This window comes from Ectopseudomonas oleovorans (assembly GCF_029845265.1).
Lineage (GTDB): Bacteria > Pseudomonadota > Gammaproteobacteria > Pseudomonadales > Pseudomonadaceae > Aquipseudomonas > Aquipseudomonas oleovorans.
The window spans coordinates 1-55,354 of the sequence record NZ_JAOCLK010000009.1 but is presented as its reverse complement, the minus strand read 5'-3'; the positions used below and the strand labels follow the sequence as shown (position 1 = coordinate 55,354).

At 64.0% G+C, this 55,354-nt stretch carries 50 protein-coding genes, 5 pseudogenes and 1 riboswitch (1 of these 56 cut by a window edge); of the genes and pseudogenes, 25 read left to right on the top strand and 30 right to left on the bottom strand.

What is annotated here, in order from left to right; translation table 11 throughout:
• The 7 genes and pseudogenes from N5J71_RS06725 to N5J71_RS06695 all read right to left on the bottom strand — a co-directional run.
• On the bottom strand, positions 1-1,667 hold the 5' portion of the coding sequence (locus tag N5J71_RS06725; protein WP_279916565.1) for a TonB-dependent receptor domain-containing protein. Its footprint begins 181 nt before the window's first position; the window shows 1,667 of its 1,848 coding nt (coding positions 1-1,667); the start codon lies at positions 1,665-1,667; its stop codon lies off the left edge, out of view.
• A gap of 83 nt (positions 1,668-1,750) precedes the next feature.
• Positions 1,751-1,943, bottom strand: a riboswitch (cobalamin riboswitch).
• Between the two features lie 72 nt (positions 1,944-2,015).
• Positions 2,016-3,911 (bottom strand): 1-deoxy-D-xylulose-5-phosphate synthase, encoded by a 1,896-nt coding sequence (gene dxs / locus N5J71_RS06720; protein WP_279916564.1) that lies wholly within the window; start codon positions 3,909-3,911, stop codon positions 2,016-2,018.
• Positions 3,912-3,993: 82 nt separating this feature from the next.
• The gene (locus N5J71_RS06715) at positions 3,994-4,944 is read right to left on the bottom strand and encodes an alpha/beta fold hydrolase (protein ID WP_279916563.1); all 951 of its coding nucleotides are present in this window, start codon (positions 4,942-4,944) and stop codon (positions 3,994-3,996) included.
• A gap of 195 nt (positions 4,945-5,139) precedes the next feature.
• Positions 5,140-5,316, bottom strand: a pseudogene (locus tag N5J71_RS06710) (biotin carboxylase N-terminal domain-containing protein); the annotation flags it as partial.
• A gap of 149 nt (positions 5,317-5,465) precedes the next feature.
• Complete coding sequence (locus N5J71_RS06705; RefSeq protein ID WP_074858147.1) at positions 5,466-6,353, bottom strand: polyprenyl synthetase family protein; 888 nt, start codon at positions 6,351-6,353, stop codon at positions 5,466-5,468.
• A complete protein-coding gene (locus N5J71_RS06700; protein ID WP_074858150.1) occupies positions 6,350-6,592 on the bottom strand; it encodes an exodeoxyribonuclease VII small subunit in 243 nt (80 codons plus the stop codon). The genes N5J71_RS06705 and N5J71_RS06700 overlap by 4 nt, the downstream gene beginning before the upstream one ends.
• A gap of 279 nt (positions 6,593-6,871) precedes the next feature.
• Positions 6,872-7,648 carry a sulfite exporter TauE/SafE family protein gene (locus N5J71_RS06695; RefSeq protein ID WP_279916562.1) on the bottom strand — a complete coding sequence of 259 codons (777 nt, stop codon included), beginning with the start codon at positions 7,646-7,648 and terminating at the stop codon, positions 6,872-6,874.
• Between the two features lie 146 nt (positions 7,649-7,794).
• On the opposite strand from N5J71_RS06695, the gene pcaQ reads away from it, so the two are divergent.
• The 3 genes and pseudogenes from pcaQ to N5J71_RS06680 all read left to right on the top strand — a co-directional run.
• A complete protein-coding gene (pcaQ, locus tag N5J71_RS06690) occupies positions 7,795-8,727 on the top strand; it encodes a pca operon transcription factor PcaQ (protein WP_279916561.1) in 933 nt (310 codons plus the stop codon).
• Positions 8,728-8,843: 116 nt separating this feature from the next.
• Positions 8,844-9,128: pseudogene (locus N5J71_RS06685) on the top strand (dioxygenase family protein); the annotation flags it as partial.
• A gap of 253 nt (positions 9,129-9,381) precedes the next feature.
• Positions 9,382-9,603 (top strand): annotated as a pseudogene (locus N5J71_RS06680) (transposase); the annotation flags it as partial.
• 110 nt (positions 9,604-9,713) lie between these two features.
• Here N5J71_RS06680 and N5J71_RS06675 read toward each other — a convergent pair.
• From N5J71_RS06675 to N5J71_RS06660, 4 genes and pseudogenes are all read right to left on the bottom strand, one after another.
• Complete coding sequence (locus N5J71_RS06675) at positions 9,714-10,748, bottom strand: sensor domain-containing diguanylate cyclase (RefSeq protein ID WP_279916560.1); 1,035 nt, start codon at positions 10,746-10,748, stop codon at positions 9,714-9,716.
• A 219-nt stretch (positions 10,749-10,967) separates the two neighbouring features.
• Positions 10,968-11,787: pseudogene (locus N5J71_RS06670) on the bottom strand (tyrosine-type recombinase/integrase); the annotation flags it as partial.
• Between the two features lie 202 nt (positions 11,788-11,989).
• Complete coding sequence (ppa, locus tag N5J71_RS06665; protein ID WP_013717208.1) at positions 11,990-12,517, bottom strand: inorganic diphosphatase; 528 nt, start codon at positions 12,515-12,517, stop codon at positions 11,990-11,992.
• A 78-nt stretch (positions 12,518-12,595) separates the two neighbouring features.
• Positions 12,596-13,423, bottom strand: coding sequence for a M90 family metallopeptidase (locus N5J71_RS06660; protein WP_116619934.1), 828 nt, complete (start codon positions 13,421-13,423; stop codon positions 12,596-12,598).
• Between the two features lie 114 nt (positions 13,424-13,537).
• On the opposite strand from N5J71_RS06660, the gene N5J71_RS06655 reads away from it, so the two are divergent.
• Positions 13,538-15,121 (top strand): serine/threonine-protein kinase, encoded by a 1,584-nt coding sequence (locus N5J71_RS06655; protein WP_090337429.1) that lies wholly within the window; start codon positions 13,538-13,540, stop codon positions 15,119-15,121.
• A gap of 27 nt (positions 15,122-15,148) precedes the next feature.
• On the opposite strand, the gene N5J71_RS06650 is transcribed toward N5J71_RS06655, so the two are convergent.
• Positions 15,149-15,604, bottom strand: a complete 456-nt coding sequence (locus tag N5J71_RS06650) for a GNAT family N-acetyltransferase (RefSeq protein WP_003463071.1) — start codon at positions 15,602-15,604, stop codon at positions 15,149-15,151.
• Between the two features lie 249 nt (positions 15,605-15,853).
• Between N5J71_RS06650 and mpl the strand changes: the two genes are divergently transcribed.
• The 3 genes from mpl (at position 15,854) to N5J71_RS06635 (ending at position 18,206) form a co-directional block, all read left to right on the top strand.
• Positions 15,854-17,206 (top strand): UDP-N-acetylmuramate:L-alanyl-gamma-D-glutamyl-meso-diaminopimelate ligase, encoded by a 1,353-nt coding sequence (gene mpl / locus N5J71_RS06645; RefSeq protein ID WP_003463069.1) that lies wholly within the window; start codon positions 15,854-15,856, stop codon positions 17,204-17,206.
• A gap of 81 nt (positions 17,207-17,287) precedes the next feature.
• Complete coding sequence (gene ubiX, locus N5J71_RS06640) at positions 17,288-17,917, top strand: flavin prenyltransferase UbiX (protein WP_021489517.1); 630 nt, start codon at positions 17,288-17,290, stop codon at positions 17,915-17,917.
• Positions 17,910-18,206, top strand: coding sequence for a YceK/YidQ family lipoprotein (locus tag N5J71_RS06635; RefSeq protein ID WP_003463065.1), 297 nt, complete (start codon positions 17,910-17,912; stop codon positions 18,204-18,206). The genes ubiX and N5J71_RS06635 overlap by 8 nt, the downstream gene beginning before the upstream one ends.
• Before the next feature lie 69 nt (positions 18,207-18,275).
• On the opposite strand, the gene N5J71_RS06630 is transcribed toward N5J71_RS06635, so the two are convergent.
• The 5 genes from N5J71_RS06630 to N5J71_RS06610 form a co-directional block, all read right to left on the bottom strand.
• Complete coding sequence (locus N5J71_RS06630; protein ID WP_125874105.1) at positions 18,276-18,755, bottom strand: YbaK/EbsC family protein; 480 nt, start codon at positions 18,753-18,755, stop codon at positions 18,276-18,278.
• Positions 18,756-18,875: 120 nt separating this feature from the next.
• A complete protein-coding gene (locus N5J71_RS06625) occupies positions 18,876-19,742 on the bottom strand; it encodes an MBL fold metallo-hydrolase (protein ID WP_039965155.1) in 867 nt (288 codons plus the stop codon).
• Between the two features lie 184 nt (positions 19,743-19,926).
• On the bottom strand, positions 19,927-21,699 hold the full coding sequence (locus N5J71_RS06620; protein ID WP_279916559.1) for an acyl-CoA dehydrogenase C-terminal domain-containing protein: 1,773 nt from the start codon (positions 21,697-21,699) through the stop codon (positions 19,927-19,929).
• A 57-nt stretch (positions 21,700-21,756) separates the two neighbouring features.
• Complete coding sequence (locus tag N5J71_RS06615) at positions 21,757-23,130, bottom strand: solute carrier family 23 protein (protein WP_003463054.1); 1,374 nt, start codon at positions 23,128-23,130, stop codon at positions 21,757-21,759.
• A gap of 100 nt (positions 23,131-23,230) precedes the next feature.
• Positions 23,231-24,850, bottom strand: coding sequence for an acyl-CoA synthetase (locus tag N5J71_RS06610; RefSeq protein ID WP_003463051.1), 1,620 nt, complete (start codon positions 24,848-24,850; stop codon positions 23,231-23,233).
• Between the two features lie 141 nt (positions 24,851-24,991).
• Between N5J71_RS06610 and N5J71_RS06605 the strand changes: the two genes are divergently transcribed.
• Both N5J71_RS06605 and N5J71_RS06600 read left to right on the top strand, forming a co-directional pair.
• Positions 24,992-26,902 carry a sensor histidine kinase gene (locus tag N5J71_RS06605; protein WP_279916557.1) on the top strand — a complete coding sequence of 637 codons (1,911 nt, stop codon included), beginning with the start codon at positions 24,992-24,994 and terminating at the stop codon, positions 26,900-26,902.
• Positions 26,903-27,052: 150 nt separating this feature from the next.
• Positions 27,053-27,694 carry a response regulator transcription factor gene (locus N5J71_RS06600; protein WP_116619925.1) on the top strand — a complete coding sequence of 214 codons (642 nt, stop codon included), beginning with the start codon at positions 27,053-27,055 and terminating at the stop codon, positions 27,692-27,694.
• Positions 27,695-27,698: 4 nt separating this feature from the next.
• Here the strand turns inward: N5J71_RS06600 and N5J71_RS06595 are convergent, their stop codons facing one another.
• The 5 genes from N5J71_RS06595 to N5J71_RS06575 all read right to left on the bottom strand — a co-directional run bounded on the left by N5J71_RS06595 (position 27,699) and on the right by N5J71_RS06575 (position 31,886).
• Positions 27,699-28,310, bottom strand: a complete 612-nt coding sequence (locus N5J71_RS06595) for a class I SAM-dependent methyltransferase (RefSeq protein ID WP_003463044.1) — start codon at positions 28,308-28,310, stop codon at positions 27,699-27,701.
• 3 nt (positions 28,311-28,313) lie between these two features.
• On the bottom strand, positions 28,314-28,658 hold the full coding sequence (locus N5J71_RS06590; RefSeq protein ID WP_039965152.1) for a DUF5629 family protein: 345 nt from the start codon (positions 28,656-28,658) through the stop codon (positions 28,314-28,316).
• A gap of 16 nt (positions 28,659-28,674) precedes the next feature.
• A complete protein-coding gene (locus tag N5J71_RS06585; protein ID WP_279916556.1) occupies positions 28,675-29,316 on the bottom strand; it encodes an oxidoreductase in 642 nt (213 codons plus the stop codon).
• 253 nt (positions 29,317-29,569) lie between these two features.
• A complete protein-coding gene (locus tag N5J71_RS06580) occupies positions 29,570-31,294 on the bottom strand; it encodes a C13 family peptidase (RefSeq protein WP_084341539.1) in 1,725 nt (574 codons plus the stop codon).
• Between the two features lie 136 nt (positions 31,295-31,430).
• The gene (locus N5J71_RS06575; RefSeq protein ID WP_003463040.1) at positions 31,431-31,886 is read right to left on the bottom strand and encodes a MaoC family dehydratase; all 456 of its coding nucleotides are present in this window, start codon (positions 31,884-31,886) and stop codon (positions 31,431-31,433) included.
• A 241-nt stretch (positions 31,887-32,127) separates the two neighbouring features.
• On the opposite strand from N5J71_RS06575, the gene N5J71_RS06570 reads away from it, so the two are divergent.
• Genes N5J71_RS06570 through N5J71_RS06560 form a run of 3 tightly spaced genes read left to right on the top strand, consistent with a single transcriptional unit; the run spans position 32,128 to position 33,848 of the window.
• A complete protein-coding gene (locus tag N5J71_RS06570; protein WP_003463039.1) occupies positions 32,128-32,487 on the top strand; it encodes a CidA/LrgA family protein in 360 nt (119 codons plus the stop codon).
• Positions 32,484-33,200 carry an LrgB family protein gene (locus N5J71_RS06565; RefSeq protein ID WP_206409197.1) on the top strand — a complete coding sequence of 239 codons (717 nt, stop codon included), beginning with the start codon at positions 32,484-32,486 and terminating at the stop codon, positions 33,198-33,200. Before N5J71_RS06570 ends, N5J71_RS06565 begins: the two co-directional genes overlap by 4 nt.
• 60 nt (positions 33,201-33,260) lie before the next feature.
• The gene (locus tag N5J71_RS06560) at positions 33,261-33,848 is read left to right on the top strand and encodes an LON peptidase substrate-binding domain-containing protein (RefSeq protein ID WP_116619916.1); all 588 of its coding nucleotides are present in this window, start codon (positions 33,261-33,263) and stop codon (positions 33,846-33,848) included.
• Positions 33,849-33,867: 19 nt separating this feature from the next.
• On the opposite strand, the gene N5J71_RS06555 is transcribed toward N5J71_RS06560, so the two are convergent.
• Together N5J71_RS06555 and N5J71_RS06550 are read right to left on the bottom strand one after the other, a co-directional pair.
• Positions 33,868-35,184: a bifunctional DedA family/phosphatase PAP2 family protein gene (locus N5J71_RS06555; protein ID WP_257597777.1), complete on the bottom strand. Its 1,317-nt coding sequence runs from the start codon at positions 35,182-35,184 to the stop codon at positions 33,868-33,870.
• Positions 35,181-35,900 carry a DNA-3-methyladenine glycosylase gene (locus N5J71_RS06550; protein WP_257597776.1) on the bottom strand — a complete coding sequence of 240 codons (720 nt, stop codon included), beginning with the start codon at positions 35,898-35,900 and terminating at the stop codon, positions 35,181-35,183. Before N5J71_RS06550 ends, N5J71_RS06555 begins: the two co-directional genes overlap by 4 nt.
• Positions 35,901-36,145: 245 nt before the next feature.
• Between N5J71_RS06550 and N5J71_RS06545 the strand changes: the two genes are divergently transcribed.
• From N5J71_RS06545 to lipB, 11 genes are all read left to right on the top strand, one after another.
• The gene (locus tag N5J71_RS06545; RefSeq protein WP_279916555.1) at positions 36,146-37,411 is read left to right on the top strand and encodes a glutamate-5-semialdehyde dehydrogenase; all 1,266 of its coding nucleotides are present in this window, start codon (positions 36,146-36,148) and stop codon (positions 37,409-37,411) included.
• On the top strand, positions 37,412-38,071 hold the full coding sequence (gene nadD, locus N5J71_RS06540; protein WP_279916554.1) for a nicotinate-nucleotide adenylyltransferase: 660 nt from the start codon (positions 37,412-37,414) through the stop codon (positions 38,069-38,071).
• Between the two features lie 66 nt (positions 38,072-38,137).
• Positions 38,138-38,491, top strand: a complete 354-nt coding sequence (gene rsfS, locus N5J71_RS06535) for a ribosome silencing factor (RefSeq protein WP_026042034.1) — start codon at positions 38,138-38,140, stop codon at positions 38,489-38,491.
• A gap of 9 nt (positions 38,492-38,500) precedes the next feature.
• Positions 38,501-38,968 carry a 23S rRNA (pseudouridine(1915)-N(3))-methyltransferase RlmH gene (gene rlmH, locus N5J71_RS06530; RefSeq protein WP_003240195.1) on the top strand — a complete coding sequence of 156 codons (468 nt, stop codon included), beginning with the start codon at positions 38,501-38,503 and terminating at the stop codon, positions 38,966-38,968.
• A gap of 10 nt (positions 38,969-38,978) precedes the next feature.
• Positions 38,979-40,871 carry a penicillin-binding protein 2 gene (mrdA, locus tag N5J71_RS06525; RefSeq protein WP_003463019.1) on the top strand — a complete coding sequence of 631 codons (1,893 nt, stop codon included), beginning with the start codon at positions 38,979-38,981 and terminating at the stop codon, positions 40,869-40,871.
• Entirely contained in the window at positions 40,868-42,013 is a 1,146-nt protein-coding gene (rodA, locus tag N5J71_RS06520) for a rod shape-determining protein RodA (RefSeq protein ID WP_424960562.1), read from the top strand. Before mrdA ends, rodA begins: the two co-directional genes overlap by 4 nt.
• A 19-nt stretch (positions 42,014-42,032) precedes the next feature.
• Positions 42,033-43,034 (top strand): lytic murein transglycosylase B, encoded by a 1,002-nt coding sequence (mltB, locus tag N5J71_RS06515; protein WP_003463014.1) that lies wholly within the window; start codon positions 42,033-42,035, stop codon positions 43,032-43,034.
• Complete coding sequence (locus N5J71_RS06510; protein ID WP_045107763.1) at positions 43,031-44,032, top strand: septal ring lytic transglycosylase RlpA family protein; 1,002 nt, start codon at positions 43,031-43,033, stop codon at positions 44,030-44,032. Before mltB ends, N5J71_RS06510 begins: the two co-directional genes overlap by 4 nt.
• A 108-nt stretch (positions 44,033-44,140) precedes the next feature.
• On the top strand, positions 44,141-45,316 hold the full coding sequence (locus N5J71_RS06505; protein WP_039965150.1) for a D-alanyl-D-alanine carboxypeptidase family protein: 1,176 nt from the start codon (positions 44,141-44,143) through the stop codon (positions 45,314-45,316).
• Positions 45,317-45,378: 62 nt separating this feature from the next.
• Positions 45,379-45,657 carry a DUF493 domain-containing protein gene (locus N5J71_RS06500; RefSeq protein WP_003463006.1) on the top strand — a complete coding sequence of 93 codons (279 nt, stop codon included), beginning with the start codon at positions 45,379-45,381 and terminating at the stop codon, positions 45,655-45,657.
• 5 nt (positions 45,658-45,662) lie between these two features.
• Positions 45,663-46,280, top strand: coding sequence for a lipoyl(octanoyl) transferase LipB (lipB, locus tag N5J71_RS06495; RefSeq protein ID WP_084341550.1), 618 nt, complete (start codon positions 45,663-45,665; stop codon positions 46,278-46,280).
• Positions 46,281-46,594: 314 nt separating this feature from the next.
• Here lipB and lipA read toward each other — a convergent pair whose 3' ends face one another.
• The 6 genes and pseudogenes from lipA to leuS form a co-directional block, all read right to left on the bottom strand.
• Positions 46,595-47,647 carry a lipoyl synthase gene (gene lipA / locus N5J71_RS06490; RefSeq protein WP_003463000.1) on the bottom strand — a complete coding sequence of 351 codons (1,053 nt, stop codon included), beginning with the start codon at positions 47,645-47,647 and terminating at the stop codon, positions 46,595-46,597.
• Positions 47,648-47,848: 201 nt separating this feature from the next.
• On the bottom strand, positions 47,849-49,105 hold the full coding sequence (locus tag N5J71_RS06485) for a lytic murein transglycosylase (RefSeq protein WP_003462889.1): 1,257 nt from the start codon (positions 49,103-49,105) through the stop codon (positions 47,849-47,851).
• A gap of 81 nt (positions 49,106-49,186) precedes the next feature.
• Positions 49,187-49,333 (bottom strand): annotated as a pseudogene (arfA, locus tag N5J71_RS06480) (alternative ribosome rescue factor ArfA); the annotation flags it as partial.
• Between the two features lie 132 nt (positions 49,334-49,465).
• Positions 49,466-50,500 (bottom strand): DNA polymerase III subunit delta, encoded by a 1,035-nt coding sequence (gene holA / locus N5J71_RS06475; protein ID WP_279916553.1) that lies wholly within the window; start codon positions 50,498-50,500, stop codon positions 49,466-49,468.
• 56 nt (positions 50,501-50,556) lie between these two features.
• Positions 50,557-51,168 (bottom strand): LPS-assembly lipoprotein LptE, encoded by a 612-nt coding sequence (locus N5J71_RS06470; RefSeq protein ID WP_084341552.1) that lies wholly within the window; start codon positions 51,166-51,168, stop codon positions 50,557-50,559.
• Between the two features lie 54 nt (positions 51,169-51,222).
• On the bottom strand, positions 51,223-53,835 hold the full coding sequence (gene leuS, locus N5J71_RS06465) for a leucine--tRNA ligase (RefSeq protein WP_279916552.1): 2,613 nt from the start codon (positions 53,833-53,835) through the stop codon (positions 51,223-51,225).
• A gap of 178 nt (positions 53,836-54,013) precedes the next feature.
• Between leuS and N5J71_RS06460 the strand changes: the two genes are divergently transcribed.
• Together N5J71_RS06460 and N5J71_RS06455 are read left to right on the top strand one after the other, a co-directional pair.
• Positions 54,014-54,442 (top strand): hypothetical protein, encoded by a 429-nt coding sequence (locus N5J71_RS06460; RefSeq protein ID WP_003462876.1) that lies wholly within the window; start codon positions 54,014-54,016, stop codon positions 54,440-54,442.
• 50 nt (positions 54,443-54,492) lie between these two features.
• Positions 54,493-55,263 (top strand): YdcF family protein, encoded by a 771-nt coding sequence (locus tag N5J71_RS06455; RefSeq protein WP_003462873.1) that lies wholly within the window; start codon positions 54,493-54,495, stop codon positions 55,261-55,263.
• Positions 55,264-55,354 lie beyond the last annotated feature (91 nt).

Genomic DNA, 55,354 nt, shown 5'->3' with positions numbered 1-55,354 from the left:
CCATAGCCGCTCATCTCGATGTCGTTGTCGGCATCATCATAGCGACCACTGATCGCACGCCAGCCTGCGCCCACCGACACATCGCCAAAGCGGCGGTCGAGATCCAGGCTCAGCGTGCGTTTGGCCCGGCGCAGCAGGGTATGGCCGCTGTCGCGGTCACGCGGGTCGATCAGGGCTAGAGCGAGATTGCCCTGCCAGCCGAACAGCTCCTGCTGCACGGCGGCCTCGAAGCCATTGATCCGCGCAGTCTGGATGTTCTGTGGAATGAAGCTTTCGTCGAAGACGATGGCATCTTCGATTTCGGTTCGATACACGGAAGCCTGCAACGATCCTGTGTCGCTGTAGCGGCTGCGCCATTGCAGCTCGTAGCTCTTGGAGCGCTCGGCTTGCAGGTCGGGGTTGCCGTACGACTGATCGTAGAGATCATTGAAAGTTGGCGCTCTGAAACCTTCGCTGTACGACAGGATCAGGTCGTTGGCCCTGTTCAGGGGCAGGGTCAGCGCCGCGTTCCAGGTGTTCTCGCTGCCGAACTGCTGGTTATCGTCGTGGCGCAGTCCCAGCTCGGTCGAGAATGTATCGCCGCTGTAGCGGTGTTGGACGAAAGCCGCGCGGTTCCAGCGTGAATCCTCCGCGAAGTCTGCGCTGCTGTGCAGGCGATCCTCGTACCAGTCGGCGCCAGCCAGAATTTGCTGGTGGTCGGTGAGGGTCAGGGTATTTACCCAGCTCGCCGAGTCGCGATAGGTGGTATAGGTAAAGAATGAATCGGTTGACGCCAGCGGCGAGTCATCACCCGTGTCGCGCTGGTCTTTACTGTGACCCATTTCCAGGCGGCTGCTCCAGCGGTCGTTGAGGCGGCCGTCGATGAACCCGGAAAGGCTGCTGACCTGAAAGTCCGTTGTCGGTAGCAGGCCGGTAAAAACATCGTCGTATTCAACCTGCCCGCGCTGATCGAGAGCACTAAAGCCCACCTGCAGATCGTCATTGAAACTGTGCGACAGATTCAGGCTGAGCGAGCGGTTGCGATAGGCGTCATCGTCGCTGTTGGCGCCTAAACCGTCGCGGGTGGCGTCGATGCCGGCCGTCTCGTCCAACGCTGCGCTGAGGTTAAAGCGCGTACGTTCGTCACCACCGGCGAGACCAAGGCTGCGCTGGTACGTGCTGTCGCTGCCTGCCGCCAGGCGCGCGTAAGGCTTGAGGCCGCGGCCATCGCCCTGACGAGTGAAAATCTGAATCACCCCGCCAATGGCGTCGGAGCCATACAGCGCCGAACGCGCGCCACGTACCACTTCGATACGCTCGATCTGCTCGGGGGCGAGAAACTCCAGGCTGCTGGTGCCGCTTGAGGCCGCCGCGATACGTTGCCCGTCGACCAGGACCAGGGTTTGTGCCGTGCTGGTGCCGCGCAGGAACACACCCGTCTGGCTGCCAGCACCGCCAGTGCGGACGACGCTGAGGCCGGGCACGCGCTCCAGCAACTCGGCGACGCTACTGACCTGCAGACGTTCGATGTCGTCCCGCTCGAACACCGTGGTGGCGGCGGTGGCCCGCGCTTGCGGTTCGGCCAGGCGCCCGGAGGTGACGACCAGCGGCTCGGCCACGTAGGGCTCGGCGGCCAGCGAGAGACCTGGCATGACGGCGATGGCCAGAGCCAGACGGGACAGTTTCATTCTCTTTCCTCAACGGTCGGCAGACGGTCGAGGAGGGCAGGCGCAAGCGCAGGACGGCGCTTGACCGTGCTGCCCTCCGCAACACCGGTCGCACCGCCTGGGCCGGTCTCCGGGCTCTCGACCCAGGTCCGCCTTCTCAGGCTTGGCCCAGTGGCTGTTGGACGTGGCGCAAGCTCAGCACTTGCAGTCGATTACCGTTGCGGGGGCAGCGCCGGATTTACACCGACTTCCCGTTTAACGCCGCTTGCGCAGCGCACCCTGGCGGAACATGAATGGCGCGCACCTTAGTGCGCACGCATATGAATGACAAGCAAGCGCCGCTCATTCAGCGATGAGCGGGCTTCATGCTCAGGCCTGAAGCAAACTCAGACGCTCACGTACCGCGCGTTCGATCCCTGCTTCGTCGAGGCCGCACTCGGCGAGCATCTGGCTCGGCTTGGCGTGCTCGACGTAGTAGTCGGGCAGGCCCAGGTGCAGCATCGGCAGCTGGATGTTCTCGGCGGCGAAGAATTCGCTGACCGCGCTACCGGCGCCGCCCATGATGCTGTTTTCTTCGATGGTCACCAGCAGCTCGTGGCTGCCTGCCAGCTCGCGCAGCAGCGCTTCGTCCAGCGGCTTGACGAAGCGCATGTCGACCACCGTGGCATCCAGGGTTTCACCGACGCGCAGGGCTTCGGCCAGTTGCACGCCGAAGGCCAGCAGGGCGACGCCCTTGCCCTGGCGGCGCACCACCGCCTTGCCAATTTCCAGCGGCTCCAGGCCGGCATCGAGCGCTGCATTGGGGCCGGTGCCACGCGGGTAGCGCACCGCTGCCGGGCCGTCGAACAGGTGGCCGGTGGTGAGCATGCGGCGCATCTCGTTCTCGTCGCTCGGCGTCATCACCAGCATGCCGGGGATGCAGCGCAGGTAAGACAGGTCGAAGCTGCCTGCATGGGTCGGACCGTCTTCGCCGACCAGGCCGGCGCGGTCGATGGCGAACAGCACATCGAGGTGCTGCACGGCGACGTCGTGGATCAACTGGTCATAGGCGCGCTGGAGGAAGGTGGAGTAGATCGCCACCACCGGCTTGGCACCTTCGCAGGCCATGCCGGCGGCGAGGGTGACGGCGTGCTGCTCGGCAATGGCGACGTCGAAGTAGCGCTCGGGGAAGCGCTCGCTGAACGCCACCAGATCCGAGCCTTCCTTCATCGCCGGAGTGATGCCGACCAGGCGAGCGTCCTGCTCGGCCATGTCGCACAGCCACTGGCCGAACACGTTGGAGTATTTCGGGCCGCTTGGTTTCTTCGGTGCGGCGACCGGGGTCACCGGTTCCAGCTTGGTGATGGCGTGATAGCCGATGGGGTCAGCCTCGGCCGGGGCGAAACCCTTGCCCTTCTTGGTCACCACATGCAGGAACTGCGGGCCGTCGAGGTCGCGCATATTGCGCAGGGTGGTCACCAGGGTGGGCAGGTCGTGGCCGTCGATCGGGCCGACGTAGTTCCAGCCCAATTCTTCGAACAGGGTGCCGGGCACCAGCATGCCCTTGGCGTGTTCCTCGACCTTGCGCGCGATTTCCCAGGCGCCGGGCAGGCGCGAGAGGATCTTCTTGCTGCCCTCGCGCATGCTGGCGTAGGTGCGGCTGGAGATGATCTTGGCCAGGTAGTTGGACAGGCCGCCGACATTCTTGGAGATCGACATGTCGTTGTCGTTGAGGATCACCAGCATGTTGGCGTTGACGTCGGTGGCGTGGTTGAGCGCCTCGAAGGCCATGCCGGCGGTCAGGGCGCCGTCGCCGATCACCGCCACGCTCTTGCGCTTCTCGCCCTTGAGACGGGCCGCGATGGCCATGCCCAGCGCCGCGCTGATGCTGGTGCTGGAGTGGCCGACGCCGAAGGTGTCGTACTCGCTCTCGCTGCGTCGCGGGAAGGCGGCCAGGCCGTCCTTCTGGCGCAGCGTACCCATGCGTTCGCGACGACCGGTGAGGATCTTGTGCGGGTAGGCCTGGTGGCCGACGTCCCACACCAGGCGGTCATCGGGGGTGTCGAAGACGTAGTGCAGGGCGATGGTCAGCTCGATCACACCGAGCCCGGCACCGAAGTGCCCGCCGCTCTGGCCAACGCTGTAGAGCAGGTATTGGCGCAGTTCGTCAGCGAGGGTTTCCAGGTCCGCTTCGGCCAGGCGGCGCAGTTCGTCGGGCGTGTTGGCGCTGTCGAGCAGCGGCGTCAACGGGCGCTCGCGGGGGATCTCGTGGAAAGTGGTCGGCATCAGACGAATCGTTATAGGTGTAAAAGATGCGGCAGTTTACCTGATGCCGGGAAAACAGCCCAATCTGCTGACCACATCGGCGTTACCGGTAGTTTCGTGCGAGGAAATCCAGCAGCAGGGCGCTGACCCGTGCGCCGCATTCGGCCTGCAGCCAGTGGCCGGCGCCGGGCAGGTCGTGGCGTTCCAGGTGCGGCACCTTGTCGCCCATGCGCTTGAGCGCTGGCGCCTCGAAGCGGCCGACCGGGTCGTTTTCCCCGAGCAGGAACAGCGTCGGCTGCTCCACCTGCAGCCCGGCCAGATGCTCGGTGCTTTGCCAGTTGCGTTCGAAGTTGCGGTACCAGTTCAGTGCGCCGCGAAAACCGTGGCGCTCGAAGGTGCGCAGGTAGTGGGCGAACATCGCCTCGCTGCACCAGGCCGGCAGTGGCAGGTCGTCCGGCATGCCGTCGAACAGTCGCGCCTTGGCTGGTTTGTCCGTTGCCAGCAGGGCATCGCCGAGGCCGCCGAGCAGCAGGCGCAGGCTGCGGCCGATGTCCTCGTCCAGTTCGGCCTCGGCCACGCCCGGCTGCTGGAAGTAGAGGATGTAGTGGAAGCGCCCGGCGTAGGCCTCGCGCATCATCTCGATGGCGGGGCGTTTCGGCCGGCCACCGAAGGGCACCGACAGCGCGCCGAGCACCTTGACCCGCTCGGGCTCCCGCAGCGCCAGGTGCCAGGCCACCGGCGCGCCCCAGTCATGGCCGATCACTGCCACCTCACGCTGCTCGAGCATGTCCATGGCCGCCTGGATATCACCGCACAGAGTGATCAGGTCATAGGCCGTCGGATCGGCCGGCGCGCTGCTGGCGCCATAGCCGCGCATCTCCGGGGCGAACACCCGGTAGCCGGCGGCGGCCAGCGCCTCGATCTGTGGATGCCAGGCGTACCAGCATTCCGGGAAACCATGCAGCAGCCACACCGGCTTGCCGTGCTCGAGCCCGGCGCTGTACAGGCTCAGTTCGATGCCGTTAACGGCGAGCAGGCGATGGTCGATGTGCATGGATAATTCCTTGGCTATGTCTGAGTTAAGTGTTGGGGGGGTAAAGGGCCGTAGGGTGGGCCGGGCGGCGCTCCCTACAAGGCTCCGAACCTTCCCCGGAACTGCTTGGCAACAGCTAACGCGGATATAGCCAATTCCTTACCAGGTGTCGACGAAGGGACGTTTCTTGCCGTCGCGCCGGGTCGGACGCGGCGCCGCATTGAGGCCGCGTCCAGCCAGCGCAACGGCCTGGTCGGCCTTGCGTGTGTGCAGGCAGGTTCCGTCATCTTCGGCATATACCGCCACGCTGCGAATACCGAGGTCGGCGCAGGCCTGGGCGATACGGATGGCGATCTCGCCGCGGTTGGCGATCGGTAGGGCGGGGAAGGGCATGGCGGCTCCGGACGTCATGTCGTTATGGAGCCATCTTAGGAGGCTGGTCGCAGGGGTAAAGCAAGCCTTATGCGGCGATCATGCGGTCATAGATGATAATGATGGAGCGGGGTGGCTATCGCGGCTGAAGCCGCTCCCACAGCAGCGGCCTAGTTGCGTCGTTCGACGATGTAGCGCGCCAGCTCGCGCAGCGGTTCGGCGCTGTTGCCGAACGGGCACAGCACGTGCAGGGCCTGGTCGCGCAGTTCCAGTGCGTAGTCCTTGGCGGCGTCGAGGCCAAGCAGGGCGGGGTAGGTGGGCTTGTCGTGGGCTTCGTCCTTGCCCTGCGTCTTGCCCAGGGTGGCGGTGTCGCTCTCCACGTCGAGGATGTCGTCCTGTACCTGGAAGGCCAGGCCGATGGCGCGGGCGTATTGCAACAGGGCCTTGTGCGCGAGCTCGTCGATGTTGCCACTGGCCAGGGCGCCGAGCGCCACGCTGGCTTCGATCAGCGCGCCGGTCTTGTGCCGGTGCATCACTTCCAGCGCCTGCTGGTCGAGCCTCCGGCCGACCGAGCCAAGGTCGATGGCCTGACCGCCGACCATGCCGGCCGGGCCTGCAGCCTGGCTCAGCAACTCGATCATCTGCAGGCGCGTCTCGGCATCCTGCGGATTGCGCCGGTGGTCGGCGAGCACTTCGAAGGCCAGGCTTTGCAGACCATCGCCAGCAAGGATGGCACTGGCTTCGTCGAAGGCCTTGTGGGTGGTCGGCTGACCGCGACGCAGGTCGTCATCGTCCATCGCCGGCAGATCGTCATGCACCAGCGAGTAGGCATGGATCAGCTCCACCGCACAGGCAGCGCCATCGGCACGTTCGAGATCACCTTCGAGAGCCTCGCAAGCGGCATAGACCAGCAGCGGGCGCACGCGCTTGCCGCCGTTCATCACGCTGTAGCGCATGGCCTGGTAGAGGCGCTCGAGTTCTGCGCGCGGTGCTTGGAACAGCTGTTCCAGAGCGGTATCGACGCGACTCTGGCAGCGCTTCTGATACGCCGCAATCATGCGGGCTCGTCCGTATCGAAGGGGGTGGGCTGCAACTCACCATCGCGCTCGAGCAGTATCTGCACCTTCTGCTCGGCCTGAGCCAGCGCGGCCTGGCATTCGCGGGTCAGGCCGATGCCCTGCTCGAAAGCAGTCAGCGAGTCTTCCAGCGACAGCTCGCCGCTCTCCAGGCGCTCGACCAGCGTCTGCAGTTCGGCGAGGGAGTGTTCGAAGTCGGGGGCGGCTTTCTTGCGGGCCATGGTGCGGGTCTCGGGAAGCGTAGAAACGGCGCGACACTAGCAGAGGCGCGCCTCTCGGGCAAATCAGCGAGTTTCGGAGGCGCATAGCCGTGCGCCTGGGTAATGTCGATTCAACGCGATCATTCGTAGGAGCCCCGCCTCGGGGCGAAGCTTTTCAAATGCGCGGCGCCTTGATTCGCGGCGGGGCGCCGCTCCTACACATTCGATACGTCGACGCCTGACTGAGTGGCATCAGGCGTGCTCGGACACTGTCCGGTCTATTTTTCGCAGGGCTGGTTTTTACGCGGAGAAGTAGGTGCTCCAGAAGTAGTACAGGGTCATCGTGCTGCCGACCAGGATGACGAAGCTGCGCAGCAGTGCCGGCGGCAGCTTCTCGCCCAGTGCGCCACCGGCATAACCGCCGATGGTGGCGCCGGTGAGCAGGATCGCCAGCTCGTACCAGCTGACCCGGCCGGCGATCACGAAGGTCAGTGTGGCGATGCTGTAGATGACTGCCGAGATCAGGTTCTTCAGGGCGTTGGCGCGGGCCAGCGGGTGACCTTCGATGGAGAACGCGGCGAGCTGCAGAATACCCATGCCGGCGCCGAAGTAACCGCCGTAGATCGAAACGCCGATATGCGCGCCCAGCGACAGTGGCGTATGCGGCGGATGTGCGGATGCCTTGCTCTTGCGCCGCTCGGCCAGCCAGCGTCCCAGCCATGGGCTGGCGGCGAACAGCGCAGTGGCGGCCAGTAGCAGCCAGGGGATCAGTACGCGGAACACATCGTCGCCGCCTGCCAGCAGCAACAGACCGCCGAGCAGGCCACCGGCCAGACCGGCCAGCAGCAGCGGAAGCAGGTAGCGGCCCAACGGCCGCAATGAGGCGCGCGCGGCCCAGGCACCGGCCAGGCTGGCCGGCCACAGGGCCACGGCGTTGGTGGCGTTGGCCGTTACCGGCGGCAGGCCGGCGGCGAGCAGGGCGGGGAAGGAGAAAAAGGTGCCGCCGCCAGCCAGGGCATTCATGCCCCCAGCGGCGAAACCGGCGAGGGCCAGCAGCAGTATATCGAACAGGGACATCGGGCAGACTCGCACAAAAAAGGTGCAGCATAGAGCTGACCCTTCGGTCAGCCAAGTGCGACTAAAGTGACGAACCTGCCAATTGTCGTCTGTGCCAGGCCTATGCTTTGCGGCATCATCGCAGGCATCCGCCTTTGGTGCTCCCGATGAATATCGACACCCGTATCAAATTCCGCCACCTGCTGTGCTTTCTCGAAATCGCTCGCCAGCGCAGCTTCGCCAAGGCGGCCGATGCTCTGGCGGTCAGCCAGCCGGCTATTTCCAAGACGCTCAAGGAGTTGGAAGAAATCCTCGAGGCCAGTCTGTTCGAGCGGGGCAAGAGCGGGGTGAGCCTGACCGCTGCCGGGGTGGCCTTCATGCGCTATGCCGGGCCTTGCGTACAGGCGCTGCGTGATGGCGTGAACAGCCTGCGCGAAGGCGAGCACGAGGCTGGGCAGGTGCGCGTGGGCGTGTTGTCTACCGTCGAGAGCCTGCTGATTCCCGAGGTGGTCGGGCGCCTGCATCAGCGTCACTCGGCGCTGGTGGTCAGCGTTGCCATTGGGCCGGGCACCTACCTGCTCGGTCAGTTGCGCGTCGGCGAGCTGGACCTGGTGGTCGGGCGCATGACCGACAGCCCGGATATCCAGGGCCTGACCTTCGAGCACCTGTACAGCGAGTCGATGAGCCTGGTGGTGCGCCCCGGTCACCCGCTGCTGGCCGCCGGCGCCGCCGCGCTGGGACAGCTTGGCGATTACCCGCTGGTGCTGCCGACGGCCGGTACCACCATCCGCAAGCATGCCGACAGCCTGTTCGTACAGTGCGGAGTGACGCCCTCGCGGCAGCGCCTGGAGACCCTGTCGCCGGCGCTGAGTCGGCGCTACGTGCTGTCTGGCGATGCGCTGTGGGTGGCGCCGCAGGACGCGGTGTGCCTGGACGTGCAGCGCGGCGAGCTGGTCGAGTTGCAACTGCCGGTGCGTGAGCCTGGTGGCTCGGTAGGCATCTGCCGCAACAGCGCGCTGGCCCTGCCGCTGGCCGCCGAGCAGTTCTGCGCGGCGCTGCGTGAGGTGGCCGAAGCCTACCGCGAAGGGCTTTTTTCATAACCATTTGGTTATGGGTCGACGGCGTCTTTTCAATATTCCCCGCGTCTGCTTTGGCGGAAACTGTGCGTCAGCCTGATCCCAGGTCGACTCCACAATACTCACAACAGGAGCGCACCATGCCTGCCGAGGACAATCGCCGTTTCGTCATTCGTGACCGCAACTGGCACCCCAAAGCCCTGACGCCCGATTACAAGACCTCCATCGCCCGTTCGCCGCGCCAGGCGCTGGTGAGCATCCCGCAGTCGATCTCCGAGACCACCGGCCCGCATTTCTCGCACCTGAAGTTCGCCGAGCACGACAACGACCTGCTGCTCAACTTCAACAACGGTGGCCTGCCCATCGGCGAGCGCATCATCGTTTCCGGTCGGGTGATGGATCAGTACGGCAAGCCGATCTCGCATATTAACCCGGCAATCAAATACCCCAGATTATGCTGCGTAGGCGATACGTGGATGCCGGAAATAAGAACGGATTCTTTGAGGGGGCACGCTATGGACGCCTTGCTGGTCTCTCCATACCTAGGCCCAGAAATGCACATCCTTATCCCGAGGATCGCTTCGCGTCACATACCCGAGGCAGGAGCCGTATGCGGTAGTTCCGCACGTACGGATCTGTGCGAGGGGCGGCAGGTAACTGCCGCCCCTACCGCGACCGGTTGAGCAACAAGGGGCCAAGGCCGTGATCCCGAGAAAGCGTAACTCCGTGAAAGGCAATGCGTATCTGGACAGAGGTCTTTACCGCAACCGGCACTTGGTGGAGAACGCCTTCGCCCGGCTAAAGCACTACCGGGCAGTGGCATCTCGGCTCGACAAACTCAAGAGAAATTACGAAAGCGTCGTGGCCATGGCCTGTGCCTTTCTCTGGTTACCTATGTGAAACGGCAACAGCCCCTAGGCGGCACACCATCACTTCAACCCTGCTGTTTCTGCGCTAGATCAGGTCCACTTCGTGGTGCTGGCTGTTCAGGGCAGCGGCCGGTAAATGCGCTATGACCTTTGTTGTTTGCGTTGTTGCTTGACCTGATACATCTCGTTGTCCGCCAGCCTGATGGCCTCTTCAGCGGTGGTGCCATCAGGCATCACCGCCACTACCCCAACGCTCGCACCCTGATACTCATAGGGAGGCAGGCCGTTACCCAGGTCATACTGGCCAACAGTGGCCTTGCTCAGACGGGCCTGCATTAGCGCTGCTGCATCCCGGAGCTCTTGCGCAGGGGCAGGGCGCTGGAGGGCATTACCCAGGGCGATGACGATGAACTCGTCTCCTCCGATCCGGCCGACCATGTCGCTGGCTCTAAGGCTGCGCTTCAGCTCAGTGGCGATACCAAGCAGAAACTGATCACCCGCCTGGTGGCCGTAGCAGTCGTTGATCAGTTTGAATCCATCCAAGTCGATGACGGCAACGAGCACATACTTGCTGTCGCGCTGAGCCAAGGCGAACAGCTGTACAAGGTCACGCATGATGCCGCGCCGATTGGCGAGTCCAGTCAGCGGGTCGGTCAGCGCTAGCCGGCCAAGTTCGCTGTTGGCGGCCTGAAGTTGTGCGACCAATAGCTCGCGTTCCAGGGCGTAACCTAGCAAGCCCGACAGCAGAGCAAGCAACGGCTCCACATTGGCTGGACGGGCTACCTGAGCCGAGCTTGCCGCGCAGACGGTGCCCAGGACGCGGCCATCCTGCGATCTGATAGGTGCGCTCAGATAGGTCTTGATGCCCAGAGCCTTGGCCGCGTCGGAGTCGCCCCAGCACTCGGCAACGTTGTCTGAGTAAAGACGGTTCTCTTCAAGGGCTCGCTTGCACAGGGTATCGGCCCTGGGTACGACCAGCCCCTCCGGGATGATCATTGCGCCCGCATTGCGTGCAAACTCGACGCGTTGCACGCCCTGTTCGGTGTCGATAGTGGTCAGGTAGGTCGACTCCATGCCGGTGAACTGGTTAAGCAGCGACAACAAAGGGCGCGCCAGTTGCTCCAGCGTTTGCGCCTTGGGGATGGTTTCCGACAGCAAAGAGAGAATCTGATCCATTGGAGCGTACCGATAGTGACGTTGCGTGGTTAGTGTCATATAGCTGATTGGCATGACATAGAGCAGATACTCCCGCGCTGCGTCAAATCACCCCGTCACCCCAGCGCCATAGTCACAATGAAAACGGCCATTGAGTGTCGTGTTGGAGGTTGGTTTCAGTGTAGTTGTAGATGCTGCGGATATCCTCTTGCGGCGTCATGGCTGGCTTGTGCAGAACTTTGCCCAGCCTGCTTCGAGGTCAAACTCGGGCCATTGAGTGTTGGATCATGTGGTAACGAGCGCCGGTCAGAATCAGCAGTCTGGTTGCGATGGCGTCACGTGTATCGATGTTGAGCAGATCGGCTATAAGCTTCGGTGTGTCTTTCCATTGCAGTACTGGAAAGTGCTGGCGCTGCCTGGCCTTCTTTTTCTCTGCCTTGCTCAGCAGGTTGTCCAAGTGTCCGCGCCAGCGGGCAGGATTGTCCCCCTCGCGTAAGCGCCTGGCCTTGGCTGCATCCAGTATTTGCTCGATCTGGCCCCTGATTTCATCAGCAGTCCGGGTCTTGGTTGCCCAGATGGGTTGCAATGCAGTAAGCACATGCTCGGTGCTGATGATGTCAGCCGACAGCTTGCCCATGGTCGGGAAGGCGTAGAGCTCCAACTTGCGTAGCCAGCCTTTCCGCCACTTCTCAGACCAACTGCCGCCGTGTGCCTGTTGGTATTCGCGAGCGAGATCCTCGAAAGTCGTGCGACGTGCTGCGGCCTGGCGTTCGGCCTCGCGCTTGGCTTCCTTTGCCGCGTCGCGGGTTGCCAGTGGGTCGCTTCCGGAGGCGAGGAGCTTGCGTTGATCGGCGGCCAACTGCCGGGCTTGGCCGAGTGTGACGGCAGGGAAGGGGCCTTGCCCCATTTCGCGGCTGCGGCCATCCAGCTTGTAACGGAAGATCCAGCTGGTGTCGCCGCTCTTGGATACCTGGAAGTACAGGCCATCGCCATCATTGGTTTTTCCTGGCGTTGCAGCCTTGGCTATCGACTCCACGGTCTTGCTGGTCAGCTTGCCTATTACTCGCTCCTACTCCAACACACCCCCTCAACCCACACTCTGACCCACACCTTGGTTGCTGATTTTATGGATGGCTACGGGATGTCTTGGGACAGACCCTAAGCTGTAAGGCGCGTATTTTCTAGGGCTGTAGGATCTTGCTGGATTTCTTCGGGCAATAAAAAAGCCGGCTTGTGGCCGGCTTTTAGGAGGTGGTCAGGGCTTATTTTTGGTAAGCCGCGACTGCCTTGTTGATCAGGCCGCGGGCTTCTTCAGCGCCGCCCCAGCCTTCTACCTTGACCCACTTGCCCTTCTCCAGATCCTTGTAGTTCTCGAAGAAGTGCTTGATCTGCTCGATCAGCAGCGCGGGCAGGTCGGTGTATTCCTGAACGTCTTTGTATAGAACGGTCAGTTTGTCGTGCGGAACGGCAACCAGCTTGGCGTCGCCGCCGGCTTCGTCGCTCATGTGCAGTACGCCGACCGGACGAGCGCGGATCACCGAACCCGGTGCGACCGGATAAGGAGTCACGACCAGCACGTCGAGGGGGTCGCCGTCGTCAGCCAGAGTGTGCGGGATGAAACCGTAGTTGGCCGGGTAGAACATCGGCGTGGCCATGAAGCGATCGACCATCAGGCAATCAGTGTCGTGGTCGATTTCGTATTTGATCGGCGCGTGGTTGGCCGGGATTTCGATGGCAACGTAGATGTCGTTCGGCAGGTCTTTACCAGCCGGGATCTTGCTGTAGCTCATGGGGGAAACTCCCAGGGAGGGCCAAAAAAGTGGGGCGCATTATAGGCGTATTCGCAATGCGTTACTACGGCGGCCTACTCAGCCATTGGTCGCGTTTTCGACCGTCCTGTAGTCGGGGTGTTCCGCCTGCAGCCGTCGCAATCGCGCCAGGCTGTCCTGGCGGTAGAACAAGGACAGCTGCTGGTAGACGTCCGGAAAGGCATCTGCCAGCAGGTCCGGTGCGCTGAAGAAGTATTCGCTGGTCACCGCGAAGAACTCCGCCGGATCTTCGGCCGCGTACGGGTCAATGGCGGTCTCGGTGTCGGGATTGGCGTCCAGCTCGGCGTTCAGTGCGTCATAGGCGCTCTGCATGGCATGCGCCCAATCCTGCACGCGCATGTCGCGGTGCAGCGGCGGCAGGCCATTGGCGCCGCCTTCGAGCATGTCCAGCTTGTGCGCCAGTTCGTGGATCACCAGGTTGTAGCCTTCCCAGCCGCCACTGGCCTCGACCCCGGGCCAGGCGAGGATCACCGGGCCCTGTTGCCAGGCCTCGCCGCTGCGCGCGTCGTCCCACTCGTGTTCGATGCCGCTGGCATCGCGGTGGCGCTGCGGGCTGATGAAGTCATCCGGGTAGAGGACGATTTCGTGAAAACCCCGGTACCAGTCCAGATCGCCCAGGTGTAGCAGTGGCAACTGCGCCTGGGCGGCCAGCAGCAGGTGCTCGACCGGGCCTAGTTCCAGGCCCGGCAGGGCGGTCAGCTGTTTGTCATGCAGAAACAGCACGGCGCGCTCGCGCAACTGCTGCTCTTCGTGCTCGTCGAGGCCATCGAGAATTGGCAGGCGTCTGCGTACTTCAGCCCAGTGGGCCGGATCGACAGGGTTGTTTTCGAGGGTGCGACGACGGCGCCAGGCCTTGAAGGACCACATGCATGCGGGCTCGTTGGGAAGACCCGGCCACCATAAGCGCACCAGGCGCTCGCCACAAGTCGGCATAAAGGCTGCAAAGCCTCTTGCAGCTTCGCTGCAGCAGGAGGGCTGGGCATGGCGCTACAACTGCTGGAACACCCGGGCATCACGCTGGCGAGCGGCACCGGGCTGGACTTGCCGCACCAGGCCGCGCGGGCTCGGGCGATGTGGCTGGCCGGTCGCCGGCAGCGACCGCCGTTGCTGCTGGTCGTGTTGCTTTGGGCGCGCCACTGCCCTGATGTGGTGCAAAGCCTGGAGCGTCATCTGGACGCCCTGTTCGCCGATTTTCGCTGTACGCCTGAGGGTTGGAGTGAAACCCAGGCGGCGCGCCAGGTGCTGGCCGCACTGAATCTCCAGCTGTTTCGCCGGCTGCAGGCCGGGCAGGGCGTCGCCGACTTACATGCCGGTGTGCTGCTGATGCAGGGCGATGAGTTGCAGTTTCTGCAGGCGGGCAGTGTCGGCCTGGCGCGTGCGCACAAAGGTGTCTTGCAGATTCTGGCAGGTCGTGAGGGGCAGGCTCTCGGCGTCCAGGCAGAGCTGGCGCTGGTTCAGCACAATCTGTTGCCCAGCCGTGGCGAGCATCTGCTACTGGCGCCGCAACCGCTGCTCGATGTGAGTGATCTGCAAGGGCTATGTATCCAGGCGCAGGGTGGCTTGTGCGAGCGGTTGCAGCCGTTGTTGCAGGCCCCCGGCGCTGCAGTGCTGCTCGGCGTGGGGGAAACCCAGTGCCTGACGCCGGCGCGGTCCGCTGCGCCGCGCCTGGCGCTGGCGCAGATGGCCTGCGGCCAGCAGCTCGATGGTTGGACGCTGTTGCGTCAATGTCCTTATGGGCCGCCTGGGCGTTTGTATGTCGGGCGTGACGAGTCCGGACGGGAAGCCGTGCTCTGGTTCGCCGAGGAAGATGCAGGCGAAGCCTTCTGGCAGCGTGAGTGGGCGTTGCGGCGCAGTCCGCAGCAGGCGTTGCCGCAGGTGTTGTCGCCGCATCAGGCGCGCAGTCACGCGTATCTGGTCCTGGCCAAGCCGCCCCGCGGCATGCGCAACCTGTTCGATTGGGTGGCCGCCCATGGTGCGCCGGATACACAGACGCTGATGGGGGTGGTGACGCAACTGATCGCAGCCGTGCGTTCGTTGCAGCGCCGTGGCATGCAGGGGCTTTGGCTAAACCCCAGGCAGATTCTGCTCGGTGATGACGGGAGGGTGCTGTTTCTGCCTGGCGCAGCTGCGATCCTGCCCGGTGTAGCGCGTCAGCCTGTGCCTGAGCAGGCTGTGCCGCTGGCGCCGGAACTGCGCAGCGGCCGTGCACTGGATGGTCGTGCCGATCAGTTCGCCCTGGCGGCGCTGATGTACTGGCTGATGTCGGGGCAATGGCCGGAGGCGGCGCGCAGCGACGTCAAGCCTGGACACTGCTACGTGCCTCTGGCGACCTTTACCGTGCATGTGCCGCAAGGCTGGGATGGCGTGCTGGCCCGCGCCCTGGCGCCGCAGCCACAGGCACGTTTCGAGGCGCTATCGGAATTTCAGCTGGCATTGCAGCAGCCCTTGCAGGCGCGTCGCAGTCAGGCGCTAAGGCGGGCACCCTTGCAGATGGCACGCCTGGCTGTGTTGGGTCTGGGCACGCTGTCGTTGCTGTTGGGGCTGCTGCTCAGTCTTGGTGGCTGACGGGCGGCCGCTGCGCCTGCGAGGCGATCAATCGGAGTTGATCGGCAGTACGTAGTTCTTGAACTGTTCGTCCTCGACGAAGCCGATGGACTCGTAGACCTTCTGCGCCACCTCGTTGTCGCGGCTGGTGGCCACGCGCATGCGCACGGCGTTGGTTTCCTTGGCCATTTGCTTGGCGGTGTGCAGCAGGCGGTCGGCAACCAGTTGGCGGCGAGCATCCTCGGCGACGTAGATGTCGTTGAGAATCCACACGCGCTTGAGCGAAAGCGAGGAGAAGCTGGGGTAGAGCTGGCAGAAGCCGAGCAGCTTGTCTTCATCGTCGGCCAGGGCCAGGTAGATCACCGACTCCTTGCGGCGCAGGCGCTTCTCGAGGAACTTGCGTGACGACTCGGGGTAGGGCAGCTCGTTATAGAACTCGCGGTATTTGACGAACAGCGGGGTCAACAGGTCCAGGTGCTCCAGGGTGGCTTGGACGATGCGCATGGTGGGCCTCGGCTTCTCTCTGTAGTGGGGCAGGAGTGGCGATGCAGCTGTTGTGCCAGCGGGTCAGTCGATGCTGCCTCAAAGCCAGTTGAATGCGCAATCCAAGCAAGCGTTTGATTTTCTGGCTGTGGAGCAACTTGGTATTGGTGCATCTGTCTGAACTGGGCGCAGCAGTCGCCTGGCGGGTGCTGTGCTAACCTGCCGCCATCGCTTTAAGCCCTATGCGTAGGGCGTGTTCAGAGGTCATCAATGCACATCCATATTCTCGGTATCTGCGGCACTTTCATGGGGTCGCTGGCTGTTCTGGCCAAAGAGCTCGGCCATCGCGTCACCGGCTCCGATGCCAACGTTTACCCGCCCATGAGCACTCAGTTGGAAGCCCAGGGCATTGAGCTGATGGAGGGCTTTGATCCGGCGCACCTGCAGCCGGCACCGGATCTGGTGGTGGTGGGCAATGCCATGAGCCGTGGCAACCCGGCGGTGGAATACGTGCTGAACAAGGGGCTGCCCTACGTTTCCGGGCCGCAGTGGCTGGCCGATCACGTGCTGCAGGGGCGTTGGGTGTTGGCGGTGGCCGGCACCCACGGCAAGACCAGCAGTTCCAGCATGCTGGCCTGGGTGCTGGAACATGCCGGTATGAGCCCGGGCTTTCTGATCGGCGGCGTGCCGCAGAATTTTGGTATTTCCGCGCGCCTGGGCGGCACACCGTTCTTCGTGGTCGAGGCCGACGAGTACGACAGCGCCTTCTTCGACAAGCGCAGCAAGTTCGTCCACTACCGCCCGCGAACAGCGATCCTCAACAACCTGGAGTTCGATCACGCAGACATCTTCCCGGATCTGGCTGCTATCGAGCGGCAGTTCCACCATCTGGTGCGGATCATTCCCAGCGAAGGCCTGGTCATCCACCCGGCCAGCGAAACCGCGTTGGCGCGGGTGATCGAGATGGGCTGCTGGACGCCCGTGCAGACCACTGGTGAAGGTGGCCAGTGGCAGGCGCGTTTGCTCAGCGCCGATGGCTCGCGCTTCGAGGTGAGCTTCGACGGCAAGGTCGAGGGTACCGTGGAGTGGAACCTGACCGGCCAACACAACGTCGCCAACGCCCTGGCCGTGCTCGCGGCGGCGCGCCATGTCGGCGTGGTGCCGGCGCTGGGCATCGAGGCGCTGGGCCGGTTCGTCAACGCCAAGCGGCGCATGGAGAAGGTCGCCGAGGTCAATGGCGTGACCATTTTCGATGATTTCGCCCACCACCCCACGGCCATCGCTACCACGCTCGACGGCCTGCGCAAGCGTGTCGGCGACGATACCCAGGTGATTGCGGTGATCGAGCCGCGCTCCAACTCGATGAAGCTCGGCGCGCACCGTGACGGTCTGGCCGAATCGGCCGGGCAGGCCGATGCGGTGTTCTGGTATGCGCCGCCGAATCTCGGCTGGGACCTGGCCGCCACCGTGGCGCAGGCGCCGAACCCGACGCGCGTGTGCGACTCGCTGGAGTCGATCATCGACGGCGTGAAGGCGCTGGTGCGACCGGGTACGCAGGTGGTGGTCATGAGCAACGGCGGCTTCGGCGGCCTGCATGGTAAGCTGGCCAAGGCTCTGGACTGAAACGCATACCCCAGCGGTAGGGCGGGTGAAACCCGCCACATATCAAGAACCGGCGGGTTGCACCCGCCCTACGGAGCATCCATGAGCGGCCCTGAGAGAATTACCCTGGCCATGACCGGCGCCTCGGGCGCGCAATACGGCCTGCGCCTGCTCGATTGCCTGGTGCAGGAGGATCGCGAGGTGCACTTCCTGATCTCCAAGGCCGCGCAACTGGTGATGGCCACCGAAACAGACGTGGCGTTGCCGGCCAAGCCGCAATCCATGGCCCAGTTTCTGACCGAGTACACCGGCGCGGCGCCGGGGCAGATTCGCGTCTACGGCAAGGAAGACTGGATGGCCCCGGCCGCCTCCGGCTCCGGTGCGCCCACTGCCATGGTGGTAGTGCCGTGCAGCACCGGCACCCTGTCGGCCATTGCCAGCGGCGCCTGCAACAATCTGATCGAGCGCGCCGCCGACGTGGCGCTGAAGGAGCGCCGCCAGCTGATCCTGGTACCGCGTGAGGCGCCGTATTCGAGCATCCATCTGGAGAACATGCTCAAGCTGTCGAATCTGGGTGTGACCATCCTGCCGGCCTCGCCCGGCTTCTATCACCAGCCGCAGACGCTGGATGACCTGGTGGACTTCGTGGTCGCGCGCATCCTCAACTGCCTGAATATCCCCCAGGACATGCTGCCGCGCTGGGGCGAGCATCATTTGGTGTCGGATGACTAGCAGCGTGCGCCTGCTCTTATGCGCCGTGGCGCTGCTGAGCCTGAGCGGTTGCGCCACCGTGCGTACGCTGGACGCGGCCAAGCCCGGTGCCCCTGTGGTTTATGCAGGGACGCGGCTGGACTGGTATGCGATCAATGGCGGCTGCTGCCCGCTGGATCGTTTCGGCGCCGAGGCACCGCGTTACGCGGGGCTGGATCTGCCGGCCAGTGCGCTGCTCGACACCCTGCTGTTGCCGTTTTCGCTGGCTACGGCGCTGGGTGTGAGCCTGGGTGTCAGCGGCGGGTTGTAGCCCGATGCAATCCGGGAAAGGCGTTGGTGCGCGCGGCGCGGGCTACCGGATTGGCGTTGGTGGCGTCGTTCAGCAGGTTTCCGTTTCCACTTCCAGGCACACGTCGATCCACTCGGCACCGACCAGTTCGGCCATGCGCTGCGGGGCGATGCGCACCGCGCTGTGGGTGGCGCCGGCCGCTGGCAGCACTTCATCGAAAGCCAGCAACGAGCGGTCGCAGTAGACGCTCAGGGGCGTGGCCAGGCCGAATGGGCAAACGCCGCCGACCGGATGGCTGGTCAGTTCGACCACCGTTTGCGCATCGAGCATGCGTGCCTTGGTGCCAAAGCATTCCTTCATCTTGCGATTGTCGATGCGCGCATCGCCACGGGCGACGATCAACACGTCACGCTCGGCGATGCGGAAGGCCAGGGTCTTGGCGATCTGCCCTGGCGCCACGCCATGCGCTTCGGCAGCCAGCGCCACGGTGGCGGTGCTGGTCTGCAGCTCGATGATCGTGATGTCGGGCGCCTTGGCGGCGAAGAAGGCGCGGACAGAGGCCAGGCTCATGAAACGGTCCCCCAGGGCTGTCGAGATGAGCACGGTGCGCCGCTGCTGCAGTCGTGACCGTGCTGAAAAACAAACGGCCATGCTCGCGCTGCATGGCCGACACGTCAAGGCTAGATATCGTCAGTTTGCCAGCAGATGGGCTGCTTTTGCCGTCTCATCGAGCCCGTAGCGACCTTTTGCATCTCGTGTCACCCGGCCCATGGCCACGTCCGGGTCGTGGGTGAAGACCAGTCGACCGCCACGAGCATGCAGGTCGCTCAGCAGTGCTTCCTTCTCCTCGATCAGGCCTTCGGGGAAACGGTCGTAGCCCATGGTGATCGGCAGGTGAACCCAGGGTGCGCCGGGGATCAGGTCGCCAGGAAATACCACGGGGCCGCCCGGCATGGCCACTTCCGGCAACAATTGGCCCGGTGTGTGGCCATCGCTCCAGTGCAGGCGCCAATCGGGGCCGAGCAGTGCACAACTGTCGGTTTCATCGATCAGATGCAGGCGTCCGCTGGCTTCCAGCAGAGTCAGCAGCTCCGGGATATAGGAGGCCTTGTCGCGGGCGTGTGGCGTGCAGGCTCGCTGCCACTGGCGTCGACCGGTGACGAAGCGCGCGTTGGGAAATAGCAGGCGTGCCGGCTCGCCATCCTGCCAGGCGGCGAGCAGGCCGCCGGCGTGGTCGAAGTGCAGGTGGGTGAGCACGACGATATCGATGTCGGCATCGCTCAGGCCGAGTTTCGCCAGTTCATCGAGCAGGACGTGATGCGCTTCCTGCACGCCGAAGCGCTGCTTCAGCTCAGGGCTGAAGAAGGCGCCGATGCCGGTCTCGACCAGGATGTTGCGCGCGTCTTCCTGCACCAGCAGGGCGCGGCAGCCGAGGTCGATACGGTTCAGTTCGTCGGCCGGCATCCAGCGTTGCCAAAGGGCCTTGGGTGCGTTGCCGAACATGGCGCCGCCATCGAGTTTCTGGCTGTTGCCGGTCAGGGTGGTCAGGGTTCGCATGACGGTATCTCTTGTTCTTGAAGGCGGCTGTGCTCGATCTTGTATTGTCGCCGAGCCTTGCCGGGGGAAAAGCGCCGGCGCCGGTGAATAAAAAGCGCGGCGCCGAAGCAGCCGCGCAACACGCTCAAACCTGTAGGGCGGGTGCAACCCGCCGGTTTGGCGGTGGCGGGTTGCACCCGCCCTACTAAAACTGCTCGGCAGTCAGGCCATACAGCGGCTGGCTACCCCCCCGAATGCTCGCTTCCAGGCTCAGGGTACGCGGTAGCAGGCGGGCGAAGAAGAACTCGGCGGTGGCGAGCTTGCCGCCGTAGAAGGCTTCATCCTCTGCCTGCTTGTTCTGCGCCACCGCGGCCATGCGCGCCCACATGTAGGCGTAGGCGACGTAGCCGAACAGGTGCAGGTACTCCACCGAGGCGGCGCCGACCGAGTTGGGATCAACCTTGGCCTGCTCCAGCAGCCAGCCGCTGACCGCTTCCAGGCGTTCCAGCGCTTCCATCAGGCGATCACCGAAGGGCGATTCATGGGCGTGGGCGAAGTCACGCACTTCGCTGGCGAACAGGCGCAGCGCGGCGCCGCCATTGGCCATCACCTTGCGCCCGAGCAGGTCGAGCGCCTGGATGCCGTTGGTGCCCTCGTAGATCTGCGCGATGCGCACGTCGCGCACCAGTTGCTCCTGGCCCCATTCGCGGATGTAGCCGTGGCCGCCGAATACCTGCTGGCCGTGCACGCAGCTTTCCAGCCCGGTGTCGGTGAAGAAGGCCTTGGCCACCGGAGTCAGCAGGGCGACCAGTGCTTCGGCGTTCTGCCGTTCCTCGGCATCCTCGGCGTACTTGGCCAGGTCGAGCTGCTGGCCAACGTAGCAGGCGAATGCGCGACCACCCTCGTTCAGCGCCTTCATGGTCAGCAGCATGCGGCGTACGTCGGCGTGGACGATGATCGGGTCGGCGATCTTGTCCTTCGCCACCGGGCCGGTGGCGGCGCGGCTCTGGATACGTTCACGGGCGTAGGTCACTGCCGACTGGTAGGACGCCTCGGCGCAGCCGATGCCCTGGATGCCGATGGACAGGCGCTCGTAGTTCATCATGGTGAACATCGCCGCCAGGCCCTTGTTGACCTCACCGATCAGGTAGCCGGTGGCGCCGTCGAAGTTCATCACGCAGGTGGCCGAGGCCTTGATACCCATCTTGTGCTCGATGGAGCCGCAGCTCACCGCATTGCGCTCGCCCAGGCTGCCATCGGCGTTGACCATTATCTTGGGTACCAGAAACAGCGAGATGCCTTTCGGCCCGGCCGGTGCATCCGGCAGCTTGGCCAGCACCAGATGGATGATGTTCTCGGTCAGATCCTGCTCACCGCCAGTGATGAAAATCTTGCTGCCGGTAACCTTGTAGCTGCCGTCGGCTTGCGGTTCGGCCTTGGTGCGAATGATGCCCAGGTCGGTGCCGGCATGCGCCTCGGTCAGGCACATGGAGCCGGCCCAGCGGCCTTCGTACATCGGCGGCAGGTAGGTGGTTTTCAACGCTTCGCTGGCGTGGGCATCGATGGCCAGGCAGGCGCCGGAACTCAGCGCCGAATACCGGGCGAAGCTGGAGCCGGCGGCGTAGAGCATTTCCTCGAAGGCCACGGCGAGCATCTTGGGCATGCCCATGCCGCCGTAACTCGGGTTGCCGGAGAGGCCGACCCAGCCGCCTTCGATATAGGTGGCGTAGGCCTCGCGGAAACCGGTCGGGGTGCGCACGTCGCCATCGACCCACTGCGCGCCTTCCTCGTCGCCGCTGCGGTTTAGCGGGGCGATCAGCGTACCGGTGACCTTGGCCGCCTCTTCGAGAATGGCGTCGGCGGTGTCGGCATCGACGGTTTCGGCCAGGGCCGGCAGGCGTGCCCACAGGCTGGGCGCCTGGAAGACTTCATGGAGGACGAAGCGCATATCGCGCAGCGGGGCGTTGAATTCGGGCATGGTGCAACCTCGACAGCAGGGGCGCCGCGACAAGCGCGGCGCATGGAACGAAAGGTGTCAGTCGGCTTCGGTCGTCTCGCGCCGCTGGTCTTTGACGCTGGTGAATTTAAGCAGATGGGTGCGCTCGATCAGGATGTACAGCGCCGCGCCTGCGGCCAGGCCCCAACCCGCGCCGTAGACGGCGAGCACCACACCCATAGTGCCGGCGATGCCGCGCTCGGTGTTGTTGTTCAGTTGCTCGAAGCCGACCATCAGGCAGATATAGCCGGTGAGGATCAGCGTCAGCGACAGGGCGATCGGCAGCACCGGCTGGAAGAAACTGACCAGCGGCAGCATGAACAGCGCGGCGAAGCCGGTGATCCAGAAGGTGCCGGCGCCGCTGTAGATCGAGTCCATCGCCTTGCGCCCGTACTTGTAGCGTTCGGCCATGGTCGCCGCCACGGCTGTCCACAGCGGGCCAGCCAGGCCCGGGTAGGGCGCGAAGAAGGCGTGCAGGGCGTTGCGGATGGCGGTCACCAGATGAATGCGGTCGACGTTGTTTTCGATCACCTCGTCGGTGCGCAGCTCATCGGCGCGCTGCATCAGCGACTGGCCGACGATGATGTCGCCGAAGGCGATCACATAGGCGATCACTGCGGTGGGCACGGCCAGCATGAACACGTCGAGGCCGGGGAAGCCGACGTTGAACGGCAGGTAGTTCCACATCTCGCCGAAGGCCGGCGCGGTGATGCCCCATTTCACGTCCGGCATCTTGTACTCGCCCACGGCGATGCCGATGAAGATGGCGATCAGCATGCCCGGCACCATGCCGTAGTTGACGATCTTGCGGGCGAAGGGCACGCGCTCGGTCAGGCCCTTGAACGACACCGAGAACATCAGATACAGGCAGATCAGACTGCCCAGCACCAGGGAGATCGGCGTGTTGGCCAGACGGCCGCCCGCGCTGATTTCGCCCATCAGCGCGGCGATGCCGGCACCGATGATGATGCCGCCCTTCATCGAGTTGGGGATCAGTCGCACCAGGACACTGCCCAGGCGGGTGACGCCGAGGAAGAGGAAGATCACGAACACCAGAAACTGCAGGGCGAACAGCGCCTGAATGGCCGCAGGGCCCGGTTCGTAGTTGCCGAGAAACAGCAGCACCACGGGAATGCCGGGGGTGATCCAGCCCGGCACCAGCGGCACGCCGAGCAGCGCCGGCAGCATGAAGCCGATGCCGCACACCACTACATAGGCCAGGGCCACGTCATAGGGCAGGCCGAGGTATTTCTCCAGCAACGGGATCATCGCCAGGCTGACCACGAACATGATCAGCGCCTGCAGCATCTCGGCGGTTTCCCAGCGGTAATGCACGAAGGGTAGACGAACCTTGAACGGGCCGAAGGGCCAGTAAGGTTGTTCGTCGCCGTCACGGCGCTTGTAAATTTGCATGAAGGTTCTCCGTCGGCCGCCAGGGCCGGTTCTTGTTGTTGTGCAAACGGTTCATTCACCCCTCTCCCACCGGGAGAGGGGGCGGGGGTGAGGGCCGCTTCTACAGCGCCTTGGCCATATCGCGCAGGACGAACTTCTGGATCTTGCCGGTGCTGGTCTTGGGCAACTGGGTGAAGACCACGGTCTTGGGCACCTTGAAGCCCGCCAGGTGCTCGCGGCAGAAGCTCATGATCTCGCTGTCGCTGGCCTGCTGGCCGGTCTTCAGGGTGATGAAGGCGCAGGGCGTCTCGCCCCATTTCTCGTCCGGGCGGGCGACCACGGCCGCCTCCAGCACCGCCGGGTGGCGATAAAGCACGCCTTCGACCTCGATGGTGGAGATGTTCTCGCCGCCGGAGATGATGATGTCCTTGAGGCGATCGCGGATTTCCACGTAGCCGTCGGCGTGGCACACGCCCAGGTCGCCGGTGTGGAACCAGCCGCCTTCGAAGGCCTCGGCGGTAGCGCTGGGGTTCTTCAGGTAGCCCTTCATCACGGTGTTGCCGCGCATGAAGATCTCGCCGATGGTCTGGCCGTCACGCGGCACCGGCTCGAGGGTTTTCGGGTCGGCCACCATCACCCCTTCCAGGGTCGGGTAGCGCACGCCCTGGCGCGCCTTGATGGTGGCGCGTTCTTCCAGCGGCAGTTCGTCCCATTCGGCGTGCCAGGCGCACAGGGTTACCGGGCCGTAGACCTCGGTAAGGCCGTAGACGTGGGTCACGGCGATGCCCATTTCCTCCACTGCGCCGATCACCTTGGCGGGTGGCGCGGCGCCGGCGACCATGGCCTTGACCGGGTGATCGATGGCCGCCTTGGCCTCGGCCGGCATGTTTACCAGCGCATTGAGCACGATGGGCGCGCCGCACAGGTGAGTGACCTGCTCGTCGCGGATCAGGGTGAGGATCTTCGCCGGGTCGACGCGGCGCAGGAACACGTGCACGCCCGCCAGGGCGGTGATCGTCCAGGGGTAGCACCAGCCATTGCAGTGGAACATCGGCAGGGTCCACAGGTAGACCGGGTGGTTGCCCATAGCCCAGGTCATCTGGTTGCCCATGGCGTTGAGGAAGGCGCCACGGTGGTGATAGACCACGCCCTTGGGGTTGCCGGTGGTGCCGGAGGTGTAGTTGAGGCTGATGGCCTGCCACTCGTCCGTCGGCCACTGCCAGGCGAATTCGGGATCGCCTTCGGCGAGGAAGGCCTCGTAGTCCAGATCGCTGACCGCCTGGCCTTCGCCGTACTCGGGGTCGTCGACGTCGATCACCAGCGGCGGATGGTCGAGCATGCCGATGGCGGCGTGAATCACGTCGAAGAACTCGCGGTCGGCGATCACCACCTTGGCTTCGCCGTGCTGCAGCATGAAAGAGATGGCTTCGGCATCCAGGCGCACGTTGAGGGTGTTGAGCACCGCGCCGATCATCGGCACGCCGAAATGCACTTCGAGCATCGCCGGGATGTTCGGCAGCATCACCGCCACCGTGTCGCCCTGGCCGATGCCACGGCCGGCCAGTGCCGAGGCCAGGCGCCGGCAGCGCGCGTAGGTCTCGGCCCAGTTGCGACGAATCGAGCCATGCACTACGGCCGGGTAGTGCGGGTATACCGCCGCTGTGCGTTCGATGAAGCTCAGTGGGCTGAGGGCAACATGGTTGACGGCGGCGCGGCCGAGGCCCTGCTCGTAGATCGACATGGCGGATACACCTTTGGCTGATTGTTAGCTCTGGTTATTCCGGTAATGATGCAGGCATTACCGAAGCTTGCTGGTTTAGATTTATAGGTCATTTCTATTTTGTATGGAAGTTGTACCAAGGTTTTATAGAATAATTACTATATGAACATCGACGCTCATCTTTCTGCTGTTCCCCTGCAGTCCTGGCTGCGCATCCAGCGTGAGGCACCGCCGCTGGGGGGGCGTGCCGAGGCGTTGCGCCAGGCCTTGCTGGGGTGCCCGCAGGTGCGCCAGGCCTCGTACCTCACCTGGCAGCCGGCCAGTCGCACCTATGCCCAGGTCGATGACGGCCCGCGCCTGCCACCCGGCATGGGCGATCCGCTGGAAGCCAGTGACGAGACACTGTTCACCGCGCTTGGCGAGCAAGCCAGCCTGACCTTCGATGCCCTGCGCCGGCTGCCGTGCTGGCTGGCCGGGCGTTTGCGTCGCGCCGCGCTGCATCATGGCCAGGCGCTGGCCCTGCAACTGCAGCCTGGCCAACCGGGCGTGCTGCTGTTGCAGGTCGACGAGGCGGCCGGGCTGGAGTGGCTGCCCTGGTTGCGCGAGCTGCTGGTGCAGATGGTCGAACTGGCCTCGGGGTTGGCGCGCAGTGCGCCGCTGCTGTCATCCGACCCGCAGCCGGCGCTGCTGCTCGACGCCGATGCGCGCCTGCTGGAGAGCAATGCAGCGTTGCAGGGGCTGCTCGGTGCACGCTCGCTGGCGCAGGTGGGCGAGCTGCTGCCGGTCAACCATCTGCCGCTGGTGCGCGCCTGCCTGGAGCAGTCGCGGGCCGTGGAGGCGGTGGAAGCGCAGGATGGCGAGCGCATCCTGATCTGGAGCTTTATCCCCGATGTGGCAGAGCAGCGGGTGCTGGCGCGCTGCCGTGAGGCCACCCGCGAAGTCCTTGAGCAGCGCGAGGCGACGCGCGCCCGGCGGCTGTATCGGCTGATCACCGAGAACACCACCGACCTGATTTCCCGGCATACCCCGGATGGCGTGTTTCTCGACGCCACACCCGCTAGCTGGACATTGCTCGGCTATTGGCCGGAAGAGCTGCGTGGCATGGCCGTCGACAGCCTGCTGCATCCGCAGGATCAGTTGCAGCAGGCCAAGCAGGCGCGCGAAGCGCTGGAGCAGGACGGCTACCACACCATGAGCTATCGCATCCGGCATCGCGATGGGCGTTATCTCTGGTTCGAGACCGCCAGCCGCGCGATTCGCGAGACCTACACCGGTGCGGTGGTGGAGGTGGTCAGCGTGTCGCGCGACATCACCGCGCGTATCCAGGCCGAGGAGAACAAGCGCCGCCTGGAGGACGAGCTGGCGCACACCACGCGGCTGATCACCCTGGGTGAACTGGCCTCGGGGATTGCCCACGAGATCAATCAGCCGCTGGCGGCAGTGGTCAACTACGCCAGCGCCAGCCAGCGCTACCTGCAGGGCGTCGGCGGCGATCAGGCCGCTGTCGACAAGGTGGCGCAGGGGCTGGCGCGTATCACCGAGCACGCCAACCACGCCTCGGCCGTGATCAAGCGTCTGCGCGCCTTCCTGCGCAAGGGCCAGCGGCGCATGCAGGCGCTGAACCTGGCCGAGGTGGCGCGCGAAGCGGTGCGTCTGTGCAACTGGGAGGCCGGTACGGCGCAGGTGGCGGTGAGCGACCTGTTGCCGGACAATCTGCCGCCGGTATTCGCCGACCGCGTGCTGCTCGAACAGGTACTGCTCAACCTGCTGCGCAATGCCATCGATGCCAACCGCGAACGTCACCCTGGTGCACCTTCGCAGGTCCGTCTGGAGGCAAGCGAAGCGGACGGCAACCTGGCGGTCCGTGTGATCGATCAGGGGCCGGGTGTCAGTGACGAGCAGATGGGCAAGCTGTTCACGCCCTTTTACACCAGCAAGGCGGACGGCCTGGGACTTGGCCTGTCCATGAGCCGCAGCATCGTCGAAGGTTTTGGTGGGTCGCTGGAGGCATTGCCGGCCGAGGGCGGCGGGCTGTGTCTGGAGTGCCGCTTGCCGCTGGGCAGAGAGGATTAGGTTGATCTGTAGGAGCCGGCTTGCCGGCGATCAGGACTCGTGGCGCGACGCGAATCGGCGGACTGTTCGCTGGCGCTCCTGAGTCCGCCCTACGGCGGCCGGCGCTACCCAAACTAGGTCACGCATAACAACAAAAGGAGCAGTACAGGGATGCAACAACTGGTTTACGTGGTCGATGACGACCAGGGCATGCTCGACTCGACGCTCTGGCTGCTGGAGTCGGTAGGCCTCAAGGGCGTGCCGTTCACCAGCGGTCGGGCCTTTCTCGAGGCCTGCGATGCGGCGGCCAACGCCTGTGTGCTGCTCGATGTGCGCATGCCCGGCATGGGGGGGCTGAATGTGCAGGAGGAAATGCGCGCACGGGGTATCGACCTGCCGATCATTTTCGTCAGCGGCCATGCCGACGTGCCCATCGTCGTGCGCGCGTTCAAGGCCGGCGCGGTGGACTTCATCGAGAAGCCCTACAACGAGCAGTTACTGCTCGACAGCGTGCAGCAGGCGCTGGAGCGCCGTCCGGCCCGTCCGCGGCGCGATGCGCGCCTGGCCGAGGTGCAGGCGCGGCTCGATCAGCTCACCCCGCGTGAGCGCGATGTGCTGCTGCCGCTGGTGCGCGGCTACACCAACCGCGAAGTGGCCGAGCAGCTCGATATCAGCGTGAAGACCGTCGACCTGTATCGCTCGCGGGTGATGAAACGCATGCAGGCCGAGACGCTGCCGGAGTTGGTAGGTATGGTTATCGCCGCCGGGTTGGTCGATCCGCTGGCGTTGCGTTCCGGCGCGGTAAGCAGTTAGTCGCTCAGTCGGCCCAGCCGCGATAGACGTGGGTCATGGGCCTTGGCCCCTTGAGATAGCCGGTGCTCAGTTCGCGGATATGAAAGCCGCCGGCTCCTATCAGCGCGGGTATGTCGCGATCCAGATGGCAGCCGCCGGCCAGCGGTTTCCACAGCGGCGTCAGGCGCTTTTGCCAGCGCACCACCGGCAGATCCGGCGCCAGACCGTGTTCGCAGAACAGCAGACGCCCGCCAGGCTTGAGTACGCGGCGCATTTCGCGCAGGGCGGCGATGGCATCAGGGATGGTGCACAGGGTGAAGGTGCAGACGATGTCATCGAAGCTGGCATCCGCCGCCTGAATCTGCCCCAGCTCCAGGGCGATCATTTCCACCGGCACCTGGCAGCGTGCGGCGCGCTCGCGGGCCAGAGCCTGCATTTCCGCGGACGGGTCGACGCCAACCACCACCTCGACCCGCTGTGGGTCGTAGAAACTCAGGTTGAGTCCGCTGCCGATGCCGATTTCCAGCACGCGACCGCGCGCCTGTGGCACGAGTTGCGAGCGCGCCTTCATCACCGCGCCCATGCCGCAGGCGAAATCGATCAGGTGCGGCAGGATATGGCGGTCATAGAGGCCCATGGTTCAGGCTTCGTCCTGCCCCTCATCGTCCTCATCGTTGTCGCCGCGATAGGCGGCAAAGCATTTGAGGGTATGACTGACTTCGCTGCCTTCGATCAACCAACTGTCGTCCGCTTCGCTATAGCGCGCAGCCTGTACCGAAGCCAGGGAGAACTTCCACAGGCGGCGCTCGCGACCATCGATGCAGTGCACCTGCAGCAGCGGTTTGGCGGCGCTGTCGCTGCCCGCCGAGCCGGCGCTGATCTGTGCCAGCAGTTCGGTGTCGAGGTCGAACTGCCAGGCATACAGACTGTCGATCTCGAGCATGTCGGCGTCTTGCAGGGCCTCGATCAGGCTTGTCGGTTTCATCGCTTCATCCACGGCATCAGCGCCCCAAGCGGCGCAGGTCGGAAGACTCTATCACGCGCACACCGTCTTCCTCTTCCAGGGCCAGACGCCACAGGGCGCGAGCCAGGGCACAGGCGTCGATGCCACGGTACTTGCCCGGCAGCCAGCGCAGCAGGGGAGCCGCGAGGCGCTCGCCGAGACGAAACTCATGGCGTGCTCCGAGCAGCAGCGATGGGCGGGCGATGGTCAGTTGCGGCCAGTCCATGGCTTTCAGCGCCTCTTCGGTCTCGCCTTTGATGCGGTTGTAGAACACCTTTGAGCCGGGGTCGGCACCGAGGGCGCTGATCACCACCAGATGCCGTGCGCCCAGCTCGCGAGCGCGACGAGCGAAAGCCAGTACCAGGTCATGATCGACGGCACGGAAGGCTTCCTGCGAGCCGGCCTGCTTAATGGTGCTGCCCAGGCAGCAGAAAGCGGTATCGACCTGGCCGGACAATTGCGGCAGCAGCGCTTGCAAGTCGCCCACCGGGTTTTCCAGGTGCGGGTGGGCGGCCAGGGGGCGGCGGGTAGGCGCCAGCACGCGGGCGACCGTCGGCTCGCTGAGCAGGCGGTCGAGCAGGTACTCACCGGTGAGTCCGGTGGCGCCGGCGATAAGAATGTGCTGTGGGGTCAGGTACATGCGGTTATCTCTTGTCCGTCACAGTTCAGCTTAACAGGCTGTTGAAAAACTACCTGCGTTGGCAATGCTTCGTTTAAAACAGCCTCGTGCGCGAGTCCGATCAAAATGCTCATTTACAACTCGTAAGCTGCGCTTTTTCGGCTGTTTTTGCGGGGCCGCCATCGGTATCGTCTTGCCTGCCTCGGCTCGGGCTTCCTGCTTCGCTCTACCTCCTGCATCCATGCAGTCGTCGCCTACGTTTTTCAACGGCCTGTTAGTCCTTTGCCGGACCGCTGGCCACGGCACCGAGCGCGCGCTCGGCCTGGCTTTGGCGTAGTTCGCGCCAGTGCTGGAGTACGCCGCGGGGCGCCCAGATCTGCGGTTCGGAAGGTTCGAAGCCGTCGCTCTGCTCACGCTCGGCGACGCGTTCCTTGGCCAGCTCGAAGGCCCGCTCGAGGTTGTCGGTTTCGCCCAGCGCCTCGGCGAACAGGGCGCGACCGAAGTAGGTGAAGTCGTTCTCTTCACTGCAACCGAAGGACACCCGGTCGGCACGTGCGGCGGTCATCACCAGGGTCTTTTCGTCTTTCAGCGGCGGGATGAAACCGCCGGAGTAGCAGGCGGAAATCACCACCACCTTGTTGCGCTGCTTGAGCGGAGCGAGCAGGGCAGCCAGCTCGCTGGCAGGCAGGTCGGCCAGTTGCAGGCGCGGCTGGTCGAGATTGAGTTCATGGTGGCGCGAGCCGTGGCTGGTCAGGTAAATGAAGATCAGGTCTTCCTCGCCACTGCGTTCGGCAAGAGCCTGAACCACGCGGGTGAGGTTCTCGCGCGTGGCCAATAGGCGGTCGGCAAGATGGTCGCGGTGATTGATCAGGCTGACGCTGCCGTAAGCACCAAAGCGATCACGCATCAACCTGCTGACGTAATCGGCTTCACGCATGAACACGCTCTGCTTGCCGTCGCCCGCCAGGGTCAGCGCGTAGAGTTCGCGTGATGGTGTCGAGGCGGGGATCGCGGCGATGGCCTCTTCGAGCAGTTGTCCCTGTTGCAGCAGGCCCAGCTCCAGGCTGTCGGGCAGTGGCTGGCCCTGTTCGTCACGGACCAGGCGCCCGCTTTGCCAGGTGCCGGACTGACGGCTGCCGTCGGCCAGGGTCAGGGTGCCCTCGCCACTGTATTCTCCGCCGGAGAAATGGCCGCGGTAGGCGCTGCCGTCTGGCAAGGTGAGCAGGCCTTCGCCCTCGTACTGCCAGTCGGCGAATTCGCCGAGGTAGCGGGTGCCTTCGCCATCGGTGTATTCGCCGGGGCCCTGCATCACGCCTTCTACGAATTCGCCGGCCCAGGTCTCGCCGCCAGCGCTCTGGTAGCGACCTTTGCCATGAAACTCGTCGTTCTTGAAACCGCCGCTGTAGTTGTCGCCATCGGCGTTGTGGTAGCTGCCCTGGCCGCTGAGCAGACCCTGGGCGAACACGCCGCTGAACTGGTTGCCGTAGGCGTCGATGCGCACGCCCTGACCCTCTGGCTGTCCCTTGACGAACTGGCCCTGGAAGCTGCTGCCGTCGGCCATTTCCAGTTTGCCCAGACCGTGGAAGCGGTCGTTGAGAAATTCGCCCTGGTAACGCTGGCCGCCCTGTTCGAGCAGGCCGACGCCGCTGAAGCGATTGCGTTCGAAGCCGCCTTCGTAGCGGCTACCGTCGCTGTAGGTGAGGGTGCCCTGGCCGTGGAACATGCCTTCATGAAATTCGCCCAGATAGTGCTCGCCACCGGGGCCTTGCCACTCGCCGCTGCCTTCCAGCATGCCGTCCTTGAACTGGCCGACGAACCAGCTGCCATTGCGGTAGTCCAGACGCCCGGGGCCTTGCAATAGGCCATCGACGATCTCGCCACGATACTGGCCGCCGTCGGGCAGGGTGGCATTGGCCGGCAGTAGCGGACGCGCTTCGTCGCAACCGGCGATCAGCAGGGACAAGCAAACAGGCAGCAGGCGCAGGGCAAGGGAATTCATGGCGGACGTCCAGGTCGGTGCTTTGCTCGGCAGTATGCCGCAAGCCCGCAGGCTTGCGCTGTCGCATCGCACGCTTTGCTGACGCGAGAAGATTCCCGTTCCGGCCGCGAGGGCCGGAAACGGGAGCAGGCGGGGATCAAACGAAGCAGAGGGTCAGCGGCTCGGCGATGTAGGCCGGTTTTTCCTGGCCTTCGATTTCCAGCACGGCGCGCGCCTTGAGCAGCCACTGGCCGGGGTTCTTCTCGGTGGCATCGGTCAGGGTGACCACCAGGCGCACCTTGGAGTTGACCTTGACCGGCTGGATGAAGCGCACACTGTCGAGGCCGTAGTTCACTGCCATCTTCAGGCCCTGCGGCATGATCATGATGTTTTCCATCAGCATCGGCACCAGCGACAGCGACAGGAAACCGTGGGCGATGGTGGTGCCGAAGGGGGTGAGCTTGGCCTTTTCCGGGTCGACGTGGATGAACTGGTGGTCGCCGGTGCACTCGGCGAACTGGTTGATGCGCTGCTGGTCGATGGTCAGCCACTCGGACTTGCCGAGTTCCTTGCCAACATAGTCCTTGAGCTCTGCTACGGGTACGAACGGCATAGTTCCTCCTTGAGGACGCGTGTGTTGTTTTTGTTTGCGTGAAACCGTTGCGGCCTAGATCATCATGGGGGCGGCATCGGGTCAAGCCTGCCTTGGCGTGATGAATGAAGCGGCATAGGCCAGCCTGGCGAAGCAATACAGAGGCCTGCGCGCCTATAATGGCCAACATGCCTCAATAGATGCCCGGAATCCCCTCTCGCGAGCGGAAACGGCCATCGCTCGTTTTCTGGAGACCTCAAACATGCTGCTTCGCGGTCTTTCCTGGCTGGTGCTGTGCCAGTTGCTGGGTACTGTTCTCAACGTCCTGCTGTTACCGATGTTGCCAGGGCCGATCATCGGCATGCTGCTGTTGTTCGTCTTTCTCATGCTGCGCGGCGAGGTGGGCGAGCCGCTGAGCGTTGCGTCCAGCAGCCTGCTCAAATACCTGCCGCTGATTCTGGTGCCGCCTGCCGTGGGTGTGATGGCCTATGCCAGCGATATCGCCGCCGATTTCTGGGCCGTGGTCGGCGCGCTGGTGCTGTCGCTGCTGGTATCGCTGGCCTTCGCCGGCTGGTTGATGCAGAAACTGATCGAGCGCCAGCAGCGCCGGGAGGACGTATGAGTCCGGATTGGCAGGGCGCCTGGCAGGCGCTGACCCATCACCCGCTGTTCGGCATCGGCATCACCCTGGGCGCCTATCAGTTGGCCATGGCCGCCTACGAGCGCACCCGCTGGGTGTTCCTGCAGCCGGTGTTGGTATCGATGCTCACGGTGATCGGCATCCTGCTGCTGTGCGGCCTGAGTTTCGCCGAATACCGCAACAGCGTGGCGGCGCTGACTCTGCTACTCGGCCCGGCCACCGTGGCTCTGGCCGTGCCGCTGTACCTCAACCTGCGGCGGATTCGCCAGCTGTTCTGGCCGATCATCCTGACCTTGCTGATTGCCGGCACCTTCGCCACCGTGCTCGGCGCGGGGCTGGCCTGGCTGTTCGGCGCCGAGCGCATCATGCTGATGAGCATGGCGCCCAAGTCAGTGACCTCGCCGATCGCCATGCTGGTGGCCGATCAGATTGGCGGTATCGCAGCATTGGCGGCGGTGTTCGTGATGATCACCGGGGTCATCGGCGCCATCGTCGGGCCATCCATTCTGCGTTTGTGCCGGGTGCACCATCCGGCGGCGCAGGGGATGGCGCTGGGCATCACCGCGCATGCCGTGGGCACGGCGCGGGCGCTGCAGGAGAGTGACGAATGCGGTGCTTTTGCCGCCCTGGCGATGAGCCTGATGGGGGTGATCACCGCCGTGCTGTTGCCTCTGGCGATTGTCCTGTTGCTGTGAGAGCCTGCCAGGCGATTGGCGATGCCTTGGCACCTTGCATGAATAACAGGTCATGAACCGATGAATCTGCCGCTGTTCCCCCTCAACACCGTACTGTTTCCCGGTTGCGTGCTCGATTTGCAGATATTCGAGGCACGCTACCTGGACATGATCAGCCGCTGCATGAAACAGGGTTCTGGCTTTGGCGTGGTATGCATCATCGAGGGTGCCGAGGTCGGCGATGCGGCCAGCCATTTCGCGGCGATCGGCTGCGAGGCGCGGGTCTGCGATTTCCAGCAGCGCCCCAATGGCCTGCTGGGCATTCGCGTGGAGGGTGGCCGTCGCTTCAGGGTCGAGCGCGCTCAGGTGCTGCCGGATCAACTGACCATCGCCGACGTGCAATGGCTCGACGCCCCCGAGGAGCGACCATTGCGCGGCGAACATGCCGATCTGGCGGCGCTGCTCCTGGCTCTGGCTCAGCATCCGCTGGTCGCAGGTCTGGGTATGACCGAGCTGCCTGAAGGGCAATGGCAACTGGCCAATCAACTGGCCTACCTGCTGCCGCTGGAGCCGCAGCAGAAACTGCAGTTGCTGCAGATGGACGATCCCGAGCAGCGCCTCGATCAGTTGCAGGCCATGGTCGAGCGTCTGCAGGGTGATGGCGCATAGATTGCCCGTCACGCCATGTTCAATAGCGATAGCGCAGCAGGGCCGCCGATAGCTCCCAGGTGACCATGGCACCGAACAATGCGGCGCATGCCGGAATCACCAGCCACCACACTCTGGCCGGCAGGGCCTGCATTGGCGCGGCGCGCTGAACCAGAGCCAGGCTGAGGGCGCAGCTGGTCAGGGCTACCAGGACGCCGGCGATGATGTCGCTGGGCCAGTGCACGCCCAGGTAGACCCGCGACAGGGCGATGGCCAGGGCCGGTAGTGTGGCTACCACCAGCCAACTCAGACGTGTCCGTGCCGCGCTGCCGCGTCCTGCCAGTACACCCAGGGCCAGAAAGAACGCGAACGCCGCCGAGGTATGGCCGCTCGGCAGGCTGTAGCTCTCCAGGGGGTGTAGCAGGACATCCGGGCGTGTGCGCTCCAGCAGGTGCTTCAGGATGGTGGTGGCGGTGGCGGCCAGCAGCAGGCTGCCCGTGACGAACAGGCCGGCCTGCCAGCGACCTGCCGCTAACAGCAGCACGGTCAGCAGGGTGCCGGTAGCCAGTTGCACGTGGAAGTCGCCGAGGCGGGTGATCAGCACCGCGATGGCATCGAAGGCGCGGCTGCGTTCGTCCTGCACCAGGGCCATCAGTCCCTGATCGAGGCTGTCCAGATGGGGGAAGCCGATCAGCAGCGCGGCCAGGGCGATGGCGCCGAGCAGTGCGGCCAGGCTGGCGGCCCAGCGCCTTTCACGCAGGCTGGCCTGGATGATCAGCAGCAACACCACCGCCAGGCCGGCACAGACGATGCCGGCAGCGCCCCAGAAGCCTTCCGGTAGCGGCAGGCGCAAGGCCGCGCCAGTGGCCCAGCCAGGCAGCATGTAGGCGACTGCCCAGCCGGCAGCGGCAAGCATGCTGACCAGCGCGAAGCGCACTGCAGGCATATCCAGCATGCCGGCCACCAGTGGCAGCATCGGCCGCAGTGGGCCGATATAGCGGCCGACCAGCAGGCTGATCACGCCGTAATGCTGGAAGTAGTTCTCGGCGCCGATCAGCCACTCGGGATGCTCGCGCAGCACCGGCAGGCGCCGGATACCCTGATGGAAACGGCGACCCAAGGTGTAGGAAATCGCATCACCGAGCAGGCCGCCGGTATAGGCGAGCAGCAGTGTCTGCCACAGCTCCAGGGCGCCATTGCCGGCCAACACGGCGAGGGTGAACAGCACCACGGTGCCAGGGATGACGATGCCGGCCACTGCCAGGCACTCCAGACAGGCGACTAGGAAAATGGCCAATGCCAGCCAGTGCGGGCTGCCTTGCAGCCAGGTGGTCATGCTGTCGAACCATTGCATCATGGTCGGGCAGGCTCCAGCGTGTGTAGTTGATAGTCGTGTCCTTCGACCTGTCCACGGCGCAAAGGGTTGCGCGTGCAGTGGCGGGCATAGCGGGCGTCGACGAAGCGGTAAGGCAGGTCCTCGTCACGGCCCTTGGGAATGCCCAGTCGCGCACACTGGATGATCGAGTGCGGTCGTTCGCCGACATCCTCGACGAATAGTCGTTGCAGGTCGAAGCGGCGTGCGTCCCAATCCGGCACTTTCAGACCAAGCGCTTTGCACAGCAGGGTCTGTCCGGCGCACAAGCGCTCGGGGGTGCGCGGCTGGCTCTGGCTGCCTGGGTTGTTGCGTTGCATCGCGGCCAGAGCATCGGCGCCGCTGATGGCATCGAGCCACGGATGCGCCGACTTGATCAGCACCGCGTTGCCCGGCCCCTGGGCGCTGAAGTTCAGCGAGTCGCCACCGCGCGCATAGTACATATAGATGTGCCCGCCGTCGGCGAACAGCGCCTTGCGTTTGTCGGTGTAGCCGAGCGACGCATGGCTGCCCTTGTCGACCAGGTAATAGGCCTCGGTCTCGATGATCCGTGCACTCAGCCACTGCGCGCCGACACGATGGCGGATCACCTTGCCGAGCAGTTCGCGAGCAACCAGCTGTGCGTCGCGGTCGAAGAACGCATCGGGCAGTGGTCTGGCACCGGGCCAGGGCAAACTGAGGGTGGGTTCGGCAGGCTTCATCTATCGCACGGGGGCTAGGTCTCGGGCGGCGAGCATAGCAACAAGAAGCTTAAAAATGCCTGAACGTTCCAGCACCCTTGGTGCCCATGTTTGCCCATCGGTGCGCTACCCCGGCTAGGTCCGGCGTTGCCCAGCATTCATCACCTGGCGGACGAGCTGCCTACCGCTTGCCAGACGCCGCTGGGCGTGGCCTTGCGAGCCCGCTATAATCAGCCCATTTTTCCAACTGCCAGACCTCCGCCGCCATGACCGAGTCCGTGCACGACTACATGACCCGCCTGGGCCGGGCCGCCCGCCAGGCATCAAAGGTGCTCGCCCGTGCCAGCACCGCGCAGAAGAATCGCGCGCTGCAGGCCGCTGCCAGCGCCCTCGACGCCGCTCGCGCCGAGCTGACTGCCGCTAATGAGCTGGACCTGGCAGCTGCCCGCGCCAGCGGTCTGGAGCCGGCCATGGTCGACCGCCTGGCGCTGACGCCGAAGGTGATCGACAGCATGATCGAAGGCCTGCGCCAGGTGGCGACCCTGCCTGACCCGATCGGCGAGATTCAGGGCATGCGCTACCTGCCGTCCGGTATCCAGGTCGGCAAAATGCGTGTGCCGCTGGGCGTGATCGGCATCATCTACGAGTCGCGGCCGAACGTGACCATCGATGCGGCCAGCCTGTGCCTGAAGTCCGGCAACGCCACCATCCTGCGTGGCGGCTCCGAGGCCATCCATTCCAATCAGGCGATTGCCTGCTGTATCCAGCAGGGCCTGGCCGTGGCCGATCTGCCGGCAGCTGCCGTGCAGGTGGTGGAAACCACCGACCGCGCTGCGGTGGGCGAGCTGATCGCCATGCCGAAGTTCGTCGACGTGATCGTGCCGCGCGGTGGCAAGGGCCTGATCGAGCGCATCAGCCGCGACGCCAAGGTGCCGGTGATCAAGCACCTGGACGGTGTCTGCCACGTCTATGTCGATGTCGCGGCTGACCTGGACAAGGCCATTCGCGTCTGTGACAACGCCAAGACCCAGCGTTATTCGCCGTGCAACGCCATGGAAACCCTGCTGGTACACGCTGCCGTGGCCACCAAGGTGCTGCCGCCGCTGGCTGCCATCTACCGCGACAAGGGCGTGGAGCTGCGTGGCGATGCCGCGACCCGCGAACTGCTCGGCAGCGATGTGCTGCAAGCCAGCGAGGACGACTGGTTCGCCGAGTACAACGCGCCGATCCTGGCGATTCGCATCGTCGACTCGCTGGAGGCTGCCATCGAGCACATCAATCACTACGGCTCGCAGCACACCGACTCGATCATTACCGAGAACTTCAGCGATGCGCGGCGCTTCCTTACCGAGGTGGATTCCGCGTCGGTGATGGTCAATGCCTCGACCCGCTTCGCCGATGGTTTCGAGTACGGCCTGGGGGCGGAAATCGGCATCTCCACCGACAAGCTGCATGCCCGTGGCCCGGTCGGCCTGGAAGGGCTGACCAGCGAGAAGTACGTGGTTTTTGGCGACGGACACATTCGCACATAAATGAAACGAATCGGCGCCCGACGCATCGGCCTGCTCGGCGGTACCTTCAACCCGGTGCACAACGGGCACCTGCGTGCGGCGCTGGAAGTGGCCGAGTTCATGGCGCTGGACGAACTGCGGCTGATCCCCAGCGCCAGGCCGCCGCACCGTGATCTGCCACAGGCCACGGCCGAGCAGCGCCTGGCCATGGTCGAGCTGGCGGTGGCCGGCGAGCCGCGGTTGACGGTTGATGACCGCGAGCTCAAACGCGACAAACCGTCGTACACGGTGGACACCCTTGAGTCGGTGCGCGCCGAACTGGCAGCGGACGATCAGCTGTTCTTGTTGCTTGGCTGGGATGCCTTCTGCGGCTTGCCCAGTTGGCATCGTTGGCAGGAGCTGCTCGAGCACTGCCATCTGCTGGTACTGCAGCGGCCGGATGCCGACAGCGAGGCGCCGGAGGCGCTGCGCGATCTGCTGGCTGCACGCAGTGTCAGTGACCCGCTGAGCCTGCAAGGTGCAGGCGGGCAAATCAGTTTCATCTGGCAGACTCCGCTGGTGATTTCCGCCACGCAGATTCGCCACTTGTTGGCAACCGGCCGTTCGGCGCGATATCTGCTGCCGGATGCGGTACTGGCCTATATCCAGGCGCATGATCTGTACCGTGCGCCCAATGCTTGAAACGCCGCGCATGTGCGCCGGCGTCCATTACACGAGGCAAATGAGTCATTTATGAGTAAGCAGAACATGCCCAGCGACGAGCTGGTCAAGATCGCCGTGGCGGCGCTGGAAGAAATCAAGGCGACCGACATCACGGTGATCGACGTCAAGGACAAGACCAGCATCACCGATTTCATGGTGATCGCCAGCGGTAGTTCCAGTCGTCAGGTCAAGTCGCTGGTGGAAAACGTGCTGGAAAAGGTCAAGGAGCAGGGTGTGCGCCCGATCGGTAGCGAAGGTCTGGACAGTGGCGAATGGGCCCTGCTCGACCTGGGCGACATCGTCGTGCACGTGATGCTGCCGACCGCGCGTCAGTTCTATGACCTCGAGCGCCTGTGGCAAGGCGCCGAGCAGAGCCGCGCTCAGCACAGCGCCGAGTAAGCCTGGATCGTGCGGATCAAGTTGATCGCCGTCGGTTCGCGCATGCCGCGCTGGGTCGAGGAGGGCTGGCAGGAGTACGTCAAGCGTCTGCCTGCAGAACTGCCGCTGGAGCTGGTGGAAATTCCCCTCAACACCCGCGGCAAGAATGCCGACGTTGCCCGCCTGATCCGTCAGGAGGGCGAGGCCATGCTGAGCAAGGTGCAGCCCGGCGAACGTATCGTCACGCTGGAGGTCCATGGCAAGCCGTGGAGCACCGAGCAGCTGGCGGCGGAGCTGGAGCGCTGGCGTCTCGATGCGCGCAACGTCAACCTCATGGTCGGCGGTCCGGAAGGGCTGGCGCCGGAGGTCTGTGCGCGTAGCGAACAGCGCTGGTCGCTGTCGCCGCTGACCCTGCCGCATCCGCTGGTGCGTATTCTGCTCGGCGAGCAGATCTACCGAGCCTGGACCGTGCTGTCCGGCCATCCGTACCACAAGTGATCACCTAGTCATGCCGCAGCCGATTCGCCTCAAGGATCATGAAAAGGACGCTCGCCTGGTCAAGCGCCGGGTGCTCGTTGGCGGCGTCGTGATCATCCTGCTGACCTGCGTGCTGATCATGCGCATGTACTACCTGCAGGTGATTCAGTACGAGCATCACAGCACCCTGGCGGAAAACAACCGCATCCATGTGCAGCCGATCCCGCCGACCCGCGGGCTGATCTTCGACCGCAATGGCGTGATCATCGCCGACAACCGCCCCAGCTTCAGCCTGACCGTGACCCGCGAACGCGCCGGTGACTGGCCAAGCGTGCTCGATGCGGTGGTCGAGGTGCTGGAACTCAGCGAGGATGATCGTGCCCTGTTCGAGCGCCGCGTGCGCCAGGGGCGGCGTCCGTTCGAACCGGTGCCGATTCTGTTCGAACTGTCCGAAGAGCAGATCGCTCGCATTGCGGTCAACCAGTTCCGCCTGCCTGGCGTCGAGGTGGCGGCGCAACTGGTGCGGCATTATCCGCAGCAGGAACACTTCGCGCATTCGGTCGGCTACGTCGGGCGCATCAACGAGCAGGAGCTCAAGCGTCTGGATCCGACCGATTACGCCGGCACCCACCATATCGGCAAGACCGGTATCGAGCGTTTCTACGAGGACGAGTTGCACGGCGAAGTCGGCTATGAAGAGGTCGAGACCAATGCCCGTGGTCGCGTGTTGCGTGTGCTCAATCGTGTCGATCCGAAACCGGGCAAGGACATCGTGCTCAGCCTCGATGTCCACTTGCAGGAAGCGGCCGAGAACGCCCTCGGTGGGCGTCGTGGCGCTGTGGTGGCCATCGATCCGAACAATGGCGAAGTGCTGGCGATGGTCAGCCAGCCCAGTTTCGACCCCAACCCGTTCGTCACCGGCATCAGTTTCAAGGCCTATGGCGAATTGCGCGACTCCATTGACCAGCCGCTGTACAACCGCGTGTTGCGTGGCCTTTATCCGCCGGGCTCGACTATCAAGCCGATGGTGGCTGTGGCCGGTCTCGATGCTGGCGTGGTCACCCCGCAGACCCGGGTGTTCGACCCGGGCTTCTATCAGTTGCCCAATCACAGCCATAAGTACCGTAACTGGAACCGCAGCGGTGATGGCTGGGTCGATCTCAACCTGGCCATCGCCCGTTCCAACGACACCTACTTCTACGACCTGGCGCACAAGATGGGCGTCGATCGCATGCATGAATACATGAGCCGCTTCGGCCTCGGCCAGCGCGTGGCGCTGGACATGTTCGAGGAGACCGCCGGCCTGATGCCTTCGCGTGACTGGAAGCGGGCGCGTTATCGCCAGCCCTGGTACCCGGGCGAGACGCTGATTCTCGGTATCGGCCAGGGCTATATGCAGACCACACCGCTGCAGTTGGCGCAGGCCACCGCGCTGATGGCCACGCGTGGCAAGTGGATTCGTCCGCACCTGGCCAAGAGTGTCGACGGACGCTTGCCCGTGGACCCCAACCCGATGCCGGATATCGTCCTGCGTGATCCGAAGTTCTGGGAGTATGGCATTCGTGCTATGGAAGACGTGCTGCACGGTGCCCGTGGTACGGCGCGCAAGGTCGGTGACAGTTCGGTCTACCGCATCGCCGGCAAGAGCGGCACGGCCCAGGTGGTGGCGATCAAACAGGGTGAGAAATACGACCGCAACAAGGTGCAGGAGCGCCACCGCGATCACGCCCTGTTCGTCGGTTTTGCACCCGCCAATAACCCGCAGATAGCCGTCGCGGTGATGGTGGAGAACGGCGAGTCAGGCTCCGGCGTCGCCGCCCCGGTGGTCAAGCAGGTGATGGATGCCTGGCTGCTGGACAAGGAAACCGGTCAGCTCAAGGCCGAGTTCGCGATGCCCAAGCCTGCCGAGGTCAGCCAGCGATGATCAGTAATTTCGACCGTACCCTGTCCGACGAGGACGTGCTGCGCCGTCGCGCCACCCTATTGCAACGTATGCATATCGATGGCTGGTTGCTGTTACTGCTGCTGGTTCTGGGGGCCGGCAGCCTGTTCATCCTGTATTCGGCCAGTGGCAAGAACATCGATTTGCTGCTCAAGCAGGCGTCCTCCTTCGGTATCGGCATGGTCGGGGTGGTGGTGATCGCCCAGTTCGACCCGCGCTTCATGGCGCGCTGGGTGCCGCTCGCCTATCTCATTGGGGTTGCCCTGTTGGCGGTAGTGGAGGTGATGGGCCACACTGCGATGGGCGCGACGCGCTGGATCAACATCCCGGGCGTGATCCGCTTCCAGCCGTCAGAGTTGATGAAGATCATCATGCCGATGACCATCGCCTGGTACCTGTCGCGACATAACCTGCCGCCGCGCTTCAAGCACATCGTTATCAGCCTGGCGATGATTGGCGTGCCTTTCGTGCTGATCTTCAAGCAGCCGGATCTCGGCACTTCGCTGCTGGTACTGGCGTCGGGCGCTTTCGTCGTGTTCATGGCCGGTCTGCAGTGGCGCTGGATTGTCGGTGCAGCGGCGGCGGCGGTGCCGATTGCGATAGGCATGTGGTACTTCGTCATGCATGACTACCAGAAGCGCCGTGTGTTGACCTTCCTCAACCCGGAGAACGATCCGCTGGGGGCGGGTTGGAACATCATCCAGTCCAAGGCGGCCATCGGTTCTGGCGGCGTATTGGGCAAGGGCTGGTTGCTGGGTACCCAGTCACACCTGGATTTTTTGCCGGAAAGCCATACGGACTTTATCATTGCCGTGCTCGCGGAGGAGTTCGGCCTGGTTGGCGTCTGTCTGTTGCTGCTGCTCTATCTGCTCTTGCTGGCGCGCGGTCTGGTGATCACTGCTCAGGCGCAGACGCTTTTCGGCAAGTTGCTGGCCGGCGCGCTGACCATGACCTTCTTCGTCTACGTATTCGTCAACATCGGCATGGTCAGCGGGCTGCTGCCAGTGGTTGGGGTGCCGCTGCCGTTCATTAGTTACGGTGGAACCCATCTGGTCACATTGTTGTCAGGCTTCGGGATATTGATGGCGATTCACACCCACAGAAAGTGGATCGCTCAGGTTTGATTTTGGGAGTTTCGAGTTGATGCATTCTTTGCGCAGTTGGGCTGTCCGTACGCTGCTTGGCGCTGCTATAGCCGGCACACTGGGTACCGCTTTGGCAGCTGATTATGACGGCTCGCCGCAGGTGGCCGAGTTCGTCGAGGAAATGACCCGCGACTATGGTTTTGCCAGCGAGCAACTGGTCAGCCTGTTCGCCGAGGTTGAGCGCAAGCAGGCGATTCTCGATGCCATCTCGCGCCCGGCAGAGAAGGTCAAGCCCTGGAAGGACTACCGGCCGATCTTCATCACCGACAAGCGTATCGCTCACGGCGTGGAATTCTGGAAAAACAACCAGGCTGCACTGGAGAAGGCCGAAGCCGAGTACGGTGTGCCGCCGCAATTCATCGTCGCCATCATCGGCGTGGAAACCTTCTATGGCGGCAACACCGGCAGTTGGCGGGTGATGGACGCCCTGTCGACCCTGGCCTTCGATTATCCGCCGCGTGCGCCGTTCTTCCGCAAGGAGCTGCGCGAATTTCTGCTGCTTACCCGTGAGGAACAGGTCGATCCGATCACCCTCAAGGGGTCTTATGCTGGCGCCATGGGCTTGCCACAGTTCATGCCGAGCAGTTTCCGTGCTTACGCCGTGGACTTCGATGGCGACGGCCATATCAACATCTGGAGCAACCCGACCGATGCCATCGGCAGTGTTGCCAGCTATTTCAAGCGCCACGGCTGGCAGGCCGGCGGTCAGGTCGCCAGTCGCGTCGAGGCCAGTGGTACTCGCGTCGACGAAGGCCTGACGCAGGGGCTGGATCCGGTAAAGAGCGTCGCCGAGCTGCGCGCGCTGGGCTGGCAGAGCCAGGACAAGCTGGCCGAAGATCTGCCGGTAACCGCGTTTCGTCTGGAAGGTGCGCAAGGCGATGAATACTGGTTCGGTTTGCCCAACTTCTACACCATCACCCGCTACAATCGCAGCGTGATGTATGCCATGGCGGTCAACCAACTGGCCGAACTGCTGGTCGAAGCGCGGGGTAATCGATGAGTGCGTCCAAACTGCTGCCGCTGGCAGCCTGCGTAACTGCAGCGCTGTTGCTGGCGAGCTGTTCTTCCAAGCGAGCACCGCAGCCTGCGGTGGTGCCCGGTCCGTCGGCTGGTATTTCCGGCCCGGATGATTTCAATCGACCGCACAAGGATGGCGCGCCCTGGTGGGATGTCGACGTGTCGAAGATTCAGGACGCCATCCCCATGCCCCATTACGGGCCGGTCAAGGCCAGCCCCTATGTGGTGTTCGGCAAACAGTACTACCCTATTCAGGATGCCCGTCGCTACCAGGCGGTCGGTCCGGCTTCCTGGTATGGCACCAAGTTTCATGGCCAGGCCACTGCCAACGGCGAGACCTACGACCTGTACGGCATGACCGCAGCACACAAGACGCTGCCGCTGCCCAGCTACGTACGGGTGACCAACCTGGAAAACGACAAGGTGGTGATCCTGCGGGTCAACGACCGTGGGCCGTTCTACTCCGACCGTATCATCGATCTGTCCTTTGCCGCGGCCAAAAAGCTCGGTTTCGCTGAAAAAGGCACTGCGCGGGTCAAGGTCGAAGGCATCGACCCGCATGAGTGGTGGGCGCAGCAGGGCCGTCCGGTGCCGCTGGTACTGGCTAACAATCAACCGGCCAAGGCTGCCGTTGCCCAGCCTGTCGCGCAGCCTGTCGAGCACTATTCGCCGCCGCCGACGCAGCACGCCGCTGCGGTGGTGCCGGTGCAGATCGACGCAAAAAAAAACGATTTACTCGCAGTCTCTGGCCTGTTTCTCCAGGTGGGAGCCTTCGCCAATCCGGACGCTGCGGAGCTGCTCAAGTCCAAGCTGAGCCAGACCAGCAGTGTGCCGGTGTTCATCAGCTCAGTGGTGCGCGACCAGCAGATACTGCACCGCGTCCGCATGGGGCCGATCAGCAATCAGGGAGAAGCTGAGCAGCTGCAGAGCAGCGTGCGCCTGGCCAACCTCGGCCAGGCCACGCTGGTGCGCGCCGACTGATGGCAACTTAACCGGCCTTTGCCGGACTAAATCCGAGGCTTGCCTGGTGCGAGTCGAAAGATGGCCCTGTGGGGTCGTACAACCCAAGCATTGATTTTCGAGAGACGGATGAACATCACCAGCTTCGTGCAACGTGCTTCACTGGTTCTTACCCTTCTGGCCGCCCCCCTGGCCATGGCCAACCCGCAGGTGGTGCCGGCGCCGCCGCAACTGGCCGCGAAATCCTACGTGCTGATGGACGCCGCCAGCGGCAATATCCTGGTCGAGAACAACGCTGACGAGCGCCTGCCGCCCGCCAGCCTGACCAAGCTGATGACGGCTTATATCGCGACCCTGGAAATCCGTAATGGCAAGATCGGCGAGCAGGATCTGGTAACCATCAGCGAGCACGCCTGGCGCACAGGTGGCGCTGCGTCCGGTGGCTCCACCATGTTTCTGCCGGTGAACAGCCAGGCCACGGTCGACGACTTGCTGCACGGCATCATCATTCAGTCCGGTAACGATGCCAGCATCGCCATCGCCGAATATATCGCCGGCAGCGAAGATGCCTTCGCTGACATGATGAACGCCACTGCCGAACGTCTGGGCATGAAGAACAGCCACTTTGTGAACGCGACCGGCCTGCCGCATCCTGAGCATTACTCCAGCGCCCATGACATGGCGATCCTGGCCCGTGCGATCATCAATGAAGATGCCGAGCACTATGCGATCTACTCGCAGAAAGAGTTTCTCTGGAACAATATCAAGCAGCCCAACCGTAACCTGCTGCTGTGGCGTGACCGCACCGTCGATGGCCTGAAGACTGGCCACACTTCGGAGGCGGGCTTCTGCCTGGTCGCCTCGGCCGTACGTGATGGTTCGCGCATGATTACCTCGATATTCGGTACTGACAGCGAGCAGGCCCGCGCAGCGGAAACCCAGAAGCTGCTGACCTATGGTTTCCGTTTCTTCGAAAGCCGCACCTTCTATCAGAAAGGCGCCGAGCTGGCTCAGGCCACTGTCTGGAAAGGTACTGCGCATCAGGTGAAGGCCGGCCTCGCCGAAGACCTGACCCTGACCATGCCCAAGGGCCAACTGGAAAAACTGCAGGCCAGCATGACCCTCAACCCGCAACTGATCGCACCGATCCAGCAGGGCGATGTGATCGGCAAGGTCGAAGTCAAACTGGGTGACGAGGTGGTGCGCAGCACCGACCTGGTGGCTCTGGAGTCGGTGGACGAGGGCAGCCTGATGCGCCGTCTGTGGGACAGCATTCGCCTGTTCTTCTTCGGCCTTTTCAACTGACAAGCCTGGCCGCTCCTGATGGAGCGGCCCTTTTCTGGACGGGCCGCGAGCCCGCTGACGCCATGACCGATAACGACGTTCAAGCCCCTAAAATCGAATTTCCCTGCGAGCGTTACCCGATCAAGGTAATCGGCATTGCGGGTGAGGGTTTCTCCGATCTGGTGATCGAGGTGATCCAGCGCCATGCGCCGGATCTGGATGCCTCCACGCTGGTGCTGCGCGACAGCCGTAACGGCAACTTCCTCTCCGTACAGGTGCTGATCACCGCCACCAGCGTCGAGCAGTTGCAGGCGATTCATGTTGACCTGCGTGCCACCGGCCGCGTGCATATGGTGCTGTGATAGCCATGCCCGAGCTTGTCGTCCGTCACCTAGGATTGGTCGACTACCAGCCCACGCTGGAAGCCATGCGCGAGTTGACCCGTGAGCGCGATGCACAGACCCCGGACGAAATCTGGTTGCTGCAGCATCCCAAGGTGTTCACTCAGGGCCAAGCTGGCAAGGCCGAGCATGTACTCGCCGCCGGCGATATTCCGGTGATTCAGGTCGAGCGCGGCGGGCAGGTGACCTACCACGGCCCCGGTCAGCTGGTGGCCTATCTGATGCTCGATCTGCGTCGCCTTGACCTTGGTGTGCGCGAACTGGTCACCGCCATGGAGCAAAGCCTGGTGGAGCTGTTGGCCAGCTATGGCATCGAGGCTGCGCCCAAAGCGGATGCGCCCGGTGTATACGTGGCAGGTGACAAGATCGCCTCGCTGGGGCTGCGCGTCAGCCGTGGCTGCTCGTTCCATGGTCTGGCGCTGAACGTCGATATGGACATGTCGCCTTTCCTGCGCATCAACCCATGCGGCTACGCGGGGCTGAAGATGGTGCAGATGCGTGACCTGCTGCAAGCGCCGCCCGTGTTCGACGAGGTGTCGCAACGTCTGGAACAGGCGCTGTGTGCCCGTCTGGGTTACGTGTAGGCTCATGCGAGCGAATGCGTAGGCGCGGCACCCAAAGCTTCGCCCCGGGGCGGGGCTCCTACGCAGGCGCGTAGCCACGCATGCTTACTGACAGTAACGAAAAAGGGACGCCGAGGCGTAATGCCAGTCAGTTAAGCCGTTGCACTCGATTTTTGTAGGAGCCGGCTTGCCGGCGATCCGCCATAAAAAGCATCGCCAGCAAGCTGGCTCCTACGAAAAGCGCCCCCTCTACTGCAAGTAGGAGGGGATGGTGACGAACTTATCTGATCAGCATTACGCCGAGGCGTCCCTTTTGTTTTCCGAGAGGATCTGTCTCAGTTCAGATTCAGCGCCGGAATCAGGCTGGCGTTGACCTCCTGGCCAGGCACCGGAAGCGGAGCGGCGAGACCCAGGTTGTTCTTCTCGAACACGCGATCAGCGCGGTAGCTGGAACGCACCAGCGGGCCGGCAGCGACTTCCATGAAGCCTTTCTCCAGACCGATGTCACGCAAGCGATTGAACTCTTCAGGGCTGACCCAGCGTTGCACCTTGAGGTGGTTGCGCGTGGGTTGCAGGTACTGGCCGAGGGTGAGGATGTCCACGCCGATGGCGCGCAGGTCATCCATGGTCTCGAGGATTTCCTCGTCGGTTTCACCCAGGCCGAGCATCAGGCTGGTCTTGGTCAGCACGTCGGGGCGGTGCTTCTTGGCGTGCTCGAGCACCTTGAGGGTCTTCTCGTAGCCGGCGCGTGGATCGCGAACCAAATAGGTGAGACGTTTGACCGTCTCGACGTTCTGCGCGAAGACTTCGAGACCGGAGTCGACCACGCGCTCGATGGCCTGATGATCGCCATCGAAATCCGGGGTCAGGGCTTCGACCACCACCTGCGGGGTGTTTTCCTTGATCGCTCGCACGCAGGCTGCATAGTGGCCGGCGCCGCCATCTTCGAGGTCGTCACGGTCCACCGAGGTCAGCACGATATAACGCAGGGCCATCAGTTCCACCGACTTGGCAGTGTTCTGCGGCTCTTCCAGGTCAAGCCAGCCATTGGGGTTGCCGGTGTCCACGGCGCAGAAGCGGCAGGCGCGGGTGCAAACCGAGCCCATCAGCATGATGGTGGCCGTGCCGTTGGACCAGCATTCGCCCATGTTCGGACAGTGCGATTCCTGGCAGACGGTACTCAGGCGGTGTTCGCCGACGTTGCGCTTGACCGCCTCGAAACGGCTACCGCCAGGAGCCTTGACCCGCAGCCACTTGGGCTTGGGTTCGAACACCTGGGGTTCGGCCGAGGCGCGGCGCTTCTGACCATCCTTGATCGCGGTGATGCCTTGGGCGGTGCGAAATTTTTCGCCGCTGGCGACGGATTTGGGCGAGGAGGTGTCGGACATCGGAAATCTGGGCTCCGGTAGAGGCTCCGTGGGCAGGTGGCTTTTGGCCGCCTGCCAGTCTATCACAGAAGGTGTATGCAGACGCTGAGGCCGCCTGTCGACAAAACACCGCCAAGGCGTTTTTTTGGGGGGCGTCGCTGTGACCGCTCGGCAAGGCGCTTGCCGATGATGGCAAGCCCCCCTGAGGTGTCAGTGCTGGATTCAGCGTGTGCGCAGCTGTTGCAGCAGTTGGGTGTTGGGGTAGCCATCGGCTGGCCAGTTCAACTGCAGTTGCAGGGCGCGTATGGCCTTGCGCGTGTTGGCGCCGATGATGCCGTCGGCCGGACCCGGGTCGAAACCGGCTTGGGCCAGCAGCTCCTGCAGCTCAACACGTTCACTACGCCCCAACTGACGCTCACCCCGGGGCCATTGCCCCTTGATTTCGGTGCTGCGTAGCAGGTTGTCGGCGAGCAGACCGATGGCCAGCGCGTAGGACGTGGAGTTGTTGTACTTGAGGATGCTGCGGAAGTTATCCAGCAGCAGGAAGGCCGGGCCTTGGTGCCCGGCAGGCAGCTGCAGGCTGGCGCGCGCGCTGGCGGCTGCGCCGGTCGGTGCCAGTGGGCGCACGCCGAGTTCGGCCCACTCGGTCAGGCTGCGACGCTGATCCGGGTCTGCCAGGGCATAGTCGAAGTCGCTCGGCAGGCGCACCTCGAAACCCCAGGGCTGGCCGCGCTGCCATCCCGAGGCTTGCAGGTAATGAGCCGCCGAGGCCAAGGCATCGGCCGAGGAGTTCCACAGGTCGCGCTTGCCGTCGCCGTCGAAATCCACCGCATGCTGGTTATAGGTGGTGGGCATGAACTGGGTCTGGCCCATGGCGCCGGCCCAGGAACCGATCATGCGATCGCTGGGTACATCGCCGTTCTGCAGGATTTGCAGGGCGGCCAGCAACTGAGCACGCCAGAAGCCCTGGCGGCGACCGTCATAGGCCAGGGTGGCGAGGGAGCGGATTACGCTGTGGCTACCGATATTGTTACCGAAGTTGCTCTCCAGGCCCCAGATGGCCACCAGGATCTGCGCTTCGACGCCATATTGCTGCTCGATACGTTGCAGCATGGTGTTGTGCTGGGCCAGCAATACTCGGCCGCGGCCGATGCGGCTGGAGGAGACGGCACCGTCGAGATATTCCCACACCGGGCGAGTGAACTCGGGCTGACTGCTGTCTGCCTTGAGCACCGCAGGGTCAGGGGTGACGCCAGCGAATACGCGATCGAACAGCGCCGCGTCGATGCCGGTGGCAATCGCTTCGCTACGCATGGCCTGACGCCAGTCGGCGAAACTGGGCAAGGTTGTTTCGGTTGCAGTCTGGACCGCTGCAGTGGCAGTGGCGGTAGGCAGATTTTCCGCCGGGGCCTGGGCGCAGGCCGCCAGCAGCAGGAGAGGAAGCAGAGCCAGGACGCGACGAGGAAGCTGGTGTGGCATGTCTATCTCAGGACGTTTAAGCAGGCGCTTACCTTAGCATGCTCGGGCAACAGGCAGGGCCATCAGTGAGTCAACATACCCCATAAAGCAAGAGGCCTCCCAATTGTGGGAGGCTTCGCGGCGGTAGCTGCCTTTGCCTTTCTGTGGTCGTTCCTGGCGGGAGCGAAACAGCGGCTGGGCGACGATGGATTTGGCCTTGTTCGGCCGTTTGCCGGTTTTCTTGCTCATGGCATTTCCTCATGCAGACCGGCCTGCGCCAATGCAGGCGGCGAGGACTATGCGCCGCTGTACAGAAAATGTCCAGACGGGGGCGTAGGGCGGGTGCAGCCCGCCGTCAGCGGGTGGCGGGTTGCACCCGCCCTACGGAGAAAGACGCAGCCGTTGCCCGGAGAGTTGCAGGGTCAGCATGGCCAGTTCGCTCCACGGATCGCCAGCCGCTTGGCCCTTGATCTGTGTATCGATCAGTTGCGCCTGCTGCAACAACTGGCCCCAGCGTTTGCTGCTGTGACGCTGCAGCGCCTTGGAAACCAGCGGCCGGCGTTTGTCCCAGACGGGCGGGCGGGCGCTGGAGAAGGCCTTGTCCAAGGGGATGCCCTGGCTCTGCTGGTGGGCGATGCCGGCCAGCAGGCGAATCTCGCGCGCCAGCGCCCAGAGGATCACCGGGGTTTCCACGCCCTCGCCACGCAGGCCTTCGAGCATGCGCAGGGCATGGGCGGCGTCACCACCGAGGGCACAATCGATCAGGCCGAAGACGTCGAAGCGGGCGCTGTCGGCCACTGCTGCTTGCACGGTCTCGGCGTCGACCTGATTGCCTTCGGCGAGCAGCTTGAGCTTTTCCACTTCCTGGGCGGCGGCCAGCAGGTTGCCTTCTACCCGCGCGGCGATCATGTCCACGGCATCGGCGCTGGCGCTCAGGCCGGCCTGCGCGAGGCGCTGGCGAATCCACTGCGGCAACTGATTGGCATCTATCGGCCAGATCTGGATGAACTGGCTCACCTGGCCGTCGATCAGGGCCTTGGCCCATTTGGATTTCTGCGTGCTGCCATCAAGCTTGGGCAGGCTCAGCAAGAGGACGGTGTCCTCGGGCGGGCGAGCCAGGTACTCGAGCAGGGCGGCTGTGCCCTTGTCGCCTGGCTTGCCGGAAGGCAGGCGCAGTTCCAGCAGGCGCTTCTCGGCGAACAGCGACAGGCTGGCACCAGCCTGCAGCAGGTTGCCCCAGTCGAAGTTGGTTTCGGCATTGAACACCTGGCGTTCGCCGAACCCCTGCTGGCGGCAGGCATTGCGAATGGCGTCAGCGGTTTCCTGGCACAGCAATGGCTCGTCGCCGCTGATCGCATAGACAGGTGCCAGTGCGCCTTGCAGGTGTTTGCCGAGTTGCGCGGGGGCAAGCTTCATCGGGGTGATGTCATCAGGGGGCAGGGCGTCTGGCCGCGGCTGCGGCCCTTGGGCCTTTAGCGGGACGGCAGTTCGATCGGCGACTGCTGCGGGGCGACCTGGCTCTCACGAACCCGGCGAGCGGCTTCCAGTGCCTCGGCTTCGGCCTTGGCGCGGGCTTCGGCGGTCTGCTGCAACTGGTCGAGTTGTGCCGGGGTAATCTGCTGCAGGGTGAGCATCAGTTGCTGGATCATTTCCCGGCGCAGTTCGCTGCGCAACTGAGCGGCTTCCTGATCGGAGCCGGCCAGGTTGTTGTCGTCCTGCTGGTAGTAGTTCTGCACTTCCACCTTGTTGCCGGTCAGCAGCAGGTTCTGCGTGCCACGGATCTCATACTCCAGGGCCATGGTCAGCTCATACTCGGCGGTACGTGCACCGCTGCTGTAGCTGGCGCTGCGACGATTCTCGGTCTCGCGGGTGATGACCAGCTTGTAGGGCGCGCCGGCATAAACGCGAACGTCGTTTCTCTCCAGTACTTCGCGTACCTGCTGCACGGTGTCGCCGTAGGCATCGCGCGCGCTGACGTCGAGTTCCTTGAGGGCGAACTGCACATCGCCGGTGCCACGCAGCTGGAAGCCGCATGCGCTGAGCAGGCCAGCCAGGCCGATGACCAGCAGATTCCGTTTCATCATTCTCATATCCCCTTGGCGGATCACGGCGCCACACATGTGTGGCGCCGAGCTTAATCAGTTGGCGACTATGTTGACCAGCTTGCCTGGCACCACGATGACCTTGCGAATGCTCAGGCCTTCAGTGAAGCGCAGGACGTTCTCGTTGGCACGAGCGGCGGCCTCGACGTCTTCGCGGCTGGAGCTGGCCGCAACGATGATCTGCCCGCGCAGCTTGCCGTTGACCTGTACCACCAGCGTCAGGCTGTCCTGCACCAGGGCGGATTCATTGACCTGCGGCCACTGCGCATCGATCACCGCATCGGCGTGGCCTAGGCGCTGCCACAGCTCGTGGCTGATGTGCGGGGTGATCGGCGCCAGCAGCAGAGTGACGATTTCCAGACCTTCGTGCACCAGCGCGCGATCCTGTTCGGTGGCGGTGGCGGCCTTTTCCAGCACGTTCATCAGGGTCATCACCTGGGCGATGGCGGTGTTGAACTTGTGGTGCTGGCCGATATCGTTGCTGGCCTGCTTGATCGCCAGGTGAATGGCGCGGCGCACGGCTTTCTGCTCGTCGGTGAGAACGGAGACATCCAGCTTGCCCGGCAGACCGGCGCTGACATGGCCATGAGCCAGACGCCAGACACGACGCAGGAAGCGGTTGGCGCCCTCGACGCCGGCATCCGACCATTCGCAGCTCTGATCGGGTGGCGAGGCGAACATCATGAACAGGCGGCAGGTGTCGGCGCCGTAGGCATCGATCATGGCCTGCGGGTCGACGCCATTGTTCTTCGACTTGGACATCTTCTCGGTGCCGCCGATTTCCACCGGCAGGCCGTCGGACTTGAGTTTGGCGCTGATGACCTTGGCCTTGGCATCGCGTTCCAGCTCGACATCGGCCGGGTTGAACCAGTCCTTGCCGCCGTTTTCCAGGGTGCGGTAGTAGGTCTCGGCGACCACCATGCCCTGGGTTAGCAGGTTCTTGAACGGCTCGTTGGACGACACAAGACCTTCGTCACGCATCAGCTTGTGGAAGAAGCGCGCGTACAAGAGGTGCAGGATGGCGTGTTCGATGCCGCCGATGTACTGATCCACCGGCAGCCAGTGGTTGGCTGCAGCCGGGTCGACCATGCCGCCCTCGTAGTTCGGGCTGGCGTAGCGGGCGAAGTACCAGGACGACTCGACGAAAGTGTCCATGGTGTCGGTTTCGCGCTTGGCATCGGCACCGCACTTCGGGCACTTGCACTGGTAGAACTCGGGCATGCGCGCCAGCGGCGAGCCTGCGCCGTCCGGCACCACGTCTTCGGGCAGCACCACCGGCAACTGGTCTTCCGGCACCGGCACGTCGCCGCAGGCGTCGCAGTGGATGATCGGGATCGGGCAGCCCCAGTAGCGCTGGCGGCTGATACCCCAGTCGCGCAGGCGGAACTGGGTCTTGCGCGCGCCGTGGCCGGTCGCTTCGAGGTCGGCGACTATGGCGTCGAAGGCGGCGCTGAAGTCGAGGTTATCGTACTTGCCGGAGTTGACGGTGGTCAGGCCGTCCTTGTCGGTGTACCAGGCCTGCCATTGCCCGCTGTCGTAGTCCTTGCCCTCGCCGGCGTAGACCGGCTGGATCGGCAGGTCGTACTTGTGGGCGAACTCGAAGTCGCGCTCGTCGTGGGCCGGCACGGCCATCACCGCGCCTTCGCCGTAGCCCCACAGCACGTAGTTGGCGACGAACACCGGCAGCTTGTCGCCGGTCAGCGGATGAATGACGAACTGGCCGGTGGCAACGCCCTTCTTCTCCATGGTGGCCATGTCGGCCTCGGCCACGGAGCCGGCCTTGCACTCGGCGATAAAGGCGGCGATGGCCGCATTGCCCTCGGCAGCGCGTTGGGCCAGCGGGTGTTCGGCGGCCACGGCCACGTAGGTGGCGCCCATCAGGGTGTCGGGGCGAGTCGAATAGACCTTGAGCTGGCCGTCGATGCCGATGCTGGCGACGTCATAGTCGAACACGATGTCGGCACCGTAGCTCTTGCCGATCCAGTTGCGCTGCATGGTCTTGACCTGCTCGGGCCAGCCATCCAGTTCATCCAGGCTGCTCAGCAGCTCTTCGGCATACGCAGTGATCTTGAAGTAGTACATCGGGATTTCGCGCTTCTCGATCAGCGCGCCCGAACGCCAGCCACGGCCGTCGATGACCTGCTCGTTGGCCAGTACGGTCTGGTCCACCGGGTCCCAGTTGACGGTACCGTTCTTGCGGTAGATCACGCCCTTTTCGAACAGGCGGGTGAACAGCCACTGTTCCCAGCGGTAGTAGTCCGGTTTGCAGGTGGTGACTTCGCGCGTCCAGTCGATGGCCAGGCCCAGCGATTTGAGCTGGGACTTCATGTAGGCGATGTTCTCGTAGGTCCACTTGGCCGGTGCGACCTGGTTCTTCATCGCCGCGTTTTCCGCCGGCATGCCGAAGGCGTCCCAGCCCATCGGCTGCAGCACGTTCTTGCCCTGCATGCGCTGGTAGCGCGCGATCACGTCACCGATGGTGTAGTTGCGCACGTGCCCCATGTGTAGCTTGCCGCTGGGGTAGGGGAACATCGACAGGCAGTAGAAGGTGTCCTTGCCCGGCTGTTCGCTGACGACGAAGGATTGTTGCGCGTCCCAGTGGGACTGCGCGGCGGCTTCTATTTCACGGGGCGAGTACTGTTCGTGCATGGCTCTGGCGCTGAAGGAATGGGGCTTGCGGAAAACGCCGTAGCATACATGAGCGCCGTCTATCGAGGGAAACCCAGATTGTGCCGCGTCCGCCGTTTGTCGCGGCGCCTGGCTGCGTGCGGGGCCTTCGCTAAGCTTTACTCAAGGCCCGCGGTTGTCGGGGCTCGCGAGGTGGCAGATGGCGGATGCACGGCAGGTGGAACGAGGCGGTGATCTTTACGAGCGACTGCTGCAACGGCTTGCCCTGGCGCTGGAAGAGGCCGATACCGCGAGTCGCCTGCATGCCGAGCCGCTGCGCGAGCTGGAGCTTGATGGGCTGAGCCCGGCGGAGCTGGAGCTGATCCGTGCCTATCTCAATCGTGACCTGCACTGGCTGCGCGGCTGGCACGCGGCGGCAGAAGAGTTGGCGCTGATACAGCGTCAGCCACTGCGCAGTGCCAAGACCGTTGACAGCAAGCCGATGGGCAGGATCAAATCCGTGATGACGCGGCGTCAGGCGCTTTGTTGCGCACTCTGCGGTGCGCCAGTCAGCTGGCATCGAGGGCAGGATGTACGAGCTTGCCAGGCCTGTGGCTCCAGGTTGTTTCGCAGCGGTAATCCGCATTAGCAGCCAGTTGAAAACCAACCTGCTAGGCTTGGGCGCCCCGGAGGTGCCTGATGCCGATTCGTTTCATCCTTAAACAACTGTTGATGCCACCAGGCGTTCTACTCCTGCTGATCGCGCTGGGCTGGTGGCTGCGTCGTCGCTTTCCCCGGCTCGCGTTTGCCTGCTTTACCGTCGGTTTCAGTGGGCTATGGCTGATGAGCCTGCCTGCGGTGACGCAGTGGAGTGCCGCCTGGTTGGAGCGTGAGCCGGTCCTGGAGCAGGCGCAGTGGGCGACCCTGGCGCAGCGCGCCGACGCCATCGTGATTCTCGGCGCCGGGCGTGAGCAGAGCGACCCGGGCTGGGGTGGAGCCGATCAGCCTGGGCTGATGGCCTTGGAGCGCCTGCGCTATGCCGCTCGCCTGGCGCGCGTATCCGGCCTGCCAATGGCGGCTACCGGTGGCCTGCATTATGGCCAGCCGCCCAGTGAGGCGGCACTGATGGCCGATGCCATGCGCCGCGACTACGGGCTGGAGATCCGCTGGCTGGAGGAGCAAAGCCGCACCACCTGGGAGAATGCAGTGCTCAGCGCTGAATTGTTGCAGCCCCAGGGCGTGCGGCGCGTGGTGCTGGTCACCCAGGCTTGGCACATGCAGCGTGCCCTCTGGAGTTTTGAGCAGGCCGGCTTCGAGGTGATCACCGCGCCGATGGGCTATCTCAGTTCGGGTTACGAGCGCCCGCTGGGGGGCTGGCTGCCAGAGTCGAGGGCTATCTGGCAGAGCAGTCAGGTGCTCAACGAAGTCATTGGGTTATTGGCGTATCCCATTGTCTACGGCAAGCAGTAGGGCGTACTCGCCGCAGGCAGTACGCCTGCGGGTTCTGCGTTGTGCGCCAGGCATGGCGCGTAGCGCCGTGACTGGCGCTGTTCGGTTCACA

Bases quoted from the DNA above. Each gene is read 5' to 3' on its own strand.
- N5J71_RS06605 (WP_279916557.1), top strand. From the start codon at position 24,992: ATGAACATCGACGCTCATCTTTCTGCTGTTCCCCTGCAGTCCTGGCTG.
- pcaQ (WP_279916561.1), top strand. From the start codon at position 7,795: ATGAATATCGACACCCGTATCAAATTCCGCCACCTGCTGTGCTTTCTC.
- N5J71_RS06510 (WP_045107763.1), top strand. From the start codon at position 43,031: ATGAGTGCGTCCAAACTGCTGCCGCTGGCAGCCTGCGTAACTGCAGCG.
- N5J71_RS06615 (WP_003463054.1), bottom strand. From the start codon at position 23,130: ATGCAAATTTACAAGCGCCGTGACGGCGACGAACAACCTTACTGGCCC.
- N5J71_RS06455 (WP_003462873.1), top strand. From the start codon at position 54,493: ATGCCGATTCGTTTCATCCTTAAACAACTGTTGATGCCACCAGGCGTT.
- N5J71_RS06500 (WP_003463006.1), top strand. From the start codon at position 45,379: ATGACCGATAACGACGTTCAAGCCCCTAAAATCGAATTTCCCTGCGAG.
- N5J71_RS06600 (WP_116619925.1), top strand. From the start codon at position 27,053: ATGCAACAACTGGTTTACGTGGTCGATGACGACCAGGGCATGCTCGAC.
- N5J71_RS06560 (WP_116619916.1), top strand. From the start codon at position 33,261: ATGAATCTGCCGCTGTTCCCCCTCAACACCGTACTGTTTCCCGGTTGC.
- leuS (WP_279916552.1), bottom strand. From the start codon at position 53,835: ATGCACGAACAGTACTCGCCCCGTGAAATAGAAGCCGCCGCGCAGTCC.
- N5J71_RS06470 (WP_084341552.1), bottom strand. From the start codon at position 51,168: ATGATGAAACGGAATCTGCTGGTCATCGGCCTGGCTGGCCTGCTCAGC.
- N5J71_RS06650 (WP_003463071.1), bottom strand. From the start codon at position 15,604: ATGCGCATCGTCCAAGCCACCCTGGAGCACCTGGACCTGTTGACCCCG.
- mpl (WP_003463069.1), top strand. From the start codon at position 15,854: ATGCACATCCATATTCTCGGTATCTGCGGCACTTTCATGGGGTCGCTG.
- nadD (WP_279916554.1), top strand. From the start codon at position 37,412: ATGAAACGAATCGGCGCCCGACGCATCGGCCTGCTCGGCGGTACCTTC.
- N5J71_RS06595 (WP_003463044.1), bottom strand. From the start codon at position 28,310: ATGGGCCTCTATGACCGCCATATCCTGCCGCACCTGATCGATTTCGCC.
- N5J71_RS06655 (WP_090337429.1), top strand. From the start codon at position 13,538: ATGGCGCTACAACTGCTGGAACACCCGGGCATCACGCTGGCGAGCGGC.
- N5J71_RS06550 (WP_257597776.1), bottom strand. From the start codon at position 35,900: ATGAAGCCTGCCGAACCCACCCTCAGTTTGCCCTGGCCCGGTGCCAGA.
- N5J71_RS06625 (WP_039965155.1), bottom strand. From the start codon at position 19,742: ATGCGAACCCTGACCACCCTGACCGGCAACAGCCAGAAACTCGATGGC.
- N5J71_RS06635 (WP_003463065.1), top strand. From the start codon at position 17,910: ATGACTAGCAGCGTGCGCCTGCTCTTATGCGCCGTGGCGCTGCTGAGC.
- N5J71_RS06545 (WP_279916555.1), top strand. From the start codon at position 36,146: ATGACCGAGTCCGTGCACGACTACATGACCCGCCTGGGCCGGGCCGCC.
- N5J71_RS06695 (WP_279916562.1), bottom strand. From the start codon at position 7,648: ATGTCCCTGTTCGATATACTGCTGCTGGCCCTCGCCGGTTTCGCCGCT.
- N5J71_RS06565 (WP_206409197.1), top strand. From the start codon at position 32,484: ATGAGTCCGGATTGGCAGGGCGCCTGGCAGGCGCTGACCCATCACCCG.
- N5J71_RS06460 (WP_003462876.1), top strand. From the start codon at position 54,014: ATGGCGGATGCACGGCAGGTGGAACGAGGCGGTGATCTTTACGAGCGA.
- dxs (WP_279916564.1), bottom strand. From the start codon at position 3,911: ATGCCGACCACTTTCCACGAGATCCCCCGCGAGCGCCCGTTGACGCCG.
- N5J71_RS06485 (WP_003462889.1), bottom strand. From the start codon at position 49,105: ATGCCACACCAGCTTCCTCGTCGCGTCCTGGCTCTGCTTCCTCTCCTG.
- N5J71_RS06660 (WP_116619934.1), bottom strand. From the start codon at position 13,423: ATGTGGTCCTTCAAGGCCTGGCGCCGTCGTCGCACCCTCGAAAACAAC.
- N5J71_RS06555 (WP_257597777.1), bottom strand. From the start codon at position 35,184: ATGATGCAATGGTTCGACAGCATGACCACCTGGCTGCAAGGCAGCCCG.
- rodA (WP_424960562.1), top strand. From the start codon at position 40,868: ATGATCAGTAATTTCGACCGTACCCTGTCCGACGAGGACGTGCTGCGC.
- N5J71_RS06585 (WP_279916556.1), bottom strand. From the start codon at position 29,316: ATGTACCTGACCCCACAGCACATTCTTATCGCCGGCGCCACCGGACTC.
- N5J71_RS06700 (WP_074858150.1), bottom strand. From the start codon at position 6,592: ATGGCCCGCAAGAAAGCCGCCCCCGACTTCGAACACTCCCTCGCCGAA.
- lipB (WP_084341550.1), top strand. From the start codon at position 45,663: ATGCCCGAGCTTGTCGTCCGTCACCTAGGATTGGTCGACTACCAGCCC.
- mltB (WP_003463014.1), top strand. From the start codon at position 42,033: ATGCATTCTTTGCGCAGTTGGGCTGTCCGTACGCTGCTTGGCGCTGCT.
- N5J71_RS06630 (WP_125874105.1), bottom strand. From the start codon at position 18,755: ATGAGCCTGGCCTCTGTCCGCGCCTTCTTCGCCGCCAAGGCGCCCGAC.
- N5J71_RS06590 (WP_039965152.1), bottom strand. From the start codon at position 28,658: ATGAAACCGACAAGCCTGATCGAGGCCCTGCAAGACGCCGACATGCTC.
- lipA (WP_003463000.1), bottom strand. From the start codon at position 47,647: ATGTCCGACACCTCCTCGCCCAAATCCGTCGCCAGCGGCGAAAAATTT.
- N5J71_RS06580 (WP_084341539.1), bottom strand. From the start codon at position 31,294: ATGAATTCCCTTGCCCTGCGCCTGCTGCCTGTTTGCTTGTCCCTGCTG.
- N5J71_RS06505 (WP_039965150.1), top strand. From the start codon at position 44,141: ATGAACATCACCAGCTTCGTGCAACGTGCTTCACTGGTTCTTACCCTT.
- rsfS (WP_026042034.1), top strand. From the start codon at position 38,138: ATGCCCAGCGACGAGCTGGTCAAGATCGCCGTGGCGGCGCTGGAAGAA.
- holA (WP_279916553.1), bottom strand. From the start codon at position 50,500: ATGAAGCTTGCCCCCGCGCAACTCGGCAAACACCTGCAAGGCGCACTG.
- ppa (WP_013717208.1), bottom strand. From the start codon at position 12,517: ATGAGCTACAGCAAGATCCCGGCTGGTAAAGACCTGCCGAACGACATC.
- ubiX (WP_021489517.1), top strand. From the start codon at position 17,288: ATGAGCGGCCCTGAGAGAATTACCCTGGCCATGACCGGCGCCTCGGGC.
- N5J71_RS06715 (WP_279916563.1), bottom strand. From the start codon at position 4,944: ATGCACATCGACCATCGCCTGCTCGCCGTTAACGGCATCGAACTGAGC.
- N5J71_RS06705 (WP_074858147.1), bottom strand. From the start codon at position 6,353: ATGATTGCGGCGTATCAGAAGCGCTGCCAGAGTCGCGTCGATACCGCT.
- N5J71_RS06610 (WP_003463051.1), bottom strand. From the start codon at position 24,850: ATGTCGATCTACGAGCAGGGCCTCGGCCGCGCCGCCGTCAACCATGTT.
- N5J71_RS06620 (WP_279916559.1), bottom strand. From the start codon at position 21,699: ATGCCCGAATTCAACGCCCCGCTGCGCGATATGCGCTTCGTCCTCCAT.
- N5J71_RS06675 (WP_279916560.1), bottom strand. From the start codon at position 10,748: ATGGATCAGATTCTCTCTTTGCTGTCGGAAACCATCCCCAAGGCGCAA.
- mrdA (WP_003463019.1), top strand. From the start codon at position 38,979: ATGCCGCAGCCGATTCGCCTCAAGGATCATGAAAAGGACGCTCGCCTG.
- N5J71_RS06575 (WP_003463040.1), bottom strand. From the start codon at position 31,886: ATGCCGTTCGTACCCGTAGCAGAGCTCAAGGACTATGTTGGCAAGGAA.
- N5J71_RS06570 (WP_003463039.1), top strand. From the start codon at position 32,128: ATGCTGCTTCGCGGTCTTTCCTGGCTGGTGCTGTGCCAGTTGCTGGGT.